Origin of the sequence: Kluyvera ascorbata, from assembly GCF_023195735.1 — a bacterium.
GTDB lineage: Bacteria > Pseudomonadota > Gammaproteobacteria > Enterobacterales > Enterobacteriaceae > Kluyvera > Kluyvera ascorbata.
Window position 1 is genome coordinate 4,709,376 of sequence record NZ_CP096201.1, and the last position, 57,671, is coordinate 4,767,046.

The following is a 57,671-nucleotide window of genomic DNA, read 5'->3' on the forward strand; positions in this document are numbered from 1 at the left end:
AAGCAAAGTCACCATGAGCTCACTGCGCCAGTTCTCTGGCACTCAGCCGCTCTACACGCTGGCCGATGACGGCCTGCTGACCAACAACCAGAGCGGCGTGAAATACCGTCCTAACAACGACGTCGGTTTCTACCAGACGGTCAACGCCGACGGTTCCTGGGGCGACGAGAAGCTGAGCCCGGGCTACACAGTGAGCATCGGCTGGGACAACTTTACCCGCGTCTTTACCGATGAAGGTATCCAGAAGCCGTTCTTCGCTATCTTCGTCTGGACGGTGGTCTTCTCGGTGCTGACCGTTATCCTCACCGTCGCCGTCGGCATGGTGCTGGCCTGCCTCGTACAGTGGGAATCGCTGAAGGGCAAAGCCATTTACCGCGTGCTGTTAATTCTGCCGTACGCCGTACCGTCGTTTATCTCGATTCTGATTTTCAAAGGGCTGTTCAACCAGAGCTTTGGTGAAATCAACATGATGCTGAGCGCGCTGTTCGGTATTAAACCGGCCTGGTTCAGCGACCCGACCACCGCTCGTTCGATGATTGTTATCGTCAACACCTGGCTTGGCTACCCGTACATGATGATCCTGTGCATGGGCCTGCTGAAAGCGATTCCGGACGACCTGTATGAAGCCTCGGCAATGGATGGCGCAGGCCCGTTCCAGAACTTCTTTAAGATTACGTTCCCGCTGCTGATTAAGCCACTCACGCCGCTGATGATCGCCAGCTTCGCCTTTAACTTTAACAACTTCGTGCTGATTCAACTGTTGACCAACGGCGGCCCGGACAGGCTCGGCACCACCACGCCAGCTGGTTATACCGACCTGCTCGTAAGCTATACCTACCGTATCGCCTTCGAAGGCGGCGGCGGACAGGACTTCGGTCTGGCGGCAGCGATTGCGACGCTTATCTTCCTGCTGGTCGGTGCGCTTGCGATAGTAAACCTGAAAGCCACGCGCATGAAGTTTGATTAAGGGAGACTCGAACATGGCTATGGTACAACCCAAATCTCAGAAACTGCGTCTCTTTACCACGCACCTTCTGCTACTGATCTTCATTGCGGCGATTATGTTCCCGCTGCTGATGGTTATCGCGATTTCACTGCGCGAAGGTAACTTCGCCACCGGCAGCCTGATCCCAGACACTATCTCCTGGGAACACTGGAAGCTGGCGCTCGGCTTCAGCGTTGAACACGCCGATGGCCGCGTGACGCCACCACCGTTCCCGGTACTGCTGTGGCTGTGGAACTCGGTGAAAATCGCCGGCATCACCGCCATTGGTATCGTCGCGCTTTCCACCACCTGCGCCTACGCTTTCGCCCGTATGCGCTTCCCGGGCAAAGCCACGCTGCTCAAAGGGATGCTGATTTTCCAGATGTTCCCGGCGGTGCTGTCACTGGTTGCCCTGTACGCATTGTTTGACCGTCTGGGCCAGTACGTTCCGTTTATCGGTCTGAACACCCACGGCGGCGTTATCTTCGCCTACCTCGGCGGTATCGCGCTGCACGTCTGGACGATTAAAGGCTACTTCGAAACGATTGATGGTTCTCTGGAAGAAGCGGCGGCGCTGGATGGCGCTACCCCGTGGCAGGCATTCCGTCTGGTTCTGCTGCCACTGTCGGTGCCGATTCTGGCGGTGGTGTTTATCCTGTCGTTTATCGCCGCTATCACCGAAGTTCCGGTTGCATCACTGCTGCTGCGTGATGTGAACAGCTACACCCTGGCCGTTGGGATGCAGCAATACCTCAACCCGCAAAACTACCTGTGGGGCGACTTTGCCGCCGCGGCCGTACTTTCCGCCATTCCGATTACCGTGGTCTTCCTGCTGGCACAGCGCTGGCTGGTAAACGGCCTGACGGCCGGGGGCGTGAAGGGCTAATTTTCATCAGCAATGCCACTGCTATTATCCTCAACTTGAACGTACCCTAACTTGTGACTGTTTGGCGCTCCTCTGGAGCGCCCTTTTTTTTGCCACAGGTCGCCATCGGGCTACTTACTCCCGCTTCAGCCGCTTCGAGTTGCACAGCCACAGCGTAATCACCAACAGCAAAATAGCGGCGGAGTAAATCAGCACGTCCAGCGGTGATTTATGGTCAACGATAATCAGCCGCACAATCGCCGTGATGCCGATATAGACAAAGTAACGCAGCGGGAAGTGAAAGCCCGACTGGAAGTACTTCACAATCAAGGCAATAAACTCAAAATAGAGGAAGTAGACAACCAGCCCTTCCACCAGCTCGTACTTGCTGGTGCTCTCAGGGGCGAACAGCACGTCCGCCAGATGCAGCGTCTCTTTACCGAGGAAAACCACCAGGATCAGGCCAAGACTGAGCAGACCCAGGTTCAGCACGGTCTGCAAAATGGTGGAGATAAACTCAACGCGGGGACGAGATAATGACGTCATGGCTAGCACCTCTTTCTCTGGGCCGAGCTCTTTGTATAACGCAAAAATGTGATCCAGATCTACTTTTTTTACCCATCCTGAAGCGCCATAACTCGCCTGCTGACTCATATCCAGCGCTTAGAGAAGAACGCTGCATCCTCTTAAACTCGGGATCACTGCACACTTTCCTCTTATTTTCTTACCTCTCAGCGTGGCCTGCTGGCACAATCAACGTCTGTTTATCATCAGGAGTAGACGGCACATGCTCAACATTCGCCAGGTTGCCACGCGCAACGTTATCTGCGGGGAAAATGTGGTTATCTACGAACCCGCTAACCTCTATGACTGCACGCTCGGCGATAACGTGTTTATTGGCCCGTTCGTGGAGATTCAGGGCAATACGCAGATTGGCGACAACAGCAAAATCCAGTCGCACACCTTTATCTGCGAATACGTCACCGTCGGGCGCGACTGCTTTATCGGCCACGGGGTCATGTTTGCCAACGATATGTTCCGCGAGGGTAAGCCCAACGCCGACCGCGAAAGCTGGGGGCGTATTACGATTGGCAATCACGTTTCTATTGGCAGCGGCGCGACCATCCTGGCCGTGTCAATTTGCGATGGCGTGGTGATTGGCGCGGGCAGCGTGGTGACCCGCTCCATTGAGGAAAAAGGGGTGTACGCCGGGAATCCGGCACGGTTGTTGCGGCGGCTATAACGACTGTGGCACCTAACGGCTCCCTCTCCCCTTTGGGGAGAGGGTTGGGGTGAGGGGGCTACGGGCACAGAGCCAAAAAATCCCCGGCGTCGCTTCGCTTGGCCGGGCTACGGGATGAACGTTATCTGAAGTTCTGGCTCTTATCGCCGGTCATGTTATACAGCTCGAACTTGCGTCCCAGCATTTGACCGCCGTCGCGCGTCAGCGGCGTCCAGCCAACAACCGCGCGGCTGCGGGTTGGGCCGGAGGTGAAGAGATCCATCGGGATATTCACATAGACCCCTTTGGTGAACTCACCTTCACCATACTCGTCCGCAGAGACGTTGGTAATGGTGGCGTATGCGCCGACCACAATGCCGCTATCGAAGTGTTTCGAGATATCCAGCGTACCGCCTTTATCTCCCGCCAGATACTGCCCGACGCTCGCTTTCACCAGCACATCCTGGGCAAACGACGGCGTCCAGTAGGCGGTGAGGTGCCCGGTCTTCACGCTGTAGTCGGTAAACTTCATCATGTCCTGCGCGCTACGCCAGTCACGCTGCTTCACGTAGTTGGCGTTCAGACCGAAGGCCCAGTTACTGTCCACCGGCCGATAGAGCACTTCCGCCCCTGCGCCGCCGTACATGGTTTCCAGATAGCCGCCGTAGACCTGGCCGTAGAAATCATTACCCAGATACTGGAAGTAATTGGCCTGCAGGTTATTCACGTAAACATCGTTCTGCACATATTCACGGATATGCGTACGAACGCGCGGCAAGGTTGAGTCCTTCGGTGGGTTGGTGTAGTTAAATTTATCGTAGTTGTTTGCAACGTTGGCAAACAGGCTGCCGCTGGTCAGCAGGTGATCGGTCACCCACCAGTCCGCCGAGCCCATTACCCCCACCTGGTACATATAGAAGCTTTCCGCCCCACCGATAGACTGGCTAAGCACCGGGTCGATATGGAAATCAAAGCGCGATTTGTCGATATACCAGCCTTGCTCGGTTTTATCCGGCACGATCGGCGCGACGCGTTTTTGCACCAGCGGCGTCTCCTGCCCCAGCGGCTCCCCGGCGAGATGCCGTTGCAGGCTCGCCACATCGGTTTCCGTGGTCACTTCCGGCAGATTCAGCCGCGTCTCGGTAATGCGGATCGTGCGGATCCCTTCCGGAAGATCGTTGGCGATGATCCGATTGGCGCGTTCGATCCCTTCACGCGAATCACGATACTTCACCTGCTCGCCGGTGACGTACAGCGTGTCGCCCTGCACCTGAATATTCGGCGCCGCAAAGCCCGCATTGTACTTAAGCTGGGTCAGTTGGTTTGCCACTACCGAATGCTGGAGGATAGGATCCTGCGGCTGAGGTCGATAGGTCGGGCGCGCGTTGTCGTTATAGGACGGACGCAGATCGTTAAAGTTGGTGCGCAGGGTAAAGCCGAACATCACCGTATTACCGCGCTCGTAGCTGAGGTTCACATCGGCCCAGTCGGTAACGCGATAAATAGCGCCGACGTTAATTTTGCTCTTCTGATCGAGCTTGCCAGCAAAGTCCTGCTGGTAGTTGTTACCTTCATACTCCAGCTTCAGGCGCAGCGGCTGCCACGGCGTCTGGTACTCAATACCGCCAAAGTAAGCCGCCGGGCCATGGAACATCTGGCTGCCATCAACCGAGCCCGCTTTACGATAGCTATTATCGCGGTAGCAGTATTTGTCGCTGTAGGAGCAGAACGGGTTGGTGGCGTTACCGCTGGTGCCGAGATAGCCCCAGCCTAAGCCGAGAGTAAAGTCGAACGGCCCCCAGGCTTTGCTGGCAACAATATATTCCGAGTCAAACAGGCCGGTACCGCCGATGTCGCGCGCGCCCACCGCCACCTGCGGCATCCAGTAACTCTCTTCCCACAGGCGCAGCTTCACGTCGAAGGCTTTATCTTTGTAGGTTTGCGAGCCGGAGAAGGCATCCACGCTGCTGTATTGTTTGGTACGCACGTCGGTATAGCGCAGCGTGGTTTCGAGCCACGGGAAAAGCTGGGCGGAGGCGGAGTAATAGCGGTACTGATCGTTATCGCGATAGTTCAGGCTGAACTCGCCGTCGCGCGCCATGCGCGCCGTTGGGGTTTGCAGCAGGCCTACGCCGCCAAAGTCTGACTGCGAGGGGCCGATAGGGGCGGGAAACGTTTCCGCATGGCACGCCGCGCTAACCGACAGGGCCAACAGGCTGTAAAGACAAGCTTTTTTCATTATTCAGGTCTCCGCTGCGACAGGGAGCGAAGGATTTCAGCGTTCAGCGCTTCGTATTTTTTCGTCCACAGTGAGTCGGCAAAGCCGACAAACAGAATGCTGCCGGGCATCGGTTCAACGTGCCGCTTATTCCAGTACGCCACCGGCGCTTTTTGCGTGCGCCCGTCCGGGTAAATCACCCAGGCGTAGCTGCGATCCGCGCCGCTGAGCAGGCTGATATCATCGAGGTAGCTGGCCGCGTCGCGTCCCGGCGTGAAAGGGATTTTTCCCGGTTTATCCACCAGACCAACCAACGTGATGGTGGAAGGTTCACGCCCCAGCCACAGGGTGTAATGGCCTTCGAGCGGCGGGTTATTTTTGCTGCGGACCCGCACGGTGTCAGGGTCCAGCGGCACCAATAAGCGCCCGGTCACCGGGATAGCCTGCAGTTGGTTGCGCAGGGCATTAATCGCCCCCGCCTCGCTACCGCCCTCATCCGCCGCAAGCGCGGCCAGTTCTGCCAGCAGCGCCTGATGTTCACGCTCGGCTTGAGCGGCGGCCAGCGGAGAGGTGATCGCCGCGCCGGGCCACCAGCTTCCCGCCAGCCTCGGTTGCCCGACCAGGTCGGCCAATCGTTCGGCGTGGGTTAAAGTCAGCGGCTTTTCAACGCCCGCCATATGAACCTCGACGGTACCTGCCGCCTGGGCGGCAAAGGAGATAGCGCTTAGCATGGCGGCGATAATTAACAGTTTTTTCATGATTTCGCCGCCTTGATAAGCATGGTTTTTACCGGGAAGGTTCCTGCGCCGAGATATTGTTCTGACTGGCGAATTTGCCCTTCGCTGTCGACCCAGTAGCGGTTGCGCCAGCTCGCTTCAGAGGTAGTCACCTCCTCTTCCAGCACGCGTACGGCGGTGTCCTGGCCCGACATGGTCAGCGTATCGTTGCCGTCCCAGTGGAAGGTGGACGTGGCGGTGGCATAGCGCACCTGCTGGTGCTCGGTCCAGCCCATGGTCCGCGTCCAGCGCGCGCCGTCAGTTATCTGGTTCGGGCGGGCCAGCGGGTCGTTGTCGAGGTTATTCACCGTGAGCAGGTTGTCGCCCGCCAGCTTGGTTTTTACCAGGCGTCCATGCTGTGTCACCAGCATTGCCCGGTCCTGCGTCAGCCATTTCTGCTGACCTTCTTCGGAATACGCCAGCACCACGAAGATCTGCGGTCCGCCGTTAAGCTGCATATATTGGCTGGCGTATGGCATGGTCTGGATTTCGTCGTCGGTAAGCTGTACGCCCGACTCACCAGATACGCTTTGCCAAAGCGATTTACCCAGTCCCTTGGTGCTGGGTGAACACGCCTGAAGCAACAGGCAAATAAGGGGAATAACAAGTCGCTTCACGACGCTTCTCCAGGGGCAAAATAACCACACCGAAGTGTGGTTAGGATTAACGTACCGTTTTTATTGAGTACGGGTGGTCGTTGTCGTACTGGTCGTGGTGGTGGTCCCGGTGTTGGAACCATCACCGCCAGCCGCTGCCAGCGCCATACCGACCGCAGAACCTACGGTGCTGGCGCTGGTGGCGGTTGAACTCCCGGCCGACACTGACGTTGCTGCTGCACCAGCCGCTTCACCTGTTTCAATAGGTGCCGCGCTGGCGCTTGCCGCAGCAAACGCCGATATGGCAAAAATGCCATAGAGGATTTTCTTCATACGTATTCCCTTCATTAGATGAATGGATATGTACCTGAGAATATTCAGGCGTCATCGAGTATACACAACCAAATGAACGGAATTCGGTGATGGGAAATAGGGGAAGGTTTTTTCGGAAAATATGAAAATGAAAGATAAGAAAATAAAATATCAATAAATAACAGCGTGTTAATTATTGATTTAAGAATGACAATATACGGTTAATCCGAAACATACATCTGGGATAGGTGATATTTAGGATTATGCTCAATATCAATATAATTCAGAAAATGAAGATATACGGAATTATCTGACAAAAAAATGCCGGCATTACGCCGGCATTGAGAATATATAACCTTACGCGCGCCAGGATTTATAACGGTTGATCAGACCGTTGGTGGAGCTATCGTGGCTGTCGATGGCTTTATCATCGTTCAACTCAGGCAGGATGCGGTTAGCCAGCTGTTTACCCAGCTCTACGCCCCATTGGTCGAAGGTGAAGATGTTCAGGATAGCGCCCTGAGTGAAGATTTTGTGCTCGTACAGGGCAATCAGCGCACCCAGGCTGTACGGGGTAATTTCGCGCAGCAGGATGGAGTTGGTTGGGCGGTTGCCTTCGAACACTTTGAACGGCACCACGTAGTCCAGGGTTGCTGGGTCTTTACCCTGGTCACGGTATTCCTGCTCAACCACTTCGCGAGATTTACCAAACGCCAGCGCTTCGGTCTGGGCGAAGAAGTTAGACAGCAGCTTAGGATGATGGTCAGTCAGCGGGTTGTGGGTGATGGCCGGGGCGATGAAATCGCACGGAACGATTTTGGTACCCTGGTGAATCAGCTGATAGAACGCGTGCTGGCCGTTGGTGCCCGGCTCGCCCCAGATGATTGGGCCAGTCTGGTGTTCAACCTTGTTGCCGTTACGATCAACGTACTTACCGTTGGACTCCATGTTACCCTGCTGGAAGTACGCGGCAAAGCGGTGCATGTACTGGTCGTACGGCAGAATCGCTTCAGTTTCGGTACCGTAAAAATTGTTGTACCAGATGCCGATCAGCGCCAGCAGTACCGGCAGGTTTTTCTCCGCAGGCGTGGTGGAGAAGTGCTTGTCCATCGCGTGCGCGCCAGAGAGCAGCTCAACGAAGTTGTCGTAACCCACGGACAGAATGATAGACAGACCAATCGCGGACCACAGAGAGTAGCGGCCGCCAACCCAGTCCCAGAACTCGAACATGTTGGCCGTATCGATACCAAATTCAGACACCGCTTTACCGTTGGTAGACAGCGCCGCGAAGTGTTTTGCCACGTGCTTCTGGTCGCCCGCGCTTGCCAGGAACCAGTCGCGCGCGCTGTGGGCGTTGGTCATGGTTTCCTGAGTGGTGAAGGTTTTAGACGCCACCAGGAACAGCGTGGTTTCCGGATTCAGGTTTTTCAGCGCTTCGGCGATGTGGGTGCCATCGACGTTAGAGACGAAGTGCATGTTCAGGTGATTTTTGTACGGGCGCAGCGCTTCCGTCACCATGAATGGGCCGAGGTCGGAGCCACCGATACCGATGTTCACCACGTCAGTGATGGATTTGCCGGTATAGCCTTTCCACTGACCGGAGATGATCGCTTCAGAGAAGGCTTTCATCTTCTCCAGCACCGCGTTCACTTCCGGCATCACGTCTTTGCCATCAACGATAATTGGGGTATTGCTACGGTTACGCAGCGCCACGTGCAGCACGGCACGGTCTTCGGTGCGGTTGATTTTCTCGCCGGAGAACATGGACTTAATCGCACCGCTCAGATCGGTCTCTTTGGCCAGATCGAGCAGTTTTGCCAGGGTCTCTTCGGTAATACGGTTTTTGGAGAAATCGACCAGCATCTGATCGTCGAAGGTCGCGGAAAACTTGCTGAAACGGTCGCTATCTTTAGCGAACAGTTCCGCAATGGTCACGTCCTTCATGACATCGAAGTGTTTCTGTAGTGCCTGCCACGCAGCGGTCTGCGTTGGGTTGATGTTTTTCATTAGCAATACCCTTCTGATTTAAGAATCAAACTGCCTCGATTGTAGCGCCTGTCACAAAAAATTGTGATGGTTTTAATGTTATCCCCCCTAAGGCTGACAAAATCGCGCAGAAAACAGACAAAAGTATAGCCTTTATAAGCCCCGTTTCTGTGGGGCTCGCCTGCATGAAAAATCCGCATAACCCCAGCGTTGACAAGGTACCCGCTAACCCTTTATTTATAAACGTACTACCTGCGCATGCGCAGGCCAGAAGAGGCGCGTTGCCCAGGTAAAGGGTGTGGGAGGAACCAATCCTGTGAAAACACCTGAGGGGGAGCAACGCCGAGATGCGTGAACAACAGGTTGCGTTCACCATCGGCTGCAGGGGCTGAATCCCCTGGGTTGTCACCAGAAACGTTCGCAGTCGGGCGTTTCGCAAGTGGTGGAGCACTTCTGGGTGAAATCGTAGTTGTTTATCGCTCTGCGCCCACCCGTCTTTCGCTCTTCCCTTGTGCCAAGGCTGAATAATTTGGTCCGGTTTATCTGAACCTGACCTCCCCTGACACGAGGTTATTATGACAGCATTAGTCGTCGCCAAATTTGGTGGCACCAGCGTGGCCGATTTTGACGCCATGAACCGTAGCGCCGATGTGGTGCTCTCCGACGCCAACGTACGCGTGGTTGTGCTGTCTGCTTCGGCGGGCGTCACCAACCTGCTGGTTGCCCTGGCCGAAGGGCTGGAGCCAGCTGAGCGCCAGGCCAAACTGGAAGCCATCCGCGCCATTCAGTACGCCGTACTTGAACGTCTGGCAAACCCTGCCGTTATCCGCGATGAAATTGAACGCCTGCTGGAAAACCTCGGCACGCTGGCGGAAGCCGCTTCCCTGGCAACGTCAACCGCCCTGACCGACGAACTGGTCAGCCACGGCGAACTGATGTCTACCCTGCTATTTGTTGAAATCCTGCGTGAACGTCACGTGCAGGCGCAGTGGTTTGACGTGCGCAAAGTGATGCGCACCAGCGACCGCTTTGGCCGCGCCGAGCCGGACGTTACCGCACTGGCCGAACTGGCAACCCAGCAACTGGCTCCGCGCCTCGACGAAGGCCTGGTGATCACCCAGGGCTTCATTGGCAGCGAAAGCAAAGGCCGCACCACGACGCTTGGTCGTGGCGGCAGCGACTACACCGCCGCGCTGCTGGGCGAAGCGCTGCATGCAACGCGTGTCGATATCTGGACTGACGTTCCGGGCATCTACACCACCGACCCGCGCGTGGTTCCAGCGGCAAAACGTATTGATGAAATCGCCTTTGAAGAGGCCGCCGAGCTGGCGACCTTCGGCGCGAAAGTCCTGCACCCGGCGACCCTGTTGCCCGCCGTTCGCAGCGATATTCCGGTGTTCGTCGGCTCCAGCAAAGATCCAAAGGCCGGCGGCACGATGGTGTGCAATAAAACCGCCAACCCACCTTTATTCCGCGCGCTGGCACTGCGTCGTAAGCAGACTCTGCTGACCCTGCACAGCCTGAACATGCTGCACTCCCGCGGCTTCCTGGCGGAAGTGTTCGGCATTCTGGCTCGCCACAGTATCTCTGTGGACCTGATCACCACCTCTGAAGTTAGCGTCGCGTTAACGCTGGATACCACCGGTTCAACCTCTACCGGCGACACCCTGCTAACGCAGTCGCTGCTGATGGAGCTGTCAGCGCTGTGCCGCGTAGAAGTAGAAGAGAACCTGGCGCTGGTGGCGTTGATTGGTAATAACCTGTCGAAAGCCTGCGGCGTGGGCAAAGAGGTGTTTGGCGTGCTTGAGCCGTTCAACATCCGCATGATTTGCTACGGTGCGTCCAGCTATAACCTGTGCTTCCTGGTGCCGGGAGCGGAAGCCGAGCAGGTGGTGCAGAAACTTCATCATAATTTGTTTGAATAATATTCCACCACGCGATAAACAATAACTATAGCCGGGCTCGAACCCGGCTTTTTTTATAAAAACACAACACCAATATATTGCAAGGAATACAACATGCTCGCCGTTATCACCCGGCTGTTCCCGTTATGGGCGCTGCTGCTTTCTGTTATTGCCTACTTCACTCCCACCACCTTCACGCCTATCGGGCCGCTGGTTCCCTCGCTGCTGATGCTGATTATGTTCGGCATGGGCGTGCATCTTAAGGTGGACGATTTTAAGCGCGTACTGTCGCGCCCTGCGCCGGTGGCGGCGGGGATTTTCCTGCACTACCTCGTGATGCCGCTTGCCGCCTGGCTGCTGGCGCTGGCTTTCCATATGCCGCCGGAGCTGTCCGCCGGCATGGTATTGGTTGGCAGCGTGGCTAGTGGTACAGCCTCGAACGTGATGATCTTTCTGGCAAAGGGCGACGTGGCGCTGTCGGTCACTATCTCGTCCGTCTCCACGCTGGTTGGCGTGGTCGCCACGCCGCTGCTGACACGCCTGTACGTTGACGCACATATTCAGGTCGACGTGATGGGCATGCTGCTCAGCATCCTGCAAATTGTGGTTATCCCGATTGCCATGGGCCTGGTTATCCACCACCTGTTTCCACGCGTGGTGAAAGCGGTGGAGCCTTATCTGCCGGCGTTTTCGATGATCTGTATTCTGGCGATTATCAGCGCGGTGGTTGCTGGTTCAGCGTCGCATATCGCTTCCGTGGGCTTTATGGTGATTATCGCCGTCATTCTGCACAATACCATCGGCCTGCTCGGTGGTTACTGGGGCGGTCGTCTGTTTGGCTTTGATGAGTCGACCTGCCGCACGCTGGCGATTGAGGTCGGCATGCAGAACTCCGGGCTTGCCGCGGCGCTGGGGAAAATCTACTTCGGGCCGCTGGCCGCGCTGCCGGGCGCGCTGTTCTCCGTATGGCATAACCTGTCTGGGTCGCTGCTGGCGGGGTACTGGTCAGGGAAGCCTATCGAGCAGAAAAAGCAAAAATAACCCCGTAGCCCGGCCAAGCAAAGCGCCGCCGGGATAGCTCAAAGCCGCCCCGGCGGCGCTTTGCTTGGCCGGGCTACAAAGATATCTCCCTTTGCCGTACACTGGGTTAACTATCCGATTGAGGGCAACCCTTATGGCACTCCCCCGCATTACGCAAAAAGAGATGACCGAGCGCGAGCAGCGTGAACTGAAAACCCTGCTCGACCGCGCGCGCATTGCGCATGGCCGTCCGCTGACCAACGCGGAAACCAATAGCGTGAAAAAGGAGTACATCGATAAGCTGATGGTTCAGCGCGAAGCCGAAGCGAAGAAAGCCCGCCAGGTAAAAAAACAGCAGGCTTATAAACCGGATACCGAGAGTTCGTTTTCATGGTCGGCGAGTACGCCGACGCGCGGCAGGCGTTAACGGCCTTTCTTTTTACGTCCCGGCGCGGTGAAGCGTTTACCGTTACCCGCCGGGCGTGCTGGTTTCTCGCTGGTTTTTTCCATCTTCACGACCGGGCGCTTGATACCGGTGGTTTTCGGCTTGGCCTTCACCTTCGGTTTCGCTTCGGAGGAAGAGTTTTCAATCAGCTTGAACAAATCCACCAGCTCGTCGTCGGTCAGGTCGCGCCACTCACCCAGCGGAATACCCGTCAGGCTGACGTTCATAATGCGCGTACGCTCAAGCTTGGTGACTTCGAAACCAAAGTGCTCGCACATGCGGCGAATCTGACGGTTTAAGCCCTGCACCAGGGTAATACGGAAGACGAACGGCGCCTCTTTCTTCACCTTACACTTCTTCGTCACCGTACCCAGAATCGGTACGCCCGCACCCATTCCACGAATAAATTCATCGGTGACCGGCTTATCGACGGTGACCAGATACTCTTTCTCGTGGTCGTTGCCGGCACGCAGGATCTTGTTCACCAGGTCGCCGTGGTTGGTGAGGAAAATCAGCCCCTGGGAGTCTTTATCCAGACGGCCAATCGGGAAGATACGCTTGCTGTGGTTAACGAAATCCACAATGTTGTCGCGCTCGCCGTCTTCGGTGGTACTGACGATACCGACGGGTTTGTTCAGCGCAATCAGCACCAGATCATCCGCTTCCCGCGGCTCAATCAATCGACCATTGACCTTCACAACGTCGCCCGGCACAACCTGATCGCCAATCGTCGCGCGCTTGCCGTTGATAAAGACGTTGCCTTGTTCGATAAAGCGATCCGCTTCGCGACGCGAGCAGATGCCGCTTTCGCTGATGTATTTATTTAATCGGGTGGATGAGTCTGGCAGCATAAATTCTCCTGTAAAAGCGAAATATACCCTACCTTCCGGGTGAGAAAAAATAGTCCGCGACAAATCATTGTTTTCATCACATCGATTTTGCACATAAGTGCGCCCCCTCGGCTGACAGCTTTTCCGCAAATACGCTTGAACTCCCGACGTGACGGCGCTATACCAGATCGAGAACCCGTTTTTACGTTTTGCACATATGTGCAGGAGCCAGCCACTTCGATGGAAAATAGCGACGATATCCGCCTGATCGTGAAAATTGCCCAGCTTTACTACGAGCAGGAGATGACGCAGGCGCAAATCGCCCACGAACTGGGGATTTACCGCACCACCATTAGCCGCCTGCTCAAACGCGGGCGTGAGCTTGGCGTGGTGACCATCGCTATCAACTATGACTACAACGATAGTCTGTGGCTGGAAGAACGACTGAAACAGAAATTTGGCCTGAAAGAGGCCGTTGTCGCACCGCAGGAGAGCGAGGCGGGAGCCTATGGCGCGCAGCTGTTTGAACGTCTGCTGTCGCCGAACGCCGTCATTGGGTTCGGCTGGGGGCGTGCGGTCAGCGCGCTGGTCGAAGCATTGCCGCAGTCCAGCCAGCCTCGCCCGCTGGTGTGCGTGCCTATCGTTGGCGGGCCGTCGGGTAAGCTTCCGAGCCGCTATCACGTCAATACCCTGACCTACAGCGCCGCCACGCGGCTCAAAGGCGAGTCGTATCTCGCTGATTTTCCGGCCCTGCTGGATAACCCGCTGATTCGCCAGGGCATCATGCAATCTCCTCATTTTCAGACGCTGGCCGAATACTGGCAGCGGCTGGACATCGCCGTGGTGGGCATTGGTTCACCCGCCATTCGCCATGCCGCCAACTGGCAGGCGTTTTACGGCAATGCGCAGAGCGATGAGCTGGAGGCGCTTCAGGTGGCTGGAGATATCTGCTCGCGCTTTTTTGCCGATAACGGCATGCCCGTTGCCACCGCAATGCAGGACAAAACGCTTTCCATTGAGCTCAAGACCTTAAAGCAGGCCCGCTATGTCATCGGTCTGGCGAGCGGTGAAGAGAAGTACGCCGCCCTCCTTGGCGCGCTGCGCGGGCAGCATATCAACGCGCTGGTCACCGACCGTGCCACCGCAGAATATTTAGTGCAGTAAGACTTTGACGAGGACATGACCATGATTAACCGTGATACCCAGCTGTGCATGTCGCTTGCCGGCCGCCCCGGCAACTTTGGCACGCGCTTTCATAACTATCTGTATGAAAAACTGGGGCTGAATTTTATCTATAAAGCCTTTACTACGCAGGATATTGAGGCGGCGGTGAAAGGCGTTCGCGCGCTAGGCATCCGCGGCTGTGCAGTATCGATGCCGTTTAAAGAGAGCTGCATGACGTTTCTGGATGCTATCGATCCGTCAGCCAGGGTCATCGACTCCGTCAACACCATCGTTAATGACAACGGTCACCTGACCGGGTTTAACACCGACTACATCGCGGTAAAAAGCCTGATTGCCAGCCACCAGCTCGATACCTCTGCCCGCGTGATGATTCAGGGCAGCGGCGGGATGGGGAAAGCCGTCATTGCCGCCTTCCGCGACGCGGGCTTTAGCGACGTCATTATCGCCGCTCGCAATGAAGCCAACGGCACCGCGCTGGCAAAACAGTACGGATTCCAGTGGCAGGCGCAGCCGGAAGCTGACGATATTGATATTCTGGTCAACGTCACGCCTATCGGCATGGCGGGCGGCAAAGAGAGCGAGCAACTCGCCTTTAACGAAACGATGGTGGCACGCGCCAGCGTGGTCTTCGACGTCGTGGCCCTACCGCCGGAAACACCGGTGATTCAGCTCGCTCAACGTTTGGGGAAAAAGACTATCAGCGGCGCCGAAGTGATTGCCCTGCAGGCGGTGGAGCAGTTTGTTATGTACACCGGCGTGCGGCCGGACGACGCGCTGGTTGCTGAGGCAGCGGCGTTTGCCAGAGCGGGGTAAGCGCTCCCTTTTTCGCGCGTCTTAACGGCGCGCTAATAACCGCTGAGGATAAAATCTACCGCATTTCGTAGCGCAACGCGTTCGCGACGGGGTGCTGCAGATTGATTAAAAAGGGATAGGCCTGTTTCCCTTTTCCCTGATTTTCATAGGCGCAGTACTGATCCATCAGAATGGCCTTTGAAAGTCGCTGAACGAGCCATGTTCATCCACCCATTGGTTAACGGACTCAATCGCTTTTTTATTCTCCCGTAGCCATGCTTCTCGATGACTTTCGCGAAACTTTTCCTGCAAGGCTTCCGTTAATACTGCGGACAAATTGATTTTCAGCTTACGCGCCTCCTCCAGAATTTCAGGTGCCAGAGAGACGTTGACGGATTTTTTCACACCAGATGACGTGCGCATAATAACCCCCATAGCAATGCGCATAATTTGTCTAAGATTAGCGTAATAAGCGAGCATTTTCTATTCCTTACACGGTTAGCATCCTGGGTAGAAAATAAACACCGCAACACCATCTGTCATGCCACACTTATCGTTCCTGCGAGCCTTCTTCCAGACTATCGACTGCAACATCGTGAACTACATCAGTAAGCAACCCGACGCAGGGTGGTAACATGCCGCCCTGCTCGATAATTTTCTGATTAATAGGAGAAATGATGGACTTACTTCTGCTGAGTAACTCGACGCTGCCGGGTAAAGCCTGGCTGGAACACGCGCTGCCGCTGATTGCCGGCCAACTGAACGGCCGCCGTCGCGCGGTGTTTCTGCCGTTTGCGGGCGTCACGCAGACCTGGGACGAGTACACGGCAAAAACTGCCGCCGTTCTGGCACCGCTGGGCGTCACTGTCACCGGTATCCATAGCGTGGCAGACCCTATCTCCGCGATTGAAAACGCCGAGCTGATTATCGTCGGCGGTGGCAACACCTTCCAACTGCTGAAAGAGAGTCGCGAGCGCGGGTTGCTGGCACCGATTGTCGACGTGGTGAAGCGCGGCGCGCTGTACGTAGGCTGGAGCGCGGGCGCAAACCTCGCCTGCCAGACCATTCGCACCACCAACGATATGCCGATTGTCGACCCGAAAGGCTTTGATGCGCTGGGGCTGTTCCCGCTGCAGATTAACCCACACTTCACTAACGCGCTGCCGGAAGGCCATAAAGGCGAAACCCGTGAGCAGCGTATTCGCGAACTGCTGGTCGTAGCACCGGAATTAACGGTGATTGGTCTGCCGGAAGGTAACTGGATTCAGGTGGCTAATGGTGAGGCAACCCTTGGCGGGCCGCGTACCACCTATGTGTTCAGAGCAGGCGAAGAAGCGGTGGCGCTGGAGGAAGGGCATCGCTTCTAAGCCATAAACCCGGGGTCGGCGTAAACGCCTCGCCCGGGCTACAAACCGTTGGCCTGATAAGCGCAGCGACGCCGGGTTTACGCTAGTAATCGTCGCGATCGTCGTCTTCATCCGGCTGCTCCAGCACGCTATAGGCAACGGAGCAGAACAGCGAGTTCAGACGCAGCATATCGCCGAGCAGCGCCAGGTGCAGAGTACTGGTTTCGATACTCTGCACGTTCTGCTGGTGCAGACGGTCGACGTGCGCGTGCGCATAGCGGCGGTTCAGAATACGGAAACGGTGCTTGCTGCGACGCAGGCGGCGGGCGCTGGTGACGTCACCGGCGAAGAAGACCGACATCGCCAGTTGCAGGTTACTTAGCAGCAGCTCATACAGTGCCTCCAGCTCTTTTAACCCCTCAACCGAGAAGGCACGGCGTGCGGCCAGCGATTTGTCGGCAATCTCGCTGCCCATGCGCTCGATGATGTCCGAAGCCTGCTCGAGGTTGAGCGACATTTCGATAATCTCCGCCCAGCGGCGGGACTCCTCTTCCGCCAGCTCATCTTTCGGCATTCGCGCCAGATAGAGTTTGATAGCGGTGTAGAGCACGTTAATGTCATCCGCCTGCTTGCGCAGGTTTTTCTCTTCACGCGGCTCGCCGTGCATCACCTTCTTTAGCCCGTCCAGCATCTGCTCGGTGGCATCACCGATGCGCAAGGTTTCGCGGGCGGCATTGGCCAACGCCAGCGTTGGGGTATCCAGCGCGGTCACGTCCAGGTGCTTCGGCTTGAGGTTAGCGTCCAGCTCCGGCTCGTCGCGAATCAGGCGCTTACAGAGACGCGCCATCGGCTCGGCGAACGGCACCATCGCCAGGCAACGAATCAGGTTGTAGAAGACGTGGAAGTAGATAACCAGCTCGGACTCCGGCAGCGGCAGCTTGTGCATCACCTCAGCCAGAATATGGACGAACGGTAGGATAATCAGGCTGCCCACCAGCTTAAACAGCAGGCTACCCAGCGCCACGCGGCGGGCAGCGGCATTCGCGGCGCTGTTGTTGAGCATCGCCAGCAGGCCAGAGCCCAGGTTAGCGCCAATCACCAGGCACAGCGCTACCGGGAAAGAGATAATCCCTGCGGTGGTCAGCGTGGCAGTCAGCAGCACCGCCGCCAGGCTGGAGTAACTGATGATAGCGAATACCGCACCAATAAGAGCATCCAGCAGGATATCGCCGGTCAGCGAGGCAAATATCACCTGTACGCCGTTGGCTTCGGTAATCGGCCTGACCGCCTGAACAATCAGCTCCAGCGCCAGCAGGATAAGCCCAAGACCAATCCCGACGCGTCCAAGCTGCCCTTCGCGGGTCTGCTTGCGGCCAAGGAAAAAGGCCACGCCGATAAATATCAGCAGCGGCGACAGCCATGACAGGTCGAAGGTCAGAATACGCGCCATCAGCGCGGTCCCGACATCAGCCCCCAGCACAATCACCAGCGCAGGCGTCAGGGCAACCAGATCCTGCGCGACAAAGGAAGTCACCAGCATGGTGGTGGCGTTGCTGCTCTGGACCAGCGCGGTAACGCCGATACCTGCGCAGAAGGCGAGCGGTTTTTTCTCGACGCTGCGGCTGAGCACGGTACGCAGGCGTGCGCCGAAGACGCGCATTACGCCCGTACGCACGATATGGGTGCCCCACACCAACAGCGAGACGGCGGAAAGCAGGTGCAGCAGAGTTAACACGGAATCATTTTCTCCTTATTGTTATGGGTTCCTGAGGCTCATATGCCTGATGGCGCTGCGCTTATCAGGCCTACAAATCATCCCTATGCTGGCCGAATAAGGTGTGCAGCGCGCGTGAGCCTTCTTTCAGTATAAGGGTTTACGCACAATAAAGAGACAGGGCGCTCATTGAGCGCCCTGTTAGTTGTAAGGAAAGATGACGGTTTTGTGAATTAGTCGGCATCGTAGCCGAGGTTCGGCGCCAGCCAACGCTCCACTTCAGCCACGCTCATCCCTTTACGGAAGGCGTAATCCTCAACCTGGTCGCGCTGAATCTGCGCCACCGCGTAGTACTTGCTGTCCGGGTGGCTGAAGTACCAGCCGGAAACCGACGCGCCTGGCCACATGGCGAAGGATTCGGTCAGCTTCATACCGGTGTGGGTTTCCACGTCCAGCAGTTCCCAGATGGTGCCCTTCTCGGTGTGTTCCGGGCAGGCCGGGTAGCCAGGAGCCGGGCGAATCCCCTGGTAGTTTTCGCGGATAAGCTCTTCGTTGCTCAGGTTTTCATTCGGTGCGTAGCCCCAGTAAACCTTACGCACGCGCTCGTGCAGATACTCGGCAAAGGCTTCCGCCAGACGGTCGGCAATCGCCTTCACCATGATCTTGTTGTAATCGTCGTGCTGCGCTTCATACGCATCGGCCAATGCGTCTTCTTCCAGACCACCGGTTACCGCGAAGGCCCCAATGTAGTCCGCTTTGCCGGAGGTTTTCGGCGCCACAAAGTCAGACAGGCAGTAGTTCGCAAAGCCGACTTTCTCGGTCTGCTGGCGCAGATGGCGGCTGACGGTCAGCACGTGGGTGCGCGTTTCGTCGCGATAAATTTCCACATCGTCGCCCACGCGGTTGGCCGGGAACAGCCCGACGACGCCGCGAGGATTGAGGGATTTTTCCGCGCTCAGTTGATCCAGCATGTCGTTGGCATCTTTGAACAGGCGCTTCGCCTCTTCGCCCACCACCTCATCTTCGAGAATGCGCGGGTACTTCCCGGCCAACGACCAGGTCATAAAAAACGGTGTCCAGTCGATGTAGTTACGCAGCGTTTCGATACTGGCTTCCACTTCCTGTACCCCCAGACGATGCGCCACCGGCGGGGTGTAGTTTTCCCAGTCGAACGCCAGATCGTTTTCGCGCGCGGCGGCCAGCGTTACCGGCGGGGTGCGTGGTTTTTTACGCCCGTGCTGAATACGCACGGTTTCGTACTCTTTACGCGTACGAGCGACAAAGTCATCGTGCTGCGTATCGGAGAGCAGCGAAGCCACCACGCCCACGGTGCGCGAGGCGTTCTGCACATAGACCGTTGGGCCGCTGTAGTTCTGCTCAATTTTCACCGCGGTGTGCGCTTTGGAGGTGGTCGCGCCGCCAATCAGCAGCGGAATGGTAAAGCCCTGACGCTCCATCTCTTTTGCCACGTTAACCATTTCATCCAGCGACGGGGTAATCAGGCCAGAGAGGCCAATCAGGTCCGCATTCACCTCTTTGGCGGTTTTGAGGATTTTGTCCGCCGGGACCATCACGCCGAGGTCGATGATTTCGTAGTTATTACACTGCAGCACCACGCCGACGATGTTTTTGCCGATGTCGTGCACGTCGCCCTTCACGGTCGCGATAACCATCTTGCCGTTGCTGGAGCCTTTCTCTTTGCTGGCTTCGATGTACGGTTCAAGGTAGGCCACCGCCTGTTTCATCACGCGGGCGGATTTCACCACCTGCGGCAGGAACATTTTGCCCTCACCGAACAGGTCACCGACCACGTTCATGCCGTCCATCAGCGGCCCTTCAATCACCTCAATCGGGCGCGCAGCCTGCTGGCGGGCTTCTTCAGTGTCGAGCTCGATAAATTCGGTAATGCCTTTTACCAGCGAGTATTCGAGACGCTTTCTCACGTCCCAACTGCGCCATTCCGCCTGTTGAGCGTTGGCGGTCTCGTCGGTTTTGCTGCCGCGATATTTTTCGGCCAGCTCCAGCAAACGCTCGGTGCCGTCGTCGCGACGGTTGAGGATCACATCTTCAACAGCGTCGCGCAGCTCGGCCGGCAGGTCGTCGTAAATCGCCAACTGACCGGCGTTGACGATCCCCATGTCCATGCCGTTACGGATGGCGTAGTAGAGGAACACCGCGTGAATGGCTTCACGCACCGGGTCGTTACCGCGGAATGAGAACGATACGTTGGACACACCGCCGGAGATCAGCGCATGCGGGAGCTCGCGTTTGATGTCTTCGCAGGCGCCGATAAAGTCCTGCGCGTAGTTGTTGTGTTCTTCAATACCGGTAGCTACGGCGAAGATGTTCGGGTCAAAGATGATGTCTTCCGGCGGGAAGCCCACCTCTTTGGTCAGAATGTTGTAGGCGCGGCGGCAAATCTCAATTTTGCGCTCGCGGGTGTCGGCCTGGCCCACTTCATCAAAGGCCATAACCACCATTGCCGCACCGTAACGACGCACTTTTTTCGCGTGTTCGATAAACGGTTCAACGCCCTCTTTCATCGAGATGGAGTTGACGATGCCTTTGCCCTGAATGCACTTCAGCCCTTTTTCGATGACGTCCCATTTGGAGGAGTCGATCATAATCGGCACGCGGGCGATATCCGGCTCACCGGCAATCAGGTTGAGGAAACGCACCATCGCCGCTTCGGCGTCGAGCATCCCCTCATCCATGTTGATGTCGATGATCTGTGCGCCGCTTTCCACCTGCTGGCGGGCCACGTCCAGCGCTTCGTTGTATTTTTCTTCTTTGATCAGGCGCTTAAACTTCGCCGAGCCGGTGACGTTGGTACGTTCACCGACGTTCACAAACAGGCTGTCGTCGCCGATGTTCAGCGGCTCAAGACCGGACAAACGGCACGCCACTGGCAGATCCGGCAGCTTGCGCGGCGGCAAGCCTTCAACCGCGCGGCTCATCGCCGCAATGTGTTCCGGCGTGGTGCCGCAGCAGCCGCCGACCACGTTGAGGAAGCCCGCCTGCGCCCATTCCTGAATCTGGGCCGCCATGGTGTCGGCATCAAGGTCGTACTCGCCGAAAGCGTTCGGCAGACCGGCGTTCGGGTGCGCAGTCACGTAGCATTCGGCAATGCGCGACAGTTCCTGGACGTACTGGCGCAGTTCGTCCGGGCCGAGGGCGCAGTTCAGGCCGAAGGTCAGAGCGTCGGCGTGGCGCAGGGAGTTGTAGAACGCTTCGGTCGTCTGGCCGGAGAGCGTACGCCCGGAGGCGTCGGTGATGGTGCCGGAAATCATGATCGGCAGGTCAACGCCCAGCGCTTCAAACTCTTCTTTCACCGCAAAGATTGCCGCTTTGGCGTTCAGGGTATCGAAGACCGTTTCAATCAGAATCAGGTCGCTACCGCCCTCCACCAGCGCTTTGGTGGATTCACGATAGGCCGCCACCAGCTGATCGAAAGTCACGTTACGGTAAGCCGGGTCGTTGACATCCGGTGAGATAGAGGCGGTGCGGTTGGTTGGGCCAAGCACGCCCGCGACATAGCGCGGTTTATTCGGCGTGCGCGCCGTCCATTCGTCGGCGCAGGCGCGTGCCAGTTTCGCCGCAGCAAAGTTAATCTCCGCCGACAGGGATTCCATCTGGTAATCCGCCATAGCGATAGTCGTGGAGTTAAAGGTATTGGTTTCAATGATATCCGCGCCCGCTTCAAAGTAGGCGTTATGGATAGCGCTGATGACCTCCGGCTTGCTGAGCACCAGCAGGTCGTTGTTGCCCTTCAAGTCGCACGGCCAGTCGGCGAAGCGTTCGCCGCGGAAGTCCTGCTCGCTCAGACGATAGCCCTGGATCATGGTGCCCATGCCACCGTCCAGAACCAGAATACGTTCATTTAACTGCGCACGCAGTTGCTCCACTTTGCTGCTCACAAGCACTCCCGACACCGCTCAACGAAACCCAGAGATAAAAAAGCAATAAAGCATACTGGCATAAACTGTGGGGGTGGAAAAGGAAACAACTTGCTACTTGAGACATGTTCAACATGACTCATCGGAGCAGTAATACGAACGGTTGTATTATAATCAATAAAAACGAAAACAATTTCCACGATACAGAAAGGAGTTGCGATGGTTGCCAACGTTCCTGCGAAACGCGGTAGAAAACCCGCCCCTGCCGCTGCCCCGGCAACCGGCCAGGTGCAATCACTGACCCGCGGCCTGAAGCTGCTGGAGTGGATTGCCGAATCCCATAGCAGCGTCGCGCTGACCGAACTCGCACAGCAGGCTGGGCTACCGAACTCCACCACCCACCGCTTGCTGACCACCATGCAGCAGTTGGGATTTGTGCGTCAGGTAGGTGAGCTGGGGCATTGGTCCGTGGGCGCACACGCCTTTATCGTCGGCAGCAGTTTCCTGCAAAGCCGTAATTTGCTGGCGATCGTCCACCCGATTCTGCGCAAGCTGATGGAAGACTCCGGCGAGACGGTGAATCTGGCGGTACTCGATAAGAGCGATCACCAGGCGATTATTATCGATCAGGTACAGTGTACGCAGCTGATGCGCATGTCCGCTCCGATTGGCGGCAAGCTGCCAATGCACGCCTCCGGCGCGGGCAAAGCGTTCTTATCCCAACTGAGCGAAGAGGAAGTCACCAGCCTGCTGCACCGCAAGGGGCTGCACGCTTACACTCACGCGACGCTGGTGTCGCCGGTACATCTGAAAGATGACCTCGCCCAGACGCGCAAGCGCGGCTATTCGTTTGATGATGAAGAACATGCGCTCGGCCTGCGCTGCGTGGCATCGTGTATTTACGACGAACACCGCGAGCCGTTTGCGGCCATCTCCATTTCCGGGCCGATTTCGCGCATTACCGACGACCGGGTCACCGAGTTTGGCGCAATGGTGATTAAAGCGGCGAAAGAAGTCACACTGGCGTACGGCGGCATTAAATAAACAAAATGCCCCAATAGGGGCATTTTCGGTAGGCCTGATAAGCGTAGCGCCATCAGGCAGATCGGCGCGCATTGCCGGATGGCGGCGCAAGCGCCTTATCCGGCCTACGGTCGGGTTCATAACGCACGCTGAAACGCTGGCGGCGGCGGTAGGCGTAAACGTCTTCTACATGCCCATTCTTAATACGCGTTTGCAGGCCGCGCCAGTAGTCGGCGCTGAGCAGGTCGGCGTGCATCTCTTCAAACAGCGGCCCGATACGTGGGTCGGCGCATAGCCAGTGGCGGAACTCTTCCGGGAAGACATCCCCCGGCGACACGCTGTACCAGGGCTCGCTGGCGAGTTCATCCTCCGGATAGCGCGGCGGTGGAATATCGCGAAAGTTTACCTCCGTCATATAGCAAATCTCATCGTAGTCGTAGAACACCACGCGGCCATGGCGGGTGACGCCGAAATTCTTAAACAGCATATCGCCGGGGAAAATATTGGCGGCGGCAAGCTGGCGAATGGCGTTACCGTACTCCTCCACCGCATCGCGCAGCGGCTGGCCGTCCACTCGCTCCAGCCAGATATTCAACGGCACCATTCGGCGTTCGATGTAGAGATGGCTGATAGCAATTTTATCGCCCATATCGACGATTTTCTCCGGTACTTCTCGCAATAAGAGCGCCATTAGCGCGGGGGAAATCTGCTGCTTATCCAGAACGAAGTTTTCGAATTCCTGGGTATCCGCCATACGGCCAACGCGGTCGTGCTCTTTTACCAGTTGGTAGCAGGCGCGCACGTGGGCGGCAGACATCTCTTTTTGCGGCGCGAATTGGTCTTTGATGACTTTAAATACCCGGTCGAATCCCGGAAGCGTGAACACCAGCATCACCATCCCGCGAATGCCCGGCGCTTCGATAAACTGCTCGTCGGTGCTGGCGATGTAGTTCAGGTACTCACGGTAGCTTTCCGTTTTCGCATGCTTCTGGCAGCCAATCGCCATATACAGTTCAGCGGTGGTTTTGCCCGGCAGGATCTCCCGCAGCCACTCGACCAGAGCAGCGGGCAGCGGGGCGTAAACCATAAAGTAGGAACGCGCGAAGCCAAAGACGATGCTCGCCTCTTCGGTGGTGGTCAGGCAGGTATCGACGAAAAGCTCCCCTTCATCGGTGCGATGAATCGGGATTAAAAACGGCAGCGTGCCGTCTGGCGTGATGAGCTTACCAATAAGCCAGGCGGCTTTATTACGATAAAACAGTTCGTTAGCGATTTGCAGATGCGCGCGATGCAGCGTCTCAGCGCCCAGCGTTTCGCTCAGGTGCGCCATGATATAGCCAACGTCACGGAATTTGTTTTGCCACGGCAGACGCAGCGGTAGGTCGCTGAGCATTTTGAAAATCACCGCTTCCCAGCCAGAATCCGGGAAGAAGTCTTTTGCCTGCGGGCGTGGAATCGCGCGAAAGCGACGCTCCGGCTGCGAGCTGAAAATAAATAACCGCTCGGGGCTTAGCGAGCGGTGATCGAAGAGTCGACAATAGACCGAATTAAAAAAACTCTCGGCAATTTCGAAGCGCGGGTAATCCGGCAGCAGGCGGGTGTACTGCGCTTTGACGCGCAGCAGAAAATCCGCATCGGTACTTTTACCATCGGTAATGCAGCGCAGCTGTTCAACCACCAACCCCACGTGGTGGTCGTACAGATGGATACGGCTTTTCATTGCCTGCTGAACCGCATGCCAGTCGGCCTGTTCAAACCGTTGCTGTGCACCAGACGTCACTTCCAGAAAGCGCCCGTACTGGGCGTCAAAGCCTTGCAGAATCGTTTGGGCAATCAGGAGTTCCAGGCCACGCGTCATCTTTCGCCCTCATTGCCGGATGGCGGCTCACGCCTTATCCGGCCTACATTTTCGGGTAGGCCGGATAAGCGCAAGCGCCATCCGGCATTCATCAGAACTGCGATTCTTCCGTCGATCCCGTCAGCGCGGTCACCGACGATACGCCGCCCTGGATAATGGTGGTGACGTTATCGAAGTAGCCGGTGCCGACCTCCTGCTGGTGGGAAACGAAGGTATAGCCATCTTTCGCCGCCGCGAACTCAGCCTGTTGAACCTTCTCAACGTAGTGCTTCATCCCTTCGCCCTGCGCGTAGGAGTGCGCCAGGTCAAACATGTTGAACCACATGCTGTGGATGCCCGCCAGGGTAATGAACTGGTATTTGTAGCCCATGTCCGACAGCTGCTGCTGGAAGCTGGCAATGGTTTTATCATCCAGCTTTTTCTGCCAGTTAAACGACGGCGAGCAATTGTAGGCCAGCAGCTTGCCAGGGTATTTCGCGTGAATAGCGTCGGCAAAGCGCTTCGCCAGCGCCAGATCCGGGGTGGAGGTTTCACACCACACCAGGTCGGCGTACGGCGCGTACGCCAGGCCACGGCTGATCGCTTGTTCGATGCCCGCATGAGTACGATAGAAACCTTCACTGGTGCGCTCGCCGGTGATGAAGTCGCTGTCATACGGGTCGCAGTCGGAAGTGATGAGATCCGCCGCATCCGCATCGGTACGGGCGATCAGCAGGGTTGGTACGCCCATCACATCGGCCGCCAGACGCGCGGCAACCAGCTTCTGAATCGCTTCCTGAGTCGGTACCAACACCTTGCCACCCATGTGGCCACATTTCTTCACTGAGGCCAGCTGATCTTCGAAGTGTACCGCCGCTGCACCGGCTGCAATCATCGACTTCATCAGCTCGAAGGCGTTCAGTACACCGCCGAAGCCGGCTTCGGCGTCGGCAACGATCGGCAGGAAATAGTCCACATAGCGTGGGTCGTTTGGCTCAATGCCGTTCGCCCACTGAATTTGATCGGCGCGGCGGAAGGTGTTGTTGATTCTGTCGACCACCGCCGGGACGGAGTTCGCCGGGTAGAGCGACTGATCCGGGTACATGCTGGAGGCCAGGTTCGCGTCCGCCGCCACCTGCCAGCCGGAGAGGTACACCGCTTCAATACCCGCTTTCGCCTGTTGCAGCGCCTGCCCGCCGGTCAGCGCGCCAAGGCTGTTCACATAGCCCTTTTTCGATTCGCCATGCAGCAGACGCCACATTCTGGCGGCACCGAGCTGAGCCAGCGTACATTCCGGGTTGACCGACCCGCGCAGTTTCACCACTTCTTCCGCGCTGTACGGGCGACGAATGCCCTCCCAGCGAGGCTGCGTCCACTCTTTTTGTAAATCTTCAATTTGTTGGGTACGAGTTTTCATGTGCAGATGCTCCATATTGTTATGTGGTGAATTACGCCAGCAGGCGGTAGCCAGGCAGGGTCAAGAAGTCGATAAGTTCGTCGGAGGTGGTGATCTGCTCCATCAGGCGTGCGGCATCATCGAAACGGCCGCCGCTGAAGCGCGCATCGCCCAGCTCATCTTTGATAACCAGCAGCTCTTCGGCCAGCATCTGGCGGAACAGTGGTTTGGTCACCGGTTTGCCGTTGCTGAGCGTTTTCTGATGGTGGATCCACTGCCAAATGGAGGTGCGGGAGATCTCGGCGGTCGCCGCATCTTCCATCAGGCCATAAATCGGTACGCAGCCGTTGCCGGAGATCCAGGCTTCGATGTACTGAACCGCCACGCGAATGTTGGCGCGCATCCCCTCTTCCGTGCGATCACCGTCGCATGGTGTCAGCAGCTCTTCCGCGGTAATCGGCGCATCGTCAGCGCGGGAAACGGCTAACTGGTTAGGACGCTCACCCAACACCTCGTTAAATACCGCCATCGCGGTATCCGCCAGACCCGGGTGCGCCACCCAGGTGCCGTCGTGGCCGTTATTGGCTTCCAGCGATTTGTCCGCTTTCACCTTGTTCAGTACCTGCGCGTTACGCTCGGCATCTTTGCTTGGGATAAACGCCGCCATACCGCCCATCGCGAAGGCACCTCGTTTGTGGCAGGTTTTAATCAGCAGGCGCGAGTAGGCGCTGAGGAACGGTTTATCCATCGTCACTACCTGACGGTCCGGCAGTACGCGGTCTGGGTGATTCTTCAGGGTTTTGATATAGCTGAAGATGTAATCCCAGCGGCCGCAGTTCAGGCCAACAATGTGGTCACGCAGCGCGTGCAAAATTTCGTCCATCTGGAAAACCGCCGGCAGCGTTTCAATCAACAGCGTGGCTTTGATGGTGCCGCGCGGTAGGTTGAAGCGGTCTTCCGCAAAGCAGAATACCTCGTTCCACCAGGCCGCTTCCTGCCAGGCCTGCGTTTTCGGCAGATAGAAATAGGGGCCGCTGCCTTTGGCCAGCAACGCTTTGTAGTTGTGGAAAAAGTAGAGCGCGAAATCAAACAGGCTGCCCGGGATGGCTTCACCGCGCCATGTCACGTGCTTTTCCGGCAGGTGCAGACCGCGTACGCGGCAGATAAGCACCGCAGGGTCGGGCTTGAGCTGATAGATTTTTCCCGCGTCGTTGGTGTAGCTGATGGTGCCGTTAACGGCATCGCGCAGGTTGATCTGGCCTTCAATGACCTTGTTCCAGTCCGGTGCGAGGGAATCCTCAAAGTCAGCCATGAACACTTTGACGTTCGCGTTCATCGCGTTAATGACCATTTTGCGCTCAACCGGCCCGGTAATTTCTACGCGGCGATCCTGTAAATCAGCCGGAATACCACGAATCTTCCAGGTTTCATTACGAATGGAAGCAGTTTCCGAAATAAAACCAGGGAGTTTGCCATCGTCGATATCCTGCTGCTGTTGAATACGTGCGGCCAGCAGCTTATTGCGTTCAGGCGTAAATCGGGTCACCAGTTCGGTCAGAAATTCCACCGCATCCTCAGTCAGAACCTGCTGTTCCTGCGCGCCAGAAGGCTTAAGAAAAGCCAGTTCATCGGTTGTTGTGGCCTGTTGTGTCATGGTGCAGCTCCTCGTAAGTGATCCGAATAGTTTCCCCGCCAGCTGAGCAGAAGATCGTTGTGTAGTTTTCGCTCAACGTTTTTAAGCCTAATCAATAAAATTAAAAAAACAAAAACAATTTCCATTTTTAATTAAAAATAAATGCAACTTATTGATTAGTAATAAGATAAAAATATAATTTTTACTGGAGGTGTTTTCGGAAACAAAAAAGGCACCCGAAGGTGCCTGATTGAGAATGCTGAAACGCTTTAGGATCGTGGAGAGTAGAGGATCAATCCAGAGTAGGGTTCATATTCCGCAGATCGTACGGTGTGATCTGGTAGACGTAGTAGTTGAGCCAGTTGGCAAACAGCAGGTTTCCGTGGCTGCGCCAGGTGGCGTGCGGTTTGTTATTAGGGTCGTCTTTCGGGAAGTAGTTATAGGGTACTTCCGGGGTTAAACCGGCATCCACGTCGCGGAAAAATTCACTCGCCAGGGTATGGGCATCATATTCCGGGTGACCGGTAACAAAAGCGATGCGTTTATCTTTGCTGGCGAACAGATAGGCGTCACCATCTTCCGTTTCAGCGAGAATTTCCAGGTCGGTATAGTCACGGATCAGCTGCGCCGGGAAGTCGGCATAGCGAGAGTGTGGTGCCAGGAAGCTATCATCAAAACCACGAGTCAGCAGGGCATGCGGGTGAAGAATGTGATGTTGGTAAACGCCGGAGAGTTTGTCGCTGCGGGTCTGTTTTGGAATACCGTAGAGAATATTGAGTGCGGCCTGTACCGCCCAACAGACAAACAGCGTCGACGTAACGTGATCTTTTGCCCATTCCAGCACCTGCTGGATCTGTGGCCAATAGGCAACGTCGTTGAATTCCACCAGGCCTAACGGCGCACCGGTGACGATCAACCCATCGAAGTTTTGGTCGCGAATGTCGTCGAAATTGCAGTAAAAATTATTTAAATGTTCGGTTGGCGTGTTGCGAGATTCGCGCGCATCGATACGCAGGAGCTGAATATCCAGCTGTAGCGGTGAGTTTGACAGAAGGCGTAGGAACTGGTTTTCTGTCTCAATCTTCTTCGGCATCAGGTTGAGGATCAGTACCTTCAAAGGACGAATTTCCTGACCTGTAGCACGCGACGTGGTCATCACAAAGACGTTCTCATCACGCAAGAAATTGACGGCTGGTAGCTCGTCCTGCACCCGAATCGGCATAACCTTATTACCTCACAGCATACGTATAAACGTTTAGACATCCAGACAGCTAACAATACCGAGAAATACGCGAAATGTCGAGTCTGCATGTTCAAGGTGAGAAAGTTTCAATCACGCTTGCGGTAGAATGCGGAAACAATTCTGATAGGAGTATTACCGTGATAATTCGACGTTCACAGCGCCATGAGGGCGAGCGGTTAGTGGCTATCTGGTGCCGTTCGGTTGATGCAACGCATGATTTTCTGTCCGCTAAGGACAGAGTAGCAATAGAGACCCAGGTGCGCGCCTTTCTGCCCGACGCACCGCTGTGGGTCGCGGTAAATACGGATGATGTACCGGTGGCGTTTATGCTGCTTTCTGAACACCATCTTGAGGCGCTGTTTGTCGACCCCGATGTTCGCGGTAGCGGCGTGGGACGCCTGCTAGTTGAGCATGCATTAGCGCTAATTGCCGATTTAACGACGGATGTGAACGAGCAGAACGCGCAGGCGGTAGGGTTCTATCAGAAGATGGGATTTGAGGTTACTGGGCGGTCGGAGATGGATGATCATGGCCGACCGTATCCGCTACTGCATTTACGTCACAAATAGTAGGCCGGATAAGGCGAAGCCGCCATCCGGCAGTGTGCGCCGGGCGTGCCTGATGGCGCTGCGCTTATCAGGCCTACAGGCCTTTAAATCGCAGACGCAAAAAAGCCCATCCGTCAGGATGGGCTTCTTCACTTAATTGATGCCTGGCAGTTCCCTACTCTCGCATGGGGAGACCCCACACTACCATCGGCGCTACGGCGTTTCACTTCTGAGTTCGGCATGGGGTCAGGTGGGACCACCGCGCTACAGCCGCCAGGCAAATTCTGTTATCAGACCGCTTTTTGCGTTCTGATGTAATCTGTAATCAAGCTGAAATCAATGTCTCTTTCGCCAAAACATCTTCGGCGTTGTAAGGTTAAGCCTCACGGTTCATTAGTACTGGTTAGCTCAATGTATCGCTACACTTACACACCCAGCCTATCAACGTCGTCGTCTTCAACGTTCCTTCAGGACTCTTAAAGAGTCAGGGAGAACTCATCTTGGGGCAAGTTTCGTGCTTAGATGCTTTCAGCACTTATCTTTTCCGCATTTAGCTACCGGGCAATGCCATTGGCATGACAACCCGAACACCAGTGATGCGTCCACTCCGGTCCTCTCGTACTAGGAGCAGCCCCCCTCAATTCTCCAGCGCCCACGGCAGATAGGGACCGAACTGTCTCACGACGTTCTAAACCCAGCTCGCGTACCACTTTAAATGGCGAACAGCCATACCCTTGGGACCTACTTCAGCCCCAGGATGTGATGAGCCGACATCGAGGTGCCAAACACCGCCGTCGATATGAACTCTTGGGCGGTATCAGCCTGTTATCCCCGGAGTACCTTTTATCCGTTGAGCGATGGCCCTTCCATACAGAACCACCGGATCACTAAGACCTGCTTTCGCACCTGCTCGAGCCGTCACTCTCGCAGTCAAGCTAGCTTATGCCTTTGCACTAACCTCCTGATGTCCGACCAGGATTAGCTAACCTTCGTGCTCCTCCGTTACTCTTTAGGAGGAGACCGCCCCAGTCAAACTACCCACCAGACACTGTCCGCAACCCGGATTACGGGTCTACGTTAGAACACCAGCCATTAAAGGGTGGTATTTCAAGGTTGGCTCCACACGAACTGGCGTCCGCGCTTCAAAGCCTCCCACCTATCCTACACATCAAGGACCAGTGTTCAGTGTCAAGCTATAGTAAAGGTTCACGGGGTCTTTCCGTCTTGCCGCGGGTACACTGCATCTTCACAGCGAGTTCAATTTCACTGAGTCTCGGGTGGAGACAGCCTGGCCATCATTACGCCATTCGTGCAGGTCGGAACTTACCCGACAAGGAATTTCGCTACCTTAGGACCGTTATAGTTACGGCCGCCGTTTACCGGGGCTTCGATCAAGAGCTTCGCGTTGCCGCTAACCCCATCAATTAACCTTCCGGCACCGGGCAGGCGTCACACCGTATACGTCCACTTTCGTGTTTGCACAGTGCTGTGTTTTTAATAAACAGTTGCAGCCAGCTGGTATCTTCGACTGATTTCAGCTCCATGAGTAAATCACTTCACCTACATATCAGCGTGCCTTCTCCCGAAGTTACGGCACCATTTTGCCTAGTTCCTTCACCCGAGTTCTCTCAAGCGCCTTGGTATTCTCTACCTGACCACCTGTGTCGGTTTGGGGTACGATTTGATGTTACCTGATGCTTAGAGGCTTTTCCTGGAAGCAGGGCATTTGTTACTTCAGCACCGTAGTGCCTCGTCATCACACCTCAGCGTTAAAAGAAGTCCGGATTTACCTAAACTTCCCGCCTACATGCTTAAACCGGGACAACCGTCGCCCGGCTAACATAGCCTTCTCCGTCCCCCCTTCGCAGTAACACCAAGTACAGGAATATTAACCTGTTTCCCATCGACTACGCCTTTCGGCCTCGCCTTAGGGGTCGACTCACCCTGCCCCGATTAACGTTGGACAGGAACCCTTGGTCTTCCGGCGTGCGGGTTTTTCACCCGCATTATCGTTACTTATGTCAGCATTCGCACTTCTGATACCTCCAGCATCCCTCACAGGACACCTTCGCAGGCTTACAGAACGCTCCCCTACCCAACAACACATAGTGTCGCTGCCGCAGCTTCGGTGCACAGTTTAGCCCCGTTACATCTTCCGCGCAGGCCGACTCGACCAGTGAGCTATTACGCTTTCTTTAAATGATGGCTGCTTCTAAGCCAACATCCTGGCTGTCTGAGCCTTCCCACATCGTTTCCCACTTAACTGTGACTTTGGGACCTTAGCTGGCGGTCTGGGTTGTTTCCCTCTTCACGACGGACGTTAGCACCCGCCGTGTGTCTCCCGTGATAACATTCTTCGGTATTCGTAGTTTGCATCGGGTTGGTAAGTCGGGATGACCCCCTAGCCGAAACAGTGCTCTACCCCCGAAGATGAGTTCACGAGGCGCTACCTAAATAGCTTTCGGGGAGAACCAGCTATCTCCCGGTTTGATTGGCCTTTCACCCCCAGCCACAAGTCATCCGCTAATTTTTCAACATTAGTCGGTTCGGTCCTCCAGTTAGTGTTACCCAACCTTCAACCTGCCCATGGCTAGATCACCGGGTTTCGGGTCTATACCCTGCAACTTAACGCCCAGTTAAGACTCGGTTTCCCTGCGGCTCCCCTATTCGGTTAACCTTGCTACAGAATATAAGTCGCTGACCCATTATACAAAAGGTACGCAGTCACACCCCGAAGGATGCTCCCACTGCTTGTACGTACACGGTTTCAGGTTCTTTTTCACTCCCCTCGCCGGGGTTCTTTTCGCCTTTCCCTCACGGTACTGGTTCACTATCGGTCAGTCAGGAGTATTTAGCCTTGGAGGATGGTCCCCCCATATTCAGACAGGATACCACGTGTCCCGCCCTACTCATCGAGCTCACAACACATGCAATTTTGTGTACGGGGCTATCACCCTGTATCGCCGGCCTTTCCATACCGTTCCACTATCACACATGCTGATTCAGGCTCTGGGCTGCTCCCCGTTCGCTCGCCGCTACTGGGGGAATCTCGGTTGATTTCTTTTCCTCGGGGTACTTAGATGTTTCAGTTCCCCCGGTTCGCTTCATTACGCTATGTATTCACGTAATGATAGTGTGTCGAAACACACTGGGTTTCCCCATTCGGAAATCGTCGGTTATAACGGTTCATATCACCTTACCGACGCTTATCGCAGATTAGCACGTCCTTCATCGCCTCTGACTGCCAGGGCATCCACCGTGTACGCTTAGTCGCTTAACCTCACAACCCGAAGATGTTTCTTTCGATTCATCATCGTGCTGCAAAAATTTGAGAGACTCAAACACACCTCAGTCTGTTCTTATTACGGAGAACAGAATTCAGTGTGCTGTTTCAATTTTCAGCTTGATCCAGATTTTTAAAGAGCAAATATCTCAAACGTCACCCGAAGGTAAGTTTTGAGATATTGGGGTCGGCGACTTTCACTCACAAACCAGCAAGTGGCGTCCCCTAGGGGATTCGAACCCCTGTTACCGCCGTGAAAGGGCGGTGTCCTGGGCCTCTAGACGAAGGGGACACTGAAGTCTCAATCGCAAGACGCCTTGCTATTTACTTTTCATCAGACAATCTGTGTGAGCACTTCAAAGAACGCTTCTTTAAGGTAAGGAGGTGATCCAACCGCAGGTTCCCCTACGGTTACCTTGTTACGACTTCACCCCAGTCATGAATCACAAAGTGGTAAGCGCCCTCCCGAAGGTTAAGCTACCTACTTCTTTTGCAACCCACTCCCATGGTGTGACGGGCGGTGTGTACAAGGCCCGGGAACGTATTCACCGTAGCATTCTGATCTACGATTACTAGCGATTCCGACTTCATGGAGTCGAGTTGCAGACTCCAATCCGGACTACGACATACTTTATGAGGTCCGCTTGCTCTCGCGAGGTCGCTTCTCTTTGTATATGCCATTGTAGCACGTGTGTAGCCCTACTCGTAAGGGCCATGATGACTTGACGTCATCCCCACCTTCCTCCAGTTTATCACTGGCAGTCTCCTTTGAGTTCCCGGCCGAACCGCTGGCAACAAAGGATAAGGGTTGCGCTCGTTGCGGGACTTAACCCAACATTTCACAACACGAGCTGACGACAGCCATGCAGCACCTGTCTCAGAGTTCCCGAAGGCACCAAAGCATCTCTGCTAAGTTCTCTGGATGTCAAGAGTAGGTAAGGTTCTTCGCGTTGCATCGAATTAAACCACATGCTCCACCGCTTGTGCGGGCCCCCGTCAATTCATTTGAGTTTTAACCTTGCGGCCGTACTCCCCAGGCGGTCTATTTAACGCGTTAGCTCCGGAAGCCACTCCTCAAGGGAACAACCTCCAAATAGACATCGTTTACGGCGTGGACTACCAGGGTATCTAATCCTGTTTGCTCCCCACGCTTTCGCACCTGAGCGTCAGTCTTTGTCCAGGGGGCCGCCTTCGCCACCGGTATTCCTCCAGATCTCTACGCATTTCACCGCTACACCTGGAATTCTACCCCCCTCTACAAGACTCTAGCCTGCCAGTTTCGAATGCAGTTCCCAGGTTGAGCCCGGGGATTTCACATCCGACTTGACAGACCGCCTGCGTGCGCTTTACGCCCAGTAATTCCGATTAACGCTTGCACCCTCCGTATTACCGCGGCTGCTGGCACGGAGTTAGCCGGTGCTTCTTCTGCGAGTAACGTCAATCACTAAGGTTATTAACCTTAATGCCTTCCTCCTCGCTGAAAGTACTTTACAACCCGAAGGCCTTCTTCATACACGCGGCATGGCTGCATCAGGCTTGCGCCCATTGTGCAATATTCCCCACTGCTGCCTCCCGTAGGAGTCTGGACCGTGTCTCAGTTCCAGTGTGGCTGGTCATCCTCTCAGACCAGCTAGGGATCGTCGCCTTGGTGAGCCATTACCTCACCAACCAGCTAATCCCATCTGGGCACATCCGATGGTGTGAGGCCCGAAGGTCCCCCACTTTGGTCTTGCGACGTTATGCGGTATTAGCTACCGTTTCCAGTAGTTATCCCCCTCCATCGGGCAGTTTCCCAGACATTACTCACCCGTCCGCCACTCGTCACCCAAGAGCAAGCTCTCTGTGCTACCGTTCGACTTGCATGTGTTAGGCCTGCCGCCAGCGTTCAATCTGAGCCATGATCAAACTCTTCAATTTAAGTTTGATGCTCGTGAATTAAACTTCGTAATGAATTACGTGTTCACTCAGAGACTTGGTATTCATTTATCGTCTTGCGACGTTAAGAATCCGTATCTTCGAGTGCCCACACAGATTGTCTGATAAATTGTTAAAGAGCAGTGCAACACGGCTTTCGCTCACTGTTGCGAGGTGGCGTATATTACGCTTTCCTCTTTCAGAGTCAACCCTCATTTTCAGGTTTTTCTCTTCAATCAACCCGGCTAGTTAATGTGAAGTGATTCACATCCGCCGTGTCGATGGAGGCGCATTATAGGGAGTTTCCTTGGGGCCGCAACCCTTAAATGACAGAAAAATGACTGACTGCTGCAATCCCCAGCAGAACCCCGCCTTATACCCATTTACACACAGAGTTATCCACAAAATAAGGATCTCTTTCGAGAGTCACCTGGTTTTATCCCTCATCTATAGAGATGAAATAATGGAATTGAGGTAAAGAGAAAAATTCGCGAGCGTTGCGCAAACGTTTTCGTTACAATGCCCCCGCAAAACAAGGATGCCCCGTAAGGGGCGTTAGCTGAGTTTTTACGCAAGAATTCACCTAACGCTCTCTGTAATAGTCAAATCCAGGGGATTTACCATGCAACAACGTCGTCCAGTCCGCCGCGCTCTGCTCAGTGTTTCTGACAAGGCCGGTATCATCGAATTCGCCCAGGCACTTTCCGCACGCGGTGTGGAGCTGCTGTCTACAGGTGGCACTGCGCGCCTGTTAGCAGAGAAAGGTCTGCCGGTGACCGAAGTTTCCGATTACACCGGCTTCCCGGAAATGATGGATGGACGCGTAAAGACCCTGCATCCAAAAGTACACGGTGGCATCCTCGGTCGTCGCGGCCAGGACGATGCCATTATGGAACAGCACCACATTGCTCCTATCGATATGGTTGTCGTTAACCTGTATCCGTTCGCCGAGACCGTCGCCCGCGAAGGCTGCTCGCTGGAAGATGCAGTAGAGAACATTGATATCGGCGGCCCGACCATGGTGCGCTCCGCCGCCAAGAACCATAAAGATGTGGCTATCGTTGTGAAGAGCAGCGACTACGACGCCATTATTAAAGAGATGGATGCTAACGAAGGTTCTCTGACCCTCAACACCCGTTTCGATCTCGCGATTAAAGCTTTCGAACACACCGCCGCCTACGACAGCATGATTGCCAACTACTTCGGCAGCATGGTTCCGGCTTACCACGGCGAAAGCAAAGAAGCCGCCGGTCGCTTCCCTCGTACGCTGAACCTGAACTTCATTAAGAAACAGGATATGCGCTACGGCGAGAACAGCCACCAGCAGGCTGCCTTCTATATAGAAGAGAACGTCAAAGAAGCGTCCGTTGCCACCGCGCAGCAGGTTCAGGGTAAAGCGCTTTCTTATAACAACATCGCCGATACCGATGCGGCGCTGGAGTGTGTGAAAGAGTTCAACGAACCGGCCTGCGTTATCGTCAAGCACGCTAACCCATGCGGCGTGGCGGTAAGCACCTCTATTCTTGACGCTTACGACCGCGCTTATAAAACTGACCCAACCTCCGCGTTCGGCGGCATCATCGCCTTTAACCGTGAGCTGGATGCTGAAACCGCGCAGGCGATCATCTCCCGCCAGTTCGTGGAAGTCATTATCGCCCCATCCGCGACCGAAGAAGCGCTTAAGATCACCGCCGCTAAACAGAACGTTCGCGTGCTGACCTGCGGCCAGTGGGCACAGCGCGTACCGGGCCTCGACTTTAAACGCGTTAACGGCGGCCTGCTGGTTCAGGACCGTGACCTGGGTATGGTGACCGAAGGTGAACTGCGCGTGGTTTCCAAACGTCAGCCAACCGAGCAGGAGCTGCGCGATGCGCTGTTCTGCTGGAAGGTGGCGAAGTTCGTCAAATCCAACGCCATTGTGTATGCCAAAGAGAACATGACCATCGGTATAGGCGCAGGCCAGATGAGCCGCGTTTACTCCGCCAAAATCGCGGGCATTAAAGCGTCTGATGAAGGTCTGGAAGTGAAAGGCTCCGCCATGGCTTCCGATGCGTTCTTCCCGTTCCGTGATGGCATTGATGCTGCTGCCGCCGTTGGCGTGAGCTGCGTTATCCAGCCTGGCGGTTCTATCCGCGACGAAGAAGTGATTGCCGCCGCCGACGAACACGGAATCGCGATGATCTTCACCGATATGCGCCACTTCCGCCATTAATTCAGGGAACAGACGATGAAAGTTTTAGTCATTGGTAACGGCGGGCGCGAACACGCGCTGGCCTGGAAAGCCGCGCAGTCCCCGCTGGTTGATACCGTTTTTGTCGCACCGGGTAACGCCGGTACCGCACTGGAGCCCGCGTTGCAGAACGTGGCTATCGGCGTCACCGATATTCCGGCACTGCTAAGCTTTGCCCAAAACGAGCAGATTGACCTGACCATCGTCGGCCCGGAAGCGCCGCTGGTGATTGGCGTGGTCGATGCGTTCCGCGCCGCTGGCCTGAAAATCTTCGGGCCAACCGAAGGTGCCGCGCAGCTGGAAGGCTCCAAAGCCTTCACCAAAGATTTCCTTGCCCGTCACCAGATTCCGACGGCGGAATATCAGAACTTCACCGAAGTTAAGCCTGCTCTGGCATACCTGCGCGAAAAAGGCGCGCCGATCGTTATCAAAGCCGACGGCCTGGCCGCCGGTAAAGGCGTTATCGTCGCGATGACTCTCGAAGAAGCCGAAGCCGCCATTCACGACATGCTGGCCGGTAACGCCTTTGGCGACGCGGGTCACCGTATCGTTATCGAAGAGTTCCTCGACGGTGAAGAAGCGAGTTTTATCGTGATGGTCGACGGCGAGCACGTACTGCCGATGGCGACCAGCCAGGACCACAAACGCGTAGGCAACGGCGACACCGGCCCGAACACCGGCGGCATGGGGGCATACTCTCCGGCACCGGTGGTGACCGATGAAGTCCACCAGCGCACCATGGAACGGATCATCTGGCCAACCGTAAAAGGTATGGCGGCGGAAGGGAATACCTACACCGGTTTCCTGTATGCCGGTCTGATGATCGATAAACAGGGCAACCCGAAGGTTATCGAGTTCAACTGCCGCTTTGGCGATCCGGAAACTCAGCCGATCATGCTGCGCATGAAGTCGGATCTGGTGGATCTTTGCCTGGCCGCCTGCGACGGCAAGCTGGATGAGAAAACCTCCGAGTGGGACGAACGCGCTTCGCTGGGCGTGGTGATTGCCGCGGGTGGTTACCCTGGCCACTACAACACCGGTGATGAGATCCACGGTCTGCCGCTGGAATCCTCAACCGACGGTAAGGTCTTCCATGCGGGCACCAAACTCGCCGACGACGACCGCGTGCTGACCAGCGGCGGCCGCGTGCTGTGCGCTACCGCACTGGGCCACACCGTAGCAGAAGCGCAGCAACGCGCTTATGCCTTAATGACCGACATCCACTGGGACGGCAGCTTCAGCCGCCGCGACATCGGCTGGCGCGCCATCGAGCGTGAGCAGAACTAACGGCTAAGCTTTGCCAGCAGCGTTTTGCGCGTAATGCCCAACTGACGGGCGGCTTCAGTTTTGTTGCCGCCCGTTTTTTCGAGCGCCGCCAGGATGACCTCTTTTTCCACCTCCACCAGCGGCAGTATCTCATCATAGGCCGACGACAAAATCGGTACCGGCGTACCCACAATCGCCAGCGGCAGCTCGCGCTCAGAGACATATTCTCCCGTCAGCAGTACCACCGCCCGCTCCACCGCATTTTCCAGCTCGCGAATATTGCCCGGCCAGTCGTAGTGAATCAGCAAATCCATCGCCTGCGGGGTAAATCCTTGCACCGCTTTACGGTTTCGCTCGGCGTAGCGTTTCAGGAAGTGGTGCGCGAGGGAGGGAATATCTTCGCGGCGCCGACGCAGCGGCGGCATGTCGATGGTCACCACGTTCAGCCGGTAATAGAGATCCTGGCGAAAGCGCCCGGCGCTGACCTCTTCAGCTAGATCGCGATGGGTCGCGGCAATCAGGCGGACATCCACCGAAATAGTCTGGTTACTGCCCACGCGCTGCACTTCACGTTCCTGAATCGCACGCAGCAGGCGTACCTGCATCAGCGGTGAGATATCACCAATTTCATCGAGGAATAAGGTTCCGCCACTCGCTTGTACAAAGCGCCCTTCCCGCCGTTTATCCGCGCCGGTAAACGCACCTTTCTCGTGGCCGAACAGTTCAGACTCCAGCAAAGATTCATTGAGCGCCGCGCAGTTCAGCGTCACCAGCGGCCCATCGCCGCGCGCGCTGCTGGCATGCAGGGCTCGCGCCACCAGCTCTTTACCGGTGCCCGATTCGCCGTGAATCAACACGGTGGCATCAGAAGGGGCAACCAGGATGATATTGTGCAGCAGCGCCTGCATTGCCGGGCTATCGCCAACCATCCCGAATTGAGCCGCGGGAGAAGCCTCAACCACGCCGTCAGGCTGCAAGGTATGCACCAATGCCCGCGCGAGCGTTTGCTGTAGGTTATCGAAGTCTAACGGCTTGATGAGGTAATCCAGCGCACCAGATTTTAGCGCCTCAACCGCCGTCCCCACGCTGGAGTAGGCGGTCATGATCAGCACCGGGATCGACGGATTCCAGGTTTTTATCTCTTTGAGCGTTTCAATGCCGTCCATCTCCGCCATGCGGATATCGCAGAGCACTAAATCAAATACCCGCTGGCGCACCTGCTCCAGCGCCTCCCGGCCATTATGTGCCAGCGAGACCTGATATCCCCAGCCGCGCAGCAGCGCCTCAAGAATAGTGCAGTGGCTGATATCATCGTCCACCACCAGAATATCGACCTTTTCTACGCTCATCCTTGCTGTTCCTTTTGTTGCTCATTAACCGGCAGGTAGAGGGTAAATATGGCTCCCTCGCCGGGATGGCTGTCGGCATGAATCGTGCCGCCGTGCTGCTCGATAATGTTCTGTACCACCGCGAGCCCAAGACCGGTGCCGTCGGCTTTGGTGGTGAAGTACGGGGTAAAAATTGCGTCCAGCTGCTCGGCCGTCATTCCCTTACCGTTATCGGCGACGCTCACCTTCACGCGCCCGTCGCTACACTCGCTCGCCGTTACCGTAATCACGCCGCCGTGCCCTATCGCCTGAATCGCGTTGAGATAGAGATTCAGCAGCACCTGATTCAGCCGGTCCGGGTCGGCCTGAATGCAGCGTAGCGCAGGATGTGGGGTGAACCGCAGCGTAATCTCCCTATCGCGCGCATCCTGGCTGACCAGCTGTAGCGAGTGGGTAATCACCAGGTTGAGATCCACCAACTGCCATTTTAAATGTGCCGGACGCACCAGCTCCAGCAGGTCACTGACCACGCGATTCAGACGGTCCGCCTCTTTCGCCATCACCTGCGCCAGCGCGTAGGCCTCTCCTCCCGGCGGCGTGCGTTCAGCAAAGTACTTAGCCAGCCCTTTAATCGAGGAGAGCGGGTTACGGATTTCATGCGCCACACCGGCTGCCAGATGACCTAAGGCCACCAGCTTTTCTCTGCGATGGGTCGCTTCCTGTAATAGCTTGCGTGAACGCTGGTAGCGACGAAACCAGAACTGCGCGAGGAGAGTCGCCACCATCACCAGCCCGGCGGCGCACAGCATCACTATCACATTACGTAGCCCGCGCGCCTGCTCGGCATCGAGCTCACGCACATCAAACGCGATAAAAATCACCTGCGGGACATCGACTACGTTACGTCGCATCATCATGCGCATGTGGTGGCCGTTGCCGCTGTCCAGCGGGCGAAATGTCCGGTAGAGCTCCAGCGCCGGTTCTGGCGATTCAACGCGGCGCTCGCGCACCGTGTCGCCAACCTGAAGTTGGCGCATCTGCTGCGCATCATAGAGCGCCTTGCCCACCTGCTGCGGGTCACTATGGGCCATCACCGTCCCTTGTTCATCGGTGACGGCAAACCACAGCACGCCAGGCTGCCAGGCCATCTCTTCCAGCATTGCCTGAAGCTGGGCATGATGCATGCGCATCCCCATGCCTACGCGTGCGCCGGACTCCAGCGCGCGGATAAGCACGCTGCCTTTTTCCTGAATGGCCTGCCGCGCCGATGCGTTTTCCCGTCCGTAGTCACGCACGATAAGCGCAGAGAACAGGCAGACCAGCAGCAAAATCACGCTGGTCAGCAGCCAGCTAATGCCGGTGGTTATCGAATCCTTCTGTAAACGTATGAGGCTCATGGGGCTTCCTTCTCTTTTCCCGTCACTATCCCTCAGCAGAAATCATGCCATTTTTCGCGCTCGCTAAACCGGCACGCGAACACAAACGCCTTGCTTCAACGAGTAAAAATAACCCGCTGGTTAGGCTTACGCGGGTCATTTTTACTCGCCCGTCGCCGCGAACGGCCTGAAAACCCCGTCATTATCTCGGTTTGTCGGTCTGGCACGGAAGATGCAATAGCTAAGATAACCACACCACAGGAGAATCAACCATGAAACGGAACAACAATCTGACGCTTACTCTCTTAGCCGTTGCCGCGTTCACCTTCACCAGCGGGGCGGCGTTAGCGGGGCCACATCACTGGGGAAACAACGGCGATAGCGGTGGCTACAGCCAGCTTACCGATGCACAGCAGGCTACGGCCCAGAAGCTGCATAATGATTTTTACAATCAGACCAGCGCGCTGCGACAGCAGCTCACCTCTAAGCGCTATGAGTACAATGCGCTGTTGACGGCCGATAAGCCGGATAGCGCCAAAATAGAAAGCGTGGCGCAGGAGATGGAGACACTACGACAGAAGCTGGATAATCAGCGGGTGAAGTTTGATGTGGCCATGGCGCAGGCCGGCATTCCCCGTCACGGTGGGATGGGTTGTCAGGGGGGATACAACGGTGGCGGCCATATGGGCGGCATGAACCGCTGGTAGGCCTAGAAACTCTTTTCGGTCGGCTGCCAGGTGCAGTAGTCTTCGTTCGCCACCAGCAGGAGCTGCGTGCCTTCCGGGGCTTCCAGCCAGGCAATGCTCACTTCAGCGGACGAACGGCTCTGGCGGCTCGCAATATGCCCCAGGGCGCGGGAGTCGAAATCAGGCTTCACCGTTTCGCCTTCACAGGTGGTGACGGAGCCATCGGCATGCCAGCGCCCCTGACGTAGCACCACTTTCCCCAGCCGCAGCGCGTCGCTGGTCTGGCGGATCTGCTCGGCACGGTAGCGATAGAGCGCCACCTGGTCGCTGGAGAGCTGCTGTTTCTGCCCGTCAATTTCCCGCTGCATGAAGCTCAGCTCGCCGTTGCTATCGAAACGGGCGCGAATATGTTCGGACGGTTTGCCGTAGATATTGAGTTCAATCAGCTGCAGTTTGTCATCCTGCCAGCGGTATTCACTGGTCGAGGTATTGCCGCTGTGCCACGGGCTTAGCGTAGCCAGAAGATGGGTCTCGCCGCCGCTATCTTTACGCCAGATGCGCACCGCACCCTGCGTATCAGCGTAGCCGCTGGCGGTGAAAGGAGGCAGCGTGCTGTTATGGCTGCAGGCAGTGAGCAACAGTACACCAGCCAGCGCCGGTAAACGGCGCCAGATGAACGAAAGGGGCGAAGCCGCCCCTTCTTTAAAACTGTTCACTGCCACGCGGTCTTACTTAACTGCGTCTTTCAGTGCTTTGCCAGAAACAAATGCCGGCACGTTAGCTGCGGCGATTTTGATTTCTTTACCGGTCTGCGGGTTGCGGCCAGTACGCTCAGCGCGGTGGTTCACTTTGAAGGTACCGAAACCAACCAGTTGTACAGCATCACCTTCTTTCAGAGACTCAGTAATAGCAGCCAGGGTGGATTCCAGTGCAGCTTTAGCCTGGGTTTTAGACAGTTCAGCCTTGTCCGCAATTACATCAATCAGTTGAGTCTTGTTCATAAGTTATCCTTACAATGTGTTTATCGCTTGCTAAGCATCGAGTGCGACGAAAATGCCATAAAAGCACTCTCCTGCATACACGCACCGATAGCCACTTTTTTTCGCCCTCCAAATGTAGACCAGACGGGGGGCAGATGTGAAGCCTTCAGGCATTACAATTCAGGCGGTAAATCACGTTTTGTTGTCTCATTGCTGAAAAATTATACCAATATTGCTCTCGCCGGCCTCGCGGAGGTCTGCGCGTAGCCCTTTAATCAGTTCAATATCGCGTTCTTCACACTCGGCTAAAAGGCGGAAAATCTCCCACTGAATGTCCCATTCTTGCTCTACAGCAGGGTTCAAACGCAGCTCTTCATCGGTCATTTCGCGACCAGCCTGGGTCATTTCCAGCATCGCGACGGAAGTAATAGAACTCTTACTGACTTCGATCGCGTGTTCGAGCGTTTCGCCGCTCAGGCGAGAGTGAATTAATTCACTTAATGCCACGCAAGCATCGATCGCCGGGTAAACGCCGTACATGTCGTAATCGTCGGCTGCCGGAATTGCCTCTTCCAGTTTTTCCAGCTGGCTGTCGAAGTTCACCTTCGCGTCTTTGACCGTCAGGGTTTCCCAGATGAGGTCGAGAATACGGCGGTACACCTGCGGCTCACCAAATTCCGACTCTTTGCAGAACATGGCGTAGTTCGGGTACATGCGTTCACACAGGCAGGCCATGAAAGTGACGTGCTGCCAGCTTTCCAGCTTCTCCAGACGCAGATGAATCGGGTTTTGTAACATGATGAGTTCTCAAATACGGAAATTAGACGCAGTTTACCCGATATGGGGCATTTTTGCTGCAAGCCGCGTAAAAGCCGAACGGCATCTGCCCAGCGCGTGGGTTCCGGCAGGCGGTAGCCCTGGGTGCAGCGCTGTACCCAGGCCAGAGCGCTCCCGAGGCTTACGCGGTGCCCCGTGGAGATAAACAGCGGGTTGCAGCGCACTTTGCTACGCCAGACCCATGCCAGCTGTTCGCCTTTGTCGATTAGCGGCGCGAGCGCGCCTGCTTCTGGCGGGAGCGGCTCAAACTTACCGCACAGCCGCTTTTTCGCCACGCCAATGGTGGGAACATCCGCCAGCAAACCAAAATGGCTAGCAACGCCCAAACGGCGAGGATGCGAAATGCCATGACCGTCGACAAACAGCAAGTCTGGCTTTTGCGAAAGCTGCTGCCATGCCGCCATTAAGGCCGGGGTTTCGCGAAAAGAGAGAAAACCGGGGATATACGGCATGGTGGTGGCAATACGCGCCACCTGATATTCCACGAGCTCAAGCGATGGATACTTCAGCAATACCATCGCCGCTCGCGTCACTTCGCCGCCCAGCTCAAAGCCTACGTCGGCACCGCCGATCAGATCCGGAGGATCGCCGTCAAAACGATCGTCCCGGATCACCGATGACGCCAGATCCAGTTGCTGCGCGCGCAGCGACGCGAGATCCACGTGACGGCCTTAGCGGTGGTACTGCGCCGACAGGCGGTGCACCGCTTCAACGAAGACGCCCGCGTGTTCTGGCGGCACGTCCTGATGAATACCGTGGCCCAGGTTGAAGACGTGGCCTTCGCCCTGACCAAAACCGGCCAGAATCGTCGCCACTTCTTCTTCAATGCGCGCCGCAGGCGCGTAGAGCATGGACGGGTCCATATTGCCCTGTAGCGCCACTTTATGGCCCACACGACGGCGCGCATCGGCGATATCGGTAGTCCAGTCGAGCCCCAGCGCATCGCAGCCGGTTTCCGCCATGGCTTCCAGCCACTGACCGCCACCTTTGGTGAACAGCGTCACCGGCACGCGGCGACCGTCATTTTCACGCAGCAGGCCATCAACGATTTTGTGCATGTAGTACAGCGAGAACTGCTGATAGTCGCGCCCGGTCAGCACGCCACCCCAGGTATCGAAAATCATCACCGACTGCGCGCCGGCTTTAATCTGCGCGTTGAGGTACAGCGTGACGCTCTGCGCCAGCTTGTCGAGCAGCAGATGCAGCGCTTTAGGGTCGGCGTACATCATCTTTTTAATCACGGTAAAGGCTTTGCTGCTGCCGCCTTCCACCATATAGGTCGCCAGCGTCCACGGGCTACCGGAGAAACCAATCAGCGGCACTTCGCCCTTCAGCTCACGGCGAATGGTGCGCACTGCGTTCATCACGTAGCCCAGCTCACCTTCTGGGTCTGGAATCGGCAGCTTTTCTACATCCGCTTTACTGGTGATTGGCGAGGTAAAGCGCGGGCCTTCCCCAGCTTCAAAATAGAGTCCCAGCCCCATCGCATCCGGAATGGTCAGGATATCCGAGAAGAGGATCGCCGCATCAAGCGGGTAGCGACGCAGCGGCTGCAGCGTCACTTCGCAGGCCAGCTCGGCGTTTTTGCACAGCGACATAAAATCGCCCGCCTGCGCGCGCGTGGCTTTATATTCCGGTAAATAACGGCCTGCCTGGCGCATCATCCATACCGGCGTCACATCAACGGGCTGGCGCAGCAGCGCACGCAGATAACGATCGTTCTTCAGTTCGGTCATTTTTACATTCCTTTAGCGTTGATGCGCCTATTGTAACATGTCAGTCGTATTCGGCCCGACACATTGCCACCGTATCTTCGATCAGACGACGCGCCACCGTACCCGGTGGTGGCAGAAGCGGCAGATCGTCATAGCGATACCAGTTGGCGTTAAGCAACTCTTTGGGATCGATAACAATGTCGCCGCTGTCATACTCCGCCATAAACGCGGTCATCAGCGACTGCGGGAACGGCCAGGGCTGGGAGGTGATGTAGCGCAGGTTCTTCACCTTAATGCCGCTCTCTTCCATCACTTCACGCGCCACCGCCTGCTCTAAGGTTTCGCCCACTTCGACAAAACCGGCCAGCACGGTATGCACGCCGTTGCGATGGCGAACGTGTTGGGCAAGCAGAATGGAGTCGTCGCGGCGAATGGCGACGATAATGCACGGTGCAATCTGCGGGTAGTAGCGTTCACGGCAGTGGCTGCACAGCATGGCCCATTCGGTTTTGCTTGGGTGCATAGTGTGGCCGCAGTAGCCGCAGAATTTGTGCGAACGGTAAAACTCCGCCAGCTGCACGCCGCGCCCAGCAAGCTGGAACAGGCCGACGTCCTGGTCAAGAACCTGGCGCACGGTGCCCATATCATGACGCTTCTGCTGCTGTACCAGCCACACCGGAGAGCCTTCCCACTCGCCAATCTGGAGTGCGTGCTGACCCACAAGATCGAAATTTACCGCTTCGCCATATGGTAATTCCCCGCCGGGCAACCATAATTTTTGTTCGTGGCTGACTATCCACCAGCCGCGATCCAATTTTTCAATTATACGATCCATATCTCTTGCGCTACCTTTGCTTCACAGGCATGTTGTTAACATTATTATTACATAATGACGTGAGCAGATTTTAATCTTATCGATGCGGGGTCAACCTATGTTAAACCAGTTAGAAAGTCTAAAAGAGAGAATTCATGGACACCACAAACTGGTCGACCGTTGGCTGAATATTCGTAAGCACCTGCTCGTAGCTTACTACAATCTGGTTGGCCTTAAGCCTGGCAAAGAATCGTTCATGCGTCTTAACGAGAAAGCGCTTGATGACTTTTGTCAGCGCCTGGTCGACTATTTGTCTGCCGGTCATTTCAGTATTTATGAACGCATTATCCATAAAATGGAAGGCGACAGTCCGCTTTTAAACGCCAGTAAAATCTGGCCGCTGCTGGATGCCAATACTCAACAAATTATGGACTACTACGACTCTACGCTGGAGAACGCTATCGACCAGGATAACGTGTATGAATTCCAGCAGGCGCTGTCCGATATCGGTGAAGCGCTGGAGGCCCGCTTTTTGTTAGAAGACCAGCTCATCATGCTGACCTTCGAGGCGCTCGGCCCGGATGAAATCAAACGCCCGGCTTGAGATTTGCCGCATTAACGAGTAGTTTACATTCATTACCTCTCATCATTTGAGGTTACTTCTTGTCGGAGTGCCCAGTGCGCAAGCACGGGCTGAGACCGTTAATTCGGGATCCGCGGAACCTGATCAGGTTAAGACCTGCGAAGGGAACAAGAGTCAATCTATAGTCGCATCGCCCTAGGGCGATCTTCTCTCTTGCTTCATCCGTCGTCTGACAAGCCATATCCTTACTTTTATCTGGAATGAGCTATGTCTGTCACTACTAAACCATCACGCCGCGAGCAGCGCGCCCAGGCCCAACGCTTTATTGATACCCTGGAAGGCACCGCGTTCCCGAATTCCCAACGTATCTACATCACCGGTTCGCAGCCCGATATCCGCATTCCGATGCGCGAAATTCAGCTGAGCCCCACGCTGATTGGCGGCAATAAAGAGAACCCACAGTTCGAAGACAATGAAGCGGTGCCGGTGTACGACACATCCGGCCCTTATGGTGACCCGGACGTGGCGATTAACGTTCAGCAGGGTCTCGCCAAGCTGCGCCAGCCATGGATTGCCGCCCGCGATGACAGCGAAGAGCTGGACGACCGTAGCTCCGCCTACACCAAAGAACGTCTGGCCGATGACGGTCTGGACGATCTCCGCTTCAGCGGCCTGTTGACGCCAAAGCGCGCCAAAGCGGGTAAATGCGTTACCCAACTTCACTATGCCCGTCAGGGGATTGTGACGCCGGAAATGGAGTTCATCGCCATCCGCGAAAACATGGGACGCGAGCGCATTCGCAGCGAAGTATTACGTCACCAGCATCCGGGCATGGCCTTTGGTGCGCGCCTGCCGGAAAACATCACGCCAGAATTCGTGCGCGATGAAGTGGCCGCCGGACGCGCCATCATTCCTGCCAATATCAACCACCCGGAATCTGAGCCCATGATCATCGGCCGTAACTTCCTCGTGAAGGTCAACGCCAATATCGGTAACTCAGCGGTGACGTCCTCCATTGAAGAGGAAGTGGAAAAACTGGTGTGGTCTACCCGCTGGGGCGCGGATACGGTGATGGACCTGTCGACCGGCCGCTATATCCACGAAACCCGCGAATGGATCCTGCGTAACAGCCCAGTTCCGATCGGCACCGTGCCGATCTACCAGGCGCTGGAGAAGGTTAACGGGATCGCCGAAGATCTGACCTGGGAAGCCTTCCGCGATACGCTGCTGGAGCAGGCCGAACAGGGCGTGGATTACTTCACCATTCACGCGGGCGTGCTGCTGCGCTATGTGCCAATGACTGCGAAACGCCTGACCGGCATTGTGTCACGCGGCGGCTCCATCATGGCGAAATGGTGCCTTTCCCATCATCAGGAAAACTTCCTCTACCAACACTTCCGCGAAATCTGTGAAATCTGCGCGGCCTACGACGTGTCGCTGTCGCTGGGCGATGGTCTACGCCCTGGCTCAATTCAGGATGCTAACGACGAAGCGCAGTTCTCCGAGCTCCATACGCTGGGCGAGCTGACCAAAATCGCCTGGGAGTATGACGTGCAGGTGATGATTGAAGGCCCGGGCCACGTGCCGATGCAGATGATTCAGCGCAACATGACCGAAGAGCTGGAGCACTGCCACGAAGCGCCGTTCTACACCTTAGGGCCGTTGACCACCGACATCGCGCCGGGCTACGACCACTTCACCTCCGGTATTGGCGCCGCAATGATTGGCTGGTTTGGCTGCGCCATGCTCTGCTACGTCACGCCGAAAGAGCACCTCGGCTTGCCGAACAAAGAAGACGTAAAGCAGGGGCTGATTACCTACAAGATTGCCGCTCACGCCGCCGACCTGGCGAAAGGACACCCGGGCGCGCAGATCCGCGATAACGCGATGTCGAAAGCGCGCTTTGAATTCCGCTGGGAAGATCAGTTTAACCTCGCGCTCGACCCATTCACCGCTCGCGCCTACCACGATGAAACGCTGCCGCAGGAGTCCGGTAAAGTCGCTCACTTCTGTTCCATGTGCGGGCCGAAATTCTGCTCGATGAAAATCAGCCAGGAAGTGCGCGACTACGCCGCCGCTCAGACCATTGAAGTGGGCATGGCGGATATGTCGGAGAACTTCCGCGCCAAAGGCGGTGAAATCTACCTGAAACGCGAGGAGGCCTGATGTATCAGCCCGATTTCCCAACGGTACCGTTCCGCCTCGGGCTCTATCCGGTGGTGGACAGCGTGCAGTGGATTGAGCGCCTGCTGGAGGCTGGCGTGCGCACTATCCAACTGCGTATCAAAGACAAACGCGATGATGAGGTCGAAGCGGATGTGATTGCCGCCATCGCGTTGGGGCGCCGTTATGACGCCCGGCTGTTTATCAACGACTACTGGAGATTGGCTATCAAGCATCGCGCCTACGGGGTGCATCTGGGTCAGGAAGATCTGGAAACCACCGACCTGAAAGCCATCCAGGCCGCGGGCCTCCGCCTTGGCGTATCAACCCACGATGATATGGAGATTGATATAGCGATCGCCGCTCGCCCGTCGTATATCGCGCTGGGCCACGTCTTCCCAACCCAAACCAAGCAAATGCCTTCCGCACCGCAGGGGCTGACGCAGCTGGCGGGTCATATTGCGCGTCTGGCCGACTATCCAACCGTCGCCATCGGCGGCATCAGCCTTGCGCGGGCGCCTGACGTGCTGGCGACCGGCGTGGGCAGTATTGCCGTGGTCAGCGCCATTACCCAGGCGGCGGACTGGCGTGAAGCCACGGCGCAACTGCTGGCAATAGCGGGAGTCGGCGATGAATGACCGCGACTTTATGCGTTATAGCCGGCAGATCCTGCTCGGTGATATCGCCATTGAAGGGCAGCAAAAGCTGCTCGGCAGCCATGTGCTGATTGTCGGATTAGGCGGTCTGGGCTCGCCCGCCGCGCTGTATCTGGCCGGTGCGGGCGTCGGCACGCTGACGCTGGCGGACGACGATGAGGTGCACCTCAGCAACCTGCAGCGGCAAATCCTGTTCACCACCGACGATATTGCCCGCGCAAAATCGCAGGTCACTCAGCAGCGGCTGGCGCGGCTGAACCCGGATATCGACCTGGTGGCGCTAGAGCAGCGGCTGAGCGGCGACGCGCTGCGTCACGCAGTAGCGCGCGCCGACGTGGTGCTCGACTGCACCGACAACATGGCGACACGTCAGGCGATCAACGCCGCCTGCGTGGCGCTCAATACGCCGCTCGTCACCGCCAGCGCCGTCGGCTTTGGCGGCCAGATAATGGTGCTGACACCTCCGTGGGAGCAAGGCTGCTACCGCTGCCTGTGGCCGGATGATGCCGAGCCGGAGCGTAACTGTCGCACGGCGGGCATCGTCGGCCCCGTGGTAGGTGTGATGGGCACGTTACAGGCGCTGGAGGCCATTAAGCTGCTGAGCGGTATCGACACGCCGAGCGGCGAGCTGCGCCTGTTTGACGGCAAAACCAGCCAGTGGCGGAGCCTCGCGCTGCGTCGCGCCGTAGGCTGCCCGGTATGCGGGGGGCGACATGCAGATTCAGTTCAATGATGAAGCAATGCAGTGCGCCGAGGGACAAACCGTCAGCGAGCTGCTCGCCACGCTTAATCAGCTCAAGCCGGGTACCGCGCTGGCGCTGAACCAACAGATTCTGCCACGCGACCAGTGGCAGCAGCACATCGTGCAGGAAGGCGACCAGATCCTGCTCTTTCAGGTTATTGCAGGGGGTTGATATGTTACGCATTGCGGACAAAACGTTTGATTCACATCTGTTCACCGGCACCGGCAAATTTGCCTCGTCCTCGCTGATGGTCGAAGCCATTCGCGCCTCCGGCAGCCAACTGGTGACGCTGGCGATGAAGCGGGTCGATTTACGTCAGCACAACGACGCCATCCTTGCCCCGCTGGTTGACGCGGGCGTAACGCTGCTGCCCAACACCTCGGGAGCCAAAACCGCCGAAGAAGCCATCTTCGCCGCCCAACTGGCGCGTGAGGCGCTGGGAACAAGCTGGCTGAAGCTCGAAATTCACCCCGATGCCCGCTGGCTGCTGCCAGACCCGATTGAAACGCTGAAGGCCGCCGAAGCGCTGGTGAAGCAAGGCTTTGTGGTACTGCCCTACTGCGGCGCGGACCCGGTGCTGTGCAAGCGTCTGGAAGAAGTTGGCTGTGCGGCAGTGATGCCGCTGGGTGCGCCTATCGGATCTAATCAGGGGCTGGAAACCAAAGCCATGCTGGAGATTATCATCCAACAGGCCACCGTACCGGTGGTGGTGGATGCCGGGATCGGCGTGCCTAGCCACGCGGCGCAGGCGCTGGAGATGGGTGCTGATGCGGTGCTGGTCAACACGGCCATTGCCGTGGCGGACGATCCGGTGACCATGGCGACCGCCTTCCGTCTGGCAGTAGAAGCCGGGCTGCTGGCGCGTCAGGCGGTGCCGGGAAATCGAAGCACACAGGCAAGCGCCACCAGCCCATTAACCGGCTTTCTGGAGGCGCTGGCATGAAAACGTTCAGCGACCGCTGGCGACAGCTGGAATGGGACGACATCCGTTTACGCATCAACGGCAAAACGGCCGCCGACGTGGAACGGGCGCTCGGCGCTTCACAGCTTAGCCGCGACGATCTGATGGCCCTGCTCTCCCCCGCTGCTGCCGACTATCTGGAACCCATGGCGCAGCGGGCGCAAAAGCTCACCCGCCAACGCTTTGGCAATACCGTCAGCTTCTACGTGCCGCTTTATCTCTCGAACCTCTGCGCCAACGACTGTACCTACTGCGGCTTCTCCATGAGCAACCGTATTAAACGCAAGACGCTGGATGAAGCGGAAATCGCCCGCGAGTGCGCGGCGATACGCGAGATGGGGTTTGAGCATCTCCTGCTGGTTACCGGCGAACACCAAAGTAAGGTGGGCATGGACTACTTCCGTCGCCACCTGCCGGATATTCGCCAGCAGTTTGCCTCGTTGCATATGGAAGTGCAGCCGCTGGCTACCGAAGAGTATGCCGAGCTTAAAACGCTGGGGCTGGATGGGGTGATGGTCTATCAGGAGACCTACCATGAAGCGATGTACGCGCAGCACCATCTGAAAGGCAAAAAGCAGGATTTCTTCTGGCGGCTCGATACGCCGGACCGTCTGGGGCAAGCGGGGATCGATAAAATCGGCCTCGGCGCGCTGATTGGCCTTTCCGATAGCTGGCGGGTGGACTGTTTTATGGTTGCCGAGCACCTGATGTGGCTACAGCAGCGTTACTGGCAAAGCCGTTATTCCATCTCTTTCCCACGGCTACGTCCGTGCGCAGGCGGCATTGAGCCTGCATCGTTGATGGATGAACGTCAACTAGTACAAACTATTTGCGCGTTCCGCCTGTTCTCCCCGGAAACGGAGCTGTCGCTCTCCACACGCGAATCACCGTGGTTCCGTGACCGCGTGATTCCACTCGCCATCAACAATGTCAGCGCGTTTTCGAAAACACAGCCTGGTGGCTACGCCGACAATCGCCCGGAGCTCGAACAATTCTCACCGCACGATGCCAGAACACCTGCCGAAGTCGCGGATGCACTTACCGCTCGTGGACTACAGCCGGTCTGGAAAGACTGGGATAATTGGTTGGGGCGCAGCACAGCGCGCTGAAAATTGGCTACACTTCTTCAGGGCAGTATTTGTTTTTTTACTGCCCTTCCTTCGATTTTAACGAAAGAATATTTCATAAAAACCGATTATAAGCAGTGATTTAATCTATATATTTAGAACAAATATTCATCTTCACACCAATAAAGTATAATTATCAAGTTATAAATATAGGTGTCATATTGCAGTACCAACTCGCTCTGGTCTTCTGCAATCCCCCCGAGGAATGGAAACCATGATGAGTTCTCACAGTAGACGACTGTCGTTTACTACCCCGATTTTTATCAGTTTTGCTGGTATTCTACTGAGTTTTATTATTATTGCGGCTCTGGTGACTGTCATCCAGCGCAACGATATTATTCGCGATTATCATGGCATTAACCGCAACTTCACCCATAATCTCGCGGTCAATTACACCGAATCCATTCTCCATGAAAATGATTATATCCTGGGCCGCGCCGCAACCTATTTAGCCCGTGATGACGAGCTGAATCGACTGGTGAATCTCGACCCGGTTCAAGGGCAGCAATCGATGATGCAGCTGCTGTCAATGATGCCAACCGTATCCTCATTATCTATCGCCGATACTGAAGGCCACTACATGCGAGCCCCGCAGGTGGTTCAACGCCAGAATGCGCCTGTCTTTGATGCCACAACCCGCCCCTGGTTTGTTCATCAAGGAGACGCGGGGATTTTCAGCCGGTATACCCAGCCCTATGTCGATTTCTTTACTCAACATCAGACCGTTACGCTAGCAAAACCGGTGATTTCGACCGACGGCAAGCTGAAAGGAACGCTGGCATTCCATTTTGACCTGGCCGCCATGAGCCATACGCTACGGCAAATGAGACCCCCTGTTCAGGGAGAATTCTTTGTCGTCAATCGTCAAGGTCAGGCGCTACTGCACTCTGACAACGGCAAGCTCTTCCAGAAGGTTATTTCCCCCCAGATCCTGGGCGGCATGACGGCCGGTGAGGGCGAAGTTTTCGATAAAGGCAGCCGCACCTGGTATTACTACTACTCGTTCACCAACCCCGACTGGTTTGTGATTTATAAAGTCTCCGGCCATACGCTCAGCATGCTGGCACAGCATGAAAGTATCATCATCTCCTGGGGCTTTGCGCTGGCCGGGCTTATCATCATCACCTTCGGTCTGTATCTGCGTCATGCTTCCCGCGGCATCCTGATGAATATCATCAATGCTATCAAGACCGGCGACACTAACCGTGCGCCCGGCCTTGAAGTGATGCTGCATAAAGCGATTGAAACCAACAAAGAACGAGAAAGGGCCTACGTCCGTCAGGCTACCGTCGATTCACTCACCGGCTGTAAAAACCGTTGGGCCTTTGATACCGACATGACCGCGTTGATGGCGGAGCGGCAGCCCTTTTCGCTGGCGCTGGTCGATATCGATAACTTCAAATCCATTAATGATACCTGGGGCCACCTCAGTGGCGATATCGTGCTGCGAAACGTGGCGCGCGAAGGGATCACCATTCTCCAGGCGCACGGGCTGTCGCTCTACCGCTACGGCGGTGAGGAGTTCGCGGTTATCTTCACCGCTGAACATATTGCCGAGGCTTCTGCGCTGCTTGAGCTGTGGCGGATAAACGTCGCCAATAGAAACTGGCGTGAAGAAGGGCTCCATGTGACCTTCAGCGCCGGGCTAGGTGAATGGCATATGGAGACGCTGGATCATCTGGTTTCAAGCGTCGACGAGGCGCTTTATAAAGCCAAACGCCAAGGGAAAAACCGCATCCTGCGTACGACCCACGACGCGTAGCCCGAACGAAGTGCACCGACGCCGGGGCGGCTCGGTGCCAAATCCCGGCGTCGCATTGCCCGGCCAGGCTACCCATCTTTCCGGATTTTGCACGTTAAACACCAAAAAATGTAACCGGTTTCAGTTTTTTGAGATGATCTTTGTGATGGCTTACACACAATCGTTGTAAAGCGGTTGTTGATCGTTTCAGCTCGCGATAAACATGATTCATCACGGGTCATGAGGGAGCATTATGAAGAATATCGTTTTATGCTGCGCTGCAGGTATGTCCACCAGCATGTTGGTTCAACGCATGAAGGATGCTGCACAGAAAAAAGGCATTGAAGTCTCAATTAAAGCCGTACCGGTGGCCGAATTTAAAGCGAACATCAATGACGCGGACATCGTGTTGTTGGGTCCGCAGGTGAAGTATGAACAAGCTAAGCTTCAGGCGCTGGCTGACCCGTTGGGTAAAAAGGTCGCGGTCATCGACATGATGGACTACGGCATGATGAAAGGCGATGTCGTGCTTGAGAAAGCCCTTAAGTTAATGGAGTGAGAAAGACGTGGAAGATTTAGAATCAATCATCATGGAACTGCTGGTGAACGCCGGTGCCGCACGTAGTTCAGCATTAACTGCGCTGCAACTGGCTCGCAAAGGTGACTTTGAGGGCGCGGAAAAAGCGATGGAAGAGTCTCGCGAGTTCGTCAAACTGGCCCATGGTATCCAGACCCAGCTTATCGGCATCGACGAAGGTACAGGTAAACTGCCGGTTAACCTGATCACCGTTCACTCCCAGGACCACCTGATGAACGCTATGGTTATTCAGGATCTGGCAACCGACATGATTGAACTGTATCGTCGTATTCCACTGGTTAGCTAACCACGTCATCGCATAGATACAGAAGGCACCCCTACGGGGGTGCCTTTGTTTTTTTATTTATCCTTTTTTCTGCCGGTGGCTTCGGTAGGTATCGAGTACAACGGCAACCACGATGACGGCACCGGTGATGACGCGTTTGGTTGGCTCACTCGCACCTATCTGCGCCAGACCTGCCGCCAGTACGGAGATAATCAGCGCGCCGAGGAACGTGCAAACCACCGAGCCTCGCCCGCCCATCAGGCTGGTACCGCCAATCACCACTGCCGCAATCACCTGTAGCTCCATCCCAACGCCGCCGTTGGGGTCCGCCGCTTCCAGACGTGCCACCTGGAAGAGTGACGCGAGGCCAGACAGCGCCCCCATCAGTGCAAACACGATGACTTTGTACGGCGCAGGATTAATACCCGAGAGCCTTACCGCTTCTTCGTTAGTGCCAATACCAATCAGGTGACGGCCAAAAATCGTGCGGGTAAGCACCCCTTGCCCTATCAGAATCACCAGTACTGCAATCACAAACGACGGCGAGATACCGAACGCAATCGGGTCGGCCAGGAAGTCGAAGCTGGAGCCGATATAGGCCGTGCGAGAATCCGTCAGCTGATAGGCGCTGCCGCGCGCCATCTCCAGCATACCGAGCGAGACAATAAACGTCGGGATGCGCCAGATAACGGAAATCAGCCCCGTCAGCGCACCAACAACCGTCGCCACCGCAATCCCAGCCAGCGCTGCCAGCCAGGGCGACCAGTGCAGGTTAAGATAGGTGACGCTTACAACCGCCGCCGATAGTGCCAGCACGGACCCTACCGACAGATCGATACCGGCAATAATCAGCACGAACGTCATACCCACCGACATCACCATCAGGTCGGGGATCTGGTTGGCGATGGTGCTAAACGTGTTGAGGCTCAGGAAGTGATCGCTTAAAAAGGAGAACAGGATAATCATCGCCAGCAGCGCGCCGATTAATCCCAGGTAACGGCTCAGTCCCCGCCATGTTGCGGCGCGACGGTTAATAGACAGCGTTGAATTACTCATCCTGCAAACTCCCTGTGGCGTGCTGATAGCCAGAAAAAGCGGCGGCCAGAATCGCATCCTGGGTCCAGTCGTCGCGGGTAAACGTCTCCACCAGCTTGCCAGCGGAGAGCACGGCAATACGATCGCATATCAGCATGAGCTCGCGCAGATCGCTGGAGACGACCATCAACCCTTTCCCGCTTTGCGTCAGCTCATTGAGCAGCAGATAAATATCGCGCTTGGCCCCTACGTCAATGCCGCGGGTGGGTTCATCGAAAAGGATGACGTCGCAGTTACGTTCCAGCCATCGGGCGATCAGTACCTTTTGCTGGTTGCCGCCTGACAGACTGTCGACCGCCAACTCCGTTCCCGACGTACGGATGCCCAGCCGGGTGATGTATTTCTGCGCCAACTGCCGCTCTTTGTCCGCATGGAGCCACGACAGGCTGCTGACTTTATCGCTGTTCCCGAGCGCCGTATTTGCCGACACCGAATGCGGTAACAGCAGACCTTCACCTTTTCGGTCTTCCGTCACCAGCGCAATGCGGTGAGCAATAGCCTCCGAAGGCGAACGAATCGTCACGGATTTGAGCGGGTCGCCAACCTTCAACTGCCCGCTATCGATAGGGTCCGCGCCAAAAATCGCCCGCATCAGCTCAGTACGCCCCGCGCCGACCAGGCCACTCACGCCCAGTACTTCGCCGCGATGCAGCGTCAGTGAGATATCCTGTAGCACTTTCCCGCGCGTGAAATGCTCCACCTGTAGAATGGGGGTGCCCTGCCTGCGGGCGCTAACGTCCAGCGTACTCTCGAGGTCGCGCCCCACCATCAGGGAAACCAGCTGATCGCTGTTATAACGCTTGATATCGTCAGTACAGACCACGTTGCCGTCGCGCAGTACCATGATGTCATCGGCGATTTGTGCCAGTTCATCAAGGCGGTGAGAGATATAGATAAGGGAAACGCCGCGCTGCTTAAAGCACGTAATCTGCTCGAACAACAGCTCAACTTCACGGCTGGTGAGCATGGCCGTAGGTTCATCGAGGATAAGAATGCGGCTATCGCCAATCAGGTTACGGGCGATTTCGATCATCTGCTGGTGCCCCATTCCCAGCTCACCCACCAGCATATCCGGGTCAAGTCCCTGCAGGCCGACCATCGCCATTACCGGCGTGGACATCTCCCGCAGGCGCTTACGGTTGATCCACCCTGCCCGGTTCGGCAATTGATCGAGAAAGAGATTTTCGGCGATGGTTAATGTCGGCAGTAAGTTGAGTTCCTGCATCACCATGCGGACGCCGAGCTTTTCCGCTTCCTTACGACTGGCAGGAGCATAGGGCTGCCCGAGGTAGGTCATGGTGCCGGTGGTGGACGAAATCAGCCCGCCGATAATTTTCGACAACGTACTTTTCCCGGCACCGTTCTCTCCGGTCAGCGCCAGCACCTTGCCGCTGTATAAACTGAGATTAACATTGGTCAGCACCGGTTCGTTGTAGGTTTTACCCACGCCGGACATTGACAGAATTTCTTGATATTCAGCCATTTCGCGCACGCAACCCGATCTATCGGATCCCTGTAAAAACCGGGGCCAGCAACCT

At 56.2% G+C, this 57,671-nt stretch carries 47 protein-coding genes, 1 tRNA gene, 3 rRNA genes, 1 pseudogene and 2 riboswitches (1 of these 54 only partly in view); of the genes and pseudogenes, 24 read left to right on the forward strand and 28 right to left on the reverse strand.

Going from position 1 to position 57,671, the window contains the following annotated elements; genetic code table 11:
- Positions 1-967 carry the 3' portion of a maltose ABC transporter permease MalF gene (gene malF, locus MY052_RS22520; protein WP_035896865.1) on the forward strand. 578 nt of this gene lie to the left of the window's left edge, so the window shows 967 of its 1,545 coding nt (coding positions 579-1,545); the start codon falls outside the window, past its left edge; its stop codon occupies positions 965-967.
- Between the two features lie 13 nt (positions 968-980).
- A complete protein-coding gene (gene malG, locus MY052_RS22525) occupies positions 981-1,871 on the forward strand; it encodes a maltose ABC transporter permease MalG (protein WP_035896863.1) in 891 nt (296 codons plus the stop codon).
- 114 nt (positions 1,872-1,985) lie between these two features.
- On the opposite strand, the gene psiE is transcribed toward malG, so the two are convergent.
- The gene (psiE, locus tag MY052_RS22530; RefSeq protein ID WP_035896861.1) at positions 1,986-2,396 is read right to left on the reverse strand and encodes a phosphate-starvation-inducible protein PsiE; all 411 of its coding nucleotides are present in this window, start codon (positions 2,394-2,396) and stop codon (positions 1,986-1,988) included.
- A 241-nt stretch (positions 2,397-2,637) separates the two neighbouring features.
- Between psiE and MY052_RS22535 the strand changes: the two genes are divergently transcribed.
- Complete coding sequence (locus MY052_RS22535) at positions 2,638-3,093, forward strand: acyltransferase (RefSeq protein ID WP_248537897.1); 456 nt, start codon at positions 2,638-2,640, stop codon at positions 3,091-3,093.
- A 121-nt stretch (positions 3,094-3,214) separates the two neighbouring features.
- Here MY052_RS22535 and MY052_RS22540 read toward each other — a convergent pair whose 3' ends face one another.
- From MY052_RS22540 to pgi, 5 genes are all read right to left on the reverse strand, one after another.
- Positions 3,215-5,311, reverse strand: a complete 2,097-nt coding sequence (locus MY052_RS22540; RefSeq protein ID WP_202216759.1) for a YjbH domain-containing protein — start codon at positions 5,309-5,311, stop codon at positions 3,215-3,217.
- The gene (locus MY052_RS22545) at positions 5,311-6,048 is read right to left on the reverse strand and encodes a capsule biosynthesis GfcC family protein (protein ID WP_248537898.1); all 738 of its coding nucleotides are present in this window, start codon (positions 6,046-6,048) and stop codon (positions 5,311-5,313) included. Before MY052_RS22545 ends, MY052_RS22540 begins: the two co-directional genes overlap by 1 nt.
- Positions 6,045-6,683 carry a YjbF family lipoprotein gene (locus tag MY052_RS22550; RefSeq protein ID WP_035895198.1) on the reverse strand — a complete coding sequence of 213 codons (639 nt, stop codon included), beginning with the start codon at positions 6,681-6,683 and terminating at the stop codon, positions 6,045-6,047. The genes MY052_RS22545 and MY052_RS22550 overlap by 4 nt, the downstream gene beginning before the upstream one ends.
- Positions 6,684-6,743: 60 nt before the next feature.
- Entirely contained in the window at positions 6,744-6,995 is a 252-nt protein-coding gene (gene yjbE, locus MY052_RS22555; RefSeq protein ID WP_035895200.1) for an exopolysaccharide production protein YjbE, read from the reverse strand.
- A 336-nt stretch (positions 6,996-7,331) separates the two neighbouring features.
- Complete coding sequence (pgi, locus tag MY052_RS22560) at positions 7,332-8,981, reverse strand: glucose-6-phosphate isomerase (protein ID WP_035895202.1); 1,650 nt, start codon at positions 8,979-8,981, stop codon at positions 7,332-7,334.
- Between the two features lie 242 nt (positions 8,982-9,223).
- Positions 9,224-9,421: riboswitch (Lysine riboswitch) on the forward strand.
- Positions 9,422-9,535: 114 nt separating this feature from the next.
- Here pgi and lysC point away from each other — a divergent pair.
- The 3 genes from lysC (at position 9,536) to MY052_RS22575 (ending at position 12,311) form a co-directional block, all read left to right on the forward strand.
- Entirely contained in the window at positions 9,536-10,885 is a 1,350-nt protein-coding gene (lysC, locus tag MY052_RS22565; protein WP_035895204.1) for a lysine-sensitive aspartokinase 3, read from the forward strand.
- A 93-nt stretch (positions 10,886-10,978) separates the two neighbouring features.
- On the forward strand, positions 10,979-11,905 hold the full coding sequence (panS, locus tag MY052_RS22570) for a ketopantoate/pantoate/pantothenate transporter PanS (protein WP_123652228.1): 927 nt from the start codon (positions 10,979-10,981) through the stop codon (positions 11,903-11,905).
- Between the two features lie 133 nt (positions 11,906-12,038).
- Entirely contained in the window at positions 12,039-12,311 is a 273-nt protein-coding gene (locus tag MY052_RS22575; protein ID WP_202216762.1) for a YjbD family protein, read from the forward strand.
- Here the strand turns inward: MY052_RS22575 and rluF are convergent.
- Positions 12,308-13,180 carry a 23S rRNA pseudouridine(2604) synthase RluF gene (gene rluF / locus MY052_RS22580; protein WP_035895209.1) on the reverse strand — a complete coding sequence of 291 codons (873 nt, stop codon included), beginning with the start codon at positions 13,178-13,180 and terminating at the stop codon, positions 12,308-12,310. The two genes, MY052_RS22575 and rluF, sit on opposite strands and share 4 nt — an antisense overlap.
- Positions 13,181-13,399: 219 nt before the next feature.
- Between rluF and MY052_RS22585 the strand changes: the two genes are divergently transcribed.
- Both MY052_RS22585 and MY052_RS22590 read left to right on the forward strand, forming a co-directional pair.
- Positions 13,400-14,323 carry a sugar-binding transcriptional regulator gene (locus tag MY052_RS22585; protein ID WP_202216763.1) on the forward strand — a complete coding sequence of 308 codons (924 nt, stop codon included), beginning with the start codon at positions 13,400-13,402 and terminating at the stop codon, positions 14,321-14,323.
- Positions 14,324-14,344: 21 nt separating this feature from the next.
- Positions 14,345-15,157, forward strand: a complete 813-nt coding sequence (locus tag MY052_RS22590; protein ID WP_123652226.1) for a shikimate 5-dehydrogenase — start codon at positions 14,345-14,347, stop codon at positions 15,155-15,157.
- 165 nt (positions 15,158-15,322) lie between these two features.
- Here the strand turns inward: MY052_RS22590 and MY052_RS22595 are convergent, their stop codons facing one another.
- Complete coding sequence (locus tag MY052_RS22595) at positions 15,323-15,616, reverse strand: type II toxin-antitoxin system CcdA family antitoxin (protein WP_248537899.1); 294 nt, start codon at positions 15,614-15,616, stop codon at positions 15,323-15,325.
- Between the two features lie 197 nt (positions 15,617-15,813).
- On the opposite strand from MY052_RS22595, the gene pepE reads away from it, so the two are divergent.
- On the forward strand, positions 15,814-16,503 hold the full coding sequence (pepE, locus tag MY052_RS22600) for a dipeptidase PepE (protein ID WP_123652257.1): 690 nt from the start codon (positions 15,814-15,816) through the stop codon (positions 16,501-16,503).
- Positions 16,504-16,585: 82 nt separating this feature from the next.
- Here pepE and MY052_RS22605 read toward each other — a convergent pair whose 3' ends face one another.
- Together MY052_RS22605 and metH are read right to left on the reverse strand one after the other, a co-directional pair.
- Positions 16,586-18,217 (reverse strand): Na/Pi cotransporter family protein, encoded by a 1,632-nt coding sequence (locus MY052_RS22605; protein ID WP_035895216.1) that lies wholly within the window; start codon positions 18,215-18,217, stop codon positions 16,586-16,588.
- 212 nt (positions 18,218-18,429) lie between these two features.
- Positions 18,430-22,113, reverse strand: a complete 3,684-nt coding sequence (metH, locus tag MY052_RS22610; protein ID WP_248537900.1) for a methionine synthase — start codon at positions 22,111-22,113, stop codon at positions 18,430-18,432.
- 198 nt (positions 22,114-22,311) lie between these two features.
- Here metH and iclR point away from each other — a divergent pair, with 198 nt between their 5' ends.
- Positions 22,312-23,136: a glyoxylate bypass operon transcriptional repressor IclR gene (gene iclR, locus MY052_RS22615; protein ID WP_035895219.1), complete on the forward strand. Its 825-nt coding sequence runs from the start codon at positions 22,312-22,314 to the stop codon at positions 23,134-23,136.
- 52 nt (positions 23,137-23,188) lie between these two features.
- Here the strand turns inward: iclR and aceK are convergent, their stop codons facing one another.
- The 4 genes from aceK to metA form a co-directional block, all read right to left on the reverse strand.
- Entirely contained in the window at positions 23,189-24,973 is a 1,785-nt protein-coding gene (gene aceK / locus MY052_RS22620; protein WP_248537901.1) for a bifunctional isocitrate dehydrogenase kinase/phosphatase, read from the reverse strand.
- A 91-nt stretch (positions 24,974-25,064) separates the two neighbouring features.
- Complete coding sequence (aceA, locus tag MY052_RS22625) at positions 25,065-26,369, reverse strand: isocitrate lyase (RefSeq protein ID WP_035895222.1); 1,305 nt, start codon at positions 26,367-26,369, stop codon at positions 25,065-25,067.
- Positions 26,370-26,400: 31 nt separating this feature from the next.
- Positions 26,401-28,002, reverse strand: a complete 1,602-nt coding sequence (gene aceB, locus MY052_RS22630) for a malate synthase A (protein ID WP_202216768.1) — start codon at positions 28,000-28,002, stop codon at positions 26,401-26,403.
- 271 nt (positions 28,003-28,273) lie between these two features.
- A complete protein-coding gene (gene metA, locus MY052_RS22635) occupies positions 28,274-29,203 on the reverse strand; it encodes a homoserine O-acetyltransferase MetA (RefSeq protein WP_202216769.1) in 930 nt (309 codons plus the stop codon).
- A gap of 152 nt (positions 29,204-29,355) precedes the next feature.
- On the opposite strand from metA, the gene MY052_RS22640 reads away from it, so the two are divergent.
- A complete protein-coding gene (locus tag MY052_RS22640; protein ID WP_035897897.1) occupies positions 29,356-29,793 on the forward strand; it encodes an acetyltransferase in 438 nt (145 codons plus the stop codon).
- A gap of 141 nt (positions 29,794-29,934) precedes the next feature.
- On the opposite strand, the gene rrf is transcribed toward MY052_RS22640, so the two are convergent.
- The 4 genes from rrf to MY052_RS22660 form a co-directional block, all read right to left on the reverse strand.
- Positions 29,935-30,050 (reverse strand): 5S ribosomal RNA (gene rrf, locus MY052_RS22645).
- Between the two features lie 94 nt (positions 30,051-30,144).
- Positions 30,145-33,052 (reverse strand): 23S ribosomal RNA (locus tag MY052_RS22650).
- 219 nt (positions 33,053-33,271) lie between these two features.
- Positions 33,272-33,347: transfer RNA gene (locus tag MY052_RS22655), tRNA-Glu, on the reverse strand.
- A gap of 85 nt (positions 33,348-33,432) precedes the next feature.
- Positions 33,433-34,972: ribosomal RNA gene (locus MY052_RS22660) — 16S ribosomal RNA — on the reverse strand.
- Together the 16S, 23S and 5S rRNA genes with 1 tRNA gene alongside form the textbook arrangement of a ribosomal RNA operon.
- A gap of 619 nt (positions 34,973-35,591) precedes the next feature.
- Here MY052_RS22660 and purH point away from each other — a divergent pair.
- Together purH and purD are read left to right on the forward strand one after the other, a co-directional pair.
- Entirely contained in the window at positions 35,592-37,181 is a 1,590-nt protein-coding gene (gene purH / locus MY052_RS22665) for a bifunctional phosphoribosylaminoimidazolecarboxamide formyltransferase/IMP cyclohydrolase (RefSeq protein WP_248537902.1), read from the forward strand.
- Positions 37,182-37,196: 15 nt separating this feature from the next.
- Positions 37,197-38,486 (forward strand): phosphoribosylamine--glycine ligase, encoded by a 1,290-nt coding sequence (gene purD / locus MY052_RS22670; protein WP_248537903.1) that lies wholly within the window; start codon positions 37,197-37,199, stop codon positions 38,484-38,486.
- Here the strand turns inward: purD and zraR are convergent.
- Together zraR and zraS are read right to left on the reverse strand one after the other, a co-directional pair.
- Positions 38,483-39,814, reverse strand: a complete 1,332-nt coding sequence (zraR, locus tag MY052_RS22675) for a sigma-54-dependent response regulator transcription factor ZraR (protein ID WP_248537904.1) — start codon at positions 39,812-39,814, stop codon at positions 38,483-38,485. The two genes, purD and zraR, sit on opposite strands and share 4 nt — an antisense overlap.
- Complete coding sequence (zraS, locus tag MY052_RS22680; RefSeq protein ID WP_248537905.1) at positions 39,811-41,190, reverse strand: two-component system sensor histidine kinase ZraS; 1,380 nt, start codon at positions 41,188-41,190, stop codon at positions 39,811-39,813. The genes zraR and zraS overlap by 4 nt, the downstream gene beginning before the upstream one ends.
- Before the next feature lie 251 nt (positions 41,191-41,441).
- Between zraS and zraP the strand changes: the two genes are divergently transcribed.
- Complete coding sequence (gene zraP / locus MY052_RS22685) at positions 41,442-41,876, forward strand: zinc resistance sensor/chaperone ZraP (protein WP_248537906.1); 435 nt, start codon at positions 41,442-41,444, stop codon at positions 41,874-41,876.
- Positions 41,877-41,878: 2 nt separating this feature from the next.
- Here the strand turns inward: zraP and MY052_RS22690 are convergent, their stop codons facing one another.
- The 6 genes and pseudogenes from MY052_RS22690 to nudC all read right to left on the reverse strand — a co-directional run bounded on the left by MY052_RS22690 (position 41,879) and on the right by nudC (position 46,222).
- Positions 41,879-42,571, reverse strand: coding sequence for a DUF1481 domain-containing protein (locus MY052_RS22690; RefSeq protein WP_248538978.1), 693 nt, complete (start codon positions 42,569-42,571; stop codon positions 41,879-41,881).
- 12 nt (positions 42,572-42,583) lie between these two features.
- Positions 42,584-42,856, reverse strand: a complete 273-nt coding sequence (gene hupA / locus MY052_RS22695) for a nucleoid-associated protein HU-alpha (protein WP_001044509.1) — start codon at positions 42,854-42,856, stop codon at positions 42,584-42,586.
- A gap of 186 nt (positions 42,857-43,042) precedes the next feature.
- Positions 43,043-43,633, reverse strand: coding sequence for a YjaG family protein (locus MY052_RS22700; RefSeq protein ID WP_035896391.1), 591 nt, complete (start codon positions 43,631-43,633; stop codon positions 43,043-43,045).
- 33 nt (positions 43,634-43,666) lie between these two features.
- Positions 43,667-44,334: pseudogene (gene nfi / locus MY052_RS22705) on the reverse strand (deoxyribonuclease V).
- A gap of 9 nt (positions 44,335-44,343) precedes the next feature.
- Positions 44,344-45,408, reverse strand: a complete 1,065-nt coding sequence (gene hemE / locus MY052_RS22710; RefSeq protein ID WP_248537907.1) for a uroporphyrinogen decarboxylase — start codon at positions 45,406-45,408, stop codon at positions 44,344-44,346.
- A 40-nt stretch (positions 45,409-45,448) separates the two neighbouring features.
- Positions 45,449-46,222, reverse strand: coding sequence for an NAD(+) diphosphatase (gene nudC / locus MY052_RS22715; RefSeq protein ID WP_123652739.1), 774 nt, complete (start codon positions 46,220-46,222; stop codon positions 45,449-45,451).
- 97 nt (positions 46,223-46,319) lie between these two features.
- Here nudC and MY052_RS22720 point away from each other — a divergent pair, with 97 nt between their 5' ends.
- The 10 genes from MY052_RS22720 to MY052_RS22765 all read left to right on the forward strand — a co-directional run bounded on the left by MY052_RS22720 (position 46,320) and on the right by MY052_RS22765 (position 55,059).
- Complete coding sequence (locus MY052_RS22720; protein ID WP_035896387.1) at positions 46,320-46,805, forward strand: Rsd/AlgQ family anti-sigma factor; 486 nt, start codon at positions 46,320-46,322, stop codon at positions 46,803-46,805.
- Positions 46,806-46,858: 53 nt separating this feature from the next.
- A riboswitch (TPP riboswitch) is annotated at positions 46,859-46,968 on the forward strand.
- Between the two features lie 83 nt (positions 46,969-47,051).
- Entirely contained in the window at positions 47,052-48,950 is a 1,899-nt protein-coding gene (thiC, locus tag MY052_RS22725; protein WP_123652738.1) for a phosphomethylpyrimidine synthase ThiC, read from the forward strand.
- Positions 48,950-49,585, forward strand: a complete 636-nt coding sequence (gene thiE / locus MY052_RS22730) for a thiamine phosphate synthase (RefSeq protein WP_035896385.1) — start codon at positions 48,950-48,952, stop codon at positions 49,583-49,585. Before thiC ends, thiE begins: the two co-directional genes overlap by 1 nt.
- Positions 49,578-50,336 (forward strand): HesA/MoeB/ThiF family protein, encoded by a 759-nt coding sequence (locus MY052_RS22735; protein WP_248537908.1) that lies wholly within the window; start codon positions 49,578-49,580, stop codon positions 50,334-50,336. Before thiE ends, MY052_RS22735 begins: the two co-directional genes overlap by 8 nt.
- A complete protein-coding gene (gene thiS / locus MY052_RS22740) occupies positions 50,317-50,517 on the forward strand; it encodes a sulfur carrier protein ThiS (RefSeq protein ID WP_202216776.1) in 201 nt (66 codons plus the stop codon). Before MY052_RS22735 ends, thiS begins: the two co-directional genes overlap by 20 nt.
- Before the next feature lies 1 nt (position 50,518).
- The gene (thiG, locus tag MY052_RS22745; RefSeq protein ID WP_248537909.1) at positions 50,519-51,289 is read left to right on the forward strand and encodes a thiazole synthase; all 771 of its coding nucleotides are present in this window, start codon (positions 50,519-50,521) and stop codon (positions 51,287-51,289) included.
- Positions 51,286-52,416 (forward strand): 2-iminoacetate synthase ThiH, encoded by a 1,131-nt coding sequence (gene thiH / locus MY052_RS22750; RefSeq protein WP_248537910.1) that lies wholly within the window; start codon positions 51,286-51,288, stop codon positions 52,414-52,416. The genes thiG and thiH overlap by 4 nt, the downstream gene beginning before the upstream one ends.
- A gap of 235 nt (positions 52,417-52,651) precedes the next feature.
- Entirely contained in the window at positions 52,652-54,196 is a 1,545-nt protein-coding gene (locus MY052_RS22755; RefSeq protein WP_248538979.1) for a sensor domain-containing diguanylate cyclase, read from the forward strand.
- 232 nt (positions 54,197-54,428) lie between these two features.
- Entirely contained in the window at positions 54,429-54,734 is a 306-nt protein-coding gene (locus tag MY052_RS22760; RefSeq protein WP_035895906.1) for a PTS sugar transporter subunit IIB, read from the forward strand.
- A gap of 7 nt (positions 54,735-54,741) precedes the next feature.
- On the forward strand, positions 54,742-55,059 hold the full coding sequence (locus tag MY052_RS22765) for a PTS lactose/cellobiose transporter subunit IIA (protein WP_035895909.1): 318 nt from the start codon (positions 54,742-54,744) through the stop codon (positions 55,057-55,059).
- Positions 55,060-55,116: 57 nt separating this feature from the next.
- Here MY052_RS22765 and MY052_RS22770 read toward each other — a convergent pair whose 3' ends face one another.
- On the reverse strand, positions 55,117-56,094 hold the full coding sequence (locus tag MY052_RS22770) for an ABC transporter permease (protein ID WP_202216778.1): 978 nt from the start codon (positions 56,092-56,094) through the stop codon (positions 55,117-55,119).
- On the reverse strand, positions 56,087-57,616 hold the full coding sequence (locus MY052_RS22775) for a sugar ABC transporter ATP-binding protein (protein ID WP_248537911.1): 1,530 nt from the start codon (positions 57,614-57,616) through the stop codon (positions 56,087-56,089). Before MY052_RS22775 ends, MY052_RS22770 begins: the two co-directional genes overlap by 8 nt.
- Positions 57,617-57,671: the final 55 nt, after the last annotated feature.

Coding starts and splice junctions, on each gene's coding strand:
- malG (WP_035896863.1), top strand. CDS start 981: ATGGCTATGGTACAACCCAAATCTCAGAAACTGCGTCTCTTTACCACG.
- psiE (WP_035896861.1), bottom strand. CDS start 2,396: ATGACGTCATTATCTCGTCCCCGCGTTGAGTTTATCTCCACCATTTTG.
- MY052_RS22535 (WP_248537897.1), top strand. CDS start 2,638: ATGCTCAACATTCGCCAGGTTGCCACGCGCAACGTTATCTGCGGGGAA.
- MY052_RS22540 (WP_202216759.1), bottom strand. CDS start 5,311: ATGAAAAAAGCTTGTCTTTACAGCCTGTTGGCCCTGTCGGTTAGCGCG.
- MY052_RS22545 (WP_248537898.1), bottom strand. CDS start 6,048: ATGAAAAAACTGTTAATTATCGCCGCCATGCTAAGCGCTATCTCCTTT.
- yjbE (WP_035895200.1), bottom strand. CDS start 6,995: ATGAAGAAAATCCTCTATGGCATTTTTGCCATATCGGCGTTTGCTGCG.
- pgi (WP_035895202.1), bottom strand. CDS start 8,981: ATGAAAAACATCAACCCAACGCAGACCGCTGCGTGGCAGGCACTACAG.
- lysC (WP_035895204.1), top strand. CDS start 9,536: ATGACAGCATTAGTCGTCGCCAAATTTGGTGGCACCAGCGTGGCCGAT.
- panS (WP_123652228.1), top strand. CDS start 10,979: ATGCTCGCCGTTATCACCCGGCTGTTCCCGTTATGGGCGCTGCTGCTT.
- MY052_RS22575 (WP_202216762.1), top strand. CDS start 12,039: ATGGCACTCCCCCGCATTACGCAAAAAGAGATGACCGAGCGCGAGCAG.
- rluF (WP_035895209.1), bottom strand. CDS start 13,180: ATGCTGCCAGACTCATCCACCCGATTAAATAAATACATCAGCGAAAGC.
- MY052_RS22585 (WP_202216763.1), top strand. CDS start 13,400: ATGGAAAATAGCGACGATATCCGCCTGATCGTGAAAATTGCCCAGCTT.
- MY052_RS22590 (WP_123652226.1), top strand. CDS start 14,345: ATGATTAACCGTGATACCCAGCTGTGCATGTCGCTTGCCGGCCGCCCC.
- MY052_RS22595 (WP_248537899.1), bottom strand. CDS start 15,616: ATGCTCGCTTATTACGCTAATCTTAGACAAATTATGCGCATTGCTATG.
- pepE (WP_123652257.1), top strand. CDS start 15,814: ATGGACTTACTTCTGCTGAGTAACTCGACGCTGCCGGGTAAAGCCTGG.
- iclR (WP_035895219.1), top strand. CDS start 22,312: ATGGTTGCCAACGTTCCTGCGAAACGCGGTAGAAAACCCGCCCCTGCC.
- aceK (WP_248537901.1), bottom strand. CDS start 24,973: ATGACGCGTGGCCTGGAACTCCTGATTGCCCAAACGATTCTGCAAGGC.
- aceA (WP_035895222.1), bottom strand. CDS start 26,369: ATGAAAACTCGTACCCAACAAATTGAAGATTTACAAAAAGAGTGGACG.
- aceB (WP_202216768.1), bottom strand. CDS start 28,002: ATGACACAACAGGCCACAACAACCGATGAACTGGCTTTTCTTAAGCCT.
- metA (WP_202216769.1), bottom strand. CDS start 29,203: ATGCCGATTCGGGTGCAGGACGAGCTACCAGCCGTCAATTTCTTGCGT.
- purH (WP_248537902.1), top strand. CDS start 35,592: ATGCAACAACGTCGTCCAGTCCGCCGCGCTCTGCTCAGTGTTTCTGAC.
- purD (WP_248537903.1), top strand. CDS start 37,197: ATGAAAGTTTTAGTCATTGGTAACGGCGGGCGCGAACACGCGCTGGCC.
- zraR (WP_248537904.1), bottom strand. CDS start 39,814: ATGAGCGTAGAAAAGGTCGATATTCTGGTGGTGGACGATGATATCAGC.
- zraS (WP_248537905.1), bottom strand. CDS start 41,190: ATGAGCCTCATACGTTTACAGAAGGATTCGATAACCACCGGCATTAGC.
- zraP (WP_248537906.1), top strand. CDS start 41,442: ATGAAACGGAACAACAATCTGACGCTTACTCTCTTAGCCGTTGCCGCG.
- hupA (WP_001044509.1), bottom strand. CDS start 42,856: ATGAACAAGACTCAACTGATTGATGTAATTGCGGACAAGGCTGAACTG.
- MY052_RS22700 (WP_035896391.1), bottom strand. CDS start 43,633: ATGTTACAAAACCCGATTCATCTGCGTCTGGAGAAGCTGGAAAGCTGG.
- hemE (WP_248537907.1), bottom strand. CDS start 45,408: ATGACCGAACTGAAGAACGATCGTTATCTGCGTGCGCTGCTGCGCCAG.
- nudC (WP_123652739.1), bottom strand. CDS start 46,222: ATGGATCGTATAATTGAAAAATTGGATCGCGGCTGGTGGATAGTCAGC.
- MY052_RS22720 (WP_035896387.1), top strand. CDS start 46,320: ATGTTAAACCAGTTAGAAAGTCTAAAAGAGAGAATTCATGGACACCAC.
- thiC (WP_123652738.1), top strand. CDS start 47,052: ATGTCTGTCACTACTAAACCATCACGCCGCGAGCAGCGCGCCCAGGCC.
- thiE (WP_035896385.1), top strand. CDS start 48,950: ATGTATCAGCCCGATTTCCCAACGGTACCGTTCCGCCTCGGGCTCTAT.
- MY052_RS22735 (WP_248537908.1), top strand. CDS start 49,578: ATGAATGACCGCGACTTTATGCGTTATAGCCGGCAGATCCTGCTCGGT.
- thiS (WP_202216776.1), top strand. CDS start 50,317: ATGCAGATTCAGTTCAATGATGAAGCAATGCAGTGCGCCGAGGGACAA.
- thiG (WP_248537909.1), top strand. CDS start 50,519: ATGTTACGCATTGCGGACAAAACGTTTGATTCACATCTGTTCACCGGC.
- thiH (WP_248537910.1), top strand. CDS start 51,286: ATGAAAACGTTCAGCGACCGCTGGCGACAGCTGGAATGGGACGACATC.
- MY052_RS22755 (WP_248538979.1), top strand. CDS start 52,652: ATGAGTTCTCACAGTAGACGACTGTCGTTTACTACCCCGATTTTTATC.
- MY052_RS22760 (WP_035895906.1), top strand. CDS start 54,429: ATGAAGAATATCGTTTTATGCTGCGCTGCAGGTATGTCCACCAGCATG.
- MY052_RS22770 (WP_202216778.1), bottom strand. CDS start 56,094: ATGAGTAATTCAACGCTGTCTATTAACCGTCGCGCCGCAACATGGCGG.
- MY052_RS22775 (WP_248537911.1), bottom strand. CDS start 57,616: ATGGCTGAATATCAAGAAATTCTGTCAATGTCCGGCGTGGGTAAAACC.